55 protein-coding genes and 4 tRNA genes (2 of these 59 cut by a window edge) are annotated in these 56,923 nt (G+C 56.1%); 48 read left to right on the forward strand and 11 right to left on the reverse strand.

Going from position 1 to position 56,923, the window contains the following annotated elements:
* Together ACYVIA_RS13125 and ACYVIA_RS13130 are read right to left on the reverse strand one after the other, a co-directional pair.
* Positions 1-124, reverse strand: the 5' end (the start) of a protein-coding gene (locus ACYVIA_RS13125) for a VanZ family protein (protein WP_460841447.1). 341 nt of this gene lie to the left of the window's left edge; 124 of the gene's 465 nt are visible here — the first part of the coding sequence; the start codon lies at positions 122-124; the stop codon falls past the left edge of the window.
* An 80-nt stretch (positions 125-204) separates the two neighbouring features.
* Positions 205-1,566: an undecaprenyl-phosphate glucose phosphotransferase gene (locus ACYVIA_RS13130; protein ID WP_460841448.1), complete on the reverse strand. Its 1,362-nt coding sequence runs from the start codon at positions 1,564-1,566 to the stop codon at positions 205-207.
* Between the two features lie 483 nt (positions 1,567-2,049).
* On the opposite strand from ACYVIA_RS13130, the gene ACYVIA_RS13135 reads away from it, so the two are divergent.
* The 4 genes from ACYVIA_RS13135 (at position 2,050) to ACYVIA_RS13150 (ending at position 7,753) form a co-directional block, all read left to right on the forward strand.
* Positions 2,050-2,451, forward strand: a complete 402-nt coding sequence (locus ACYVIA_RS13135) for a group II truncated hemoglobin (RefSeq protein WP_460841450.1) — start codon at positions 2,050-2,052, stop codon at positions 2,449-2,451.
* Positions 2,452-2,529: 78 nt separating this feature from the next.
* Entirely contained in the window at positions 2,530-3,984 is a 1,455-nt protein-coding gene (locus tag ACYVIA_RS13140; RefSeq protein ID WP_460841451.1) for a DNA recombination protein RmuC, read from the forward strand.
* A gap of 343 nt (positions 3,985-4,327) precedes the next feature.
* Positions 4,328-5,641 carry a hemolysin family protein gene (locus tag ACYVIA_RS13145; RefSeq protein WP_460841453.1) on the forward strand — a complete coding sequence of 438 codons (1,314 nt, stop codon included), beginning with the start codon at positions 4,328-4,330 and terminating at the stop codon, positions 5,639-5,641.
* A 111-nt stretch (positions 5,642-5,752) separates the two neighbouring features.
* Positions 5,753-7,753, forward strand: coding sequence for an acyl CoA:acetate/3-ketoacid CoA transferase (locus ACYVIA_RS13150; RefSeq protein WP_460841454.1), 2,001 nt, complete (start codon positions 5,753-5,755; stop codon positions 7,751-7,753).
* 113 nt (positions 7,754-7,866) lie between these two features.
* Here ACYVIA_RS13150 and moaA read toward each other — a convergent pair whose 3' ends face one another.
* The 3 genes from moaA to ACYVIA_RS13165 all read right to left on the reverse strand — a co-directional run bounded on the left by moaA (position 7,867) and on the right by ACYVIA_RS13165 (position 13,913).
* Complete coding sequence (gene moaA / locus ACYVIA_RS13155) at positions 7,867-8,979, reverse strand: GTP 3',8-cyclase MoaA (protein ID WP_460841456.1); 1,113 nt, start codon at positions 8,977-8,979, stop codon at positions 7,867-7,869.
* A 51-nt stretch (positions 8,980-9,030) separates the two neighbouring features.
* Positions 9,031-10,371 carry a chromate efflux transporter gene (chrA, locus tag ACYVIA_RS13160; protein WP_460841458.1) on the reverse strand — a complete coding sequence of 447 codons (1,341 nt, stop codon included), beginning with the start codon at positions 10,369-10,371 and terminating at the stop codon, positions 9,031-9,033.
* Between the two features lie 512 nt (positions 10,372-10,883).
* Positions 10,884-13,913: an Rne/Rng family ribonuclease gene (locus ACYVIA_RS13165; RefSeq protein ID WP_460841460.1), complete on the reverse strand. Its 3,030-nt coding sequence runs from the start codon at positions 13,911-13,913 to the stop codon at positions 10,884-10,886.
* A 564-nt stretch (positions 13,914-14,477) separates the two neighbouring features.
* Here ACYVIA_RS13165 and rluC point away from each other — a divergent pair.
* The 4 genes from rluC to ACYVIA_RS13185 are packed head-to-tail and all read left to right on the forward strand — an operon-like array spanning position 14,478 to position 17,614.
* Entirely contained in the window at positions 14,478-15,503 is a 1,026-nt protein-coding gene (gene rluC, locus ACYVIA_RS13170) for a 23S rRNA pseudouridine(955/2504/2580) synthase RluC (RefSeq protein ID WP_460841461.1), read from the forward strand.
* Between the two features lie 34 nt (positions 15,504-15,537).
* Entirely contained in the window at positions 15,538-16,197 is a 660-nt protein-coding gene (locus ACYVIA_RS13175) for an HAD-IIIA family hydrolase (protein WP_460841463.1), read from the forward strand.
* Positions 16,190-16,576: a Rieske (2Fe-2S) protein gene (locus ACYVIA_RS13180; RefSeq protein ID WP_460841465.1), complete on the forward strand. Its 387-nt coding sequence runs from the start codon at positions 16,190-16,192 to the stop codon at positions 16,574-16,576. Before ACYVIA_RS13175 ends, ACYVIA_RS13180 begins: the two co-directional genes overlap by 8 nt.
* Before the next feature lie 36 nt (positions 16,577-16,612).
* Positions 16,613-17,614 carry a S49 family peptidase gene (locus tag ACYVIA_RS13185; protein ID WP_460841466.1) on the forward strand — a complete coding sequence of 334 codons (1,002 nt, stop codon included), beginning with the start codon at positions 16,613-16,615 and terminating at the stop codon, positions 17,612-17,614.
* A 304-nt stretch (positions 17,615-17,918) separates the two neighbouring features.
* Here ACYVIA_RS13185 and ACYVIA_RS13190 read toward each other — a convergent pair whose 3' ends face one another.
* Both ACYVIA_RS13190 and ACYVIA_RS13195 read right to left on the reverse strand, forming a co-directional pair.
* Complete coding sequence (locus ACYVIA_RS13190) at positions 17,919-18,686, reverse strand: SAM-dependent methyltransferase (protein ID WP_460841468.1); 768 nt, start codon at positions 18,684-18,686, stop codon at positions 17,919-17,921.
* 3 nt (positions 18,687-18,689) lie between these two features.
* On the reverse strand, positions 18,690-19,307 hold the full coding sequence (locus ACYVIA_RS13195; protein ID WP_460841470.1) for a Maf-like protein: 618 nt from the start codon (positions 19,305-19,307) through the stop codon (positions 18,690-18,692).
* A 106-nt stretch (positions 19,308-19,413) separates the two neighbouring features.
* Between ACYVIA_RS13195 and ACYVIA_RS13200 the strand changes: the two genes are divergently transcribed.
* From ACYVIA_RS13200 to lipA, 34 genes are all read left to right on the forward strand, one after another.
* On the forward strand, positions 19,414-19,911 hold the full coding sequence (locus ACYVIA_RS13200) for a YceD family protein (protein ID WP_460841471.1): 498 nt from the start codon (positions 19,414-19,416) through the stop codon (positions 19,909-19,911).
* Positions 19,912-20,001: 90 nt separating this feature from the next.
* Positions 20,002-20,184, forward strand: coding sequence for a 50S ribosomal protein L32 (gene rpmF, locus ACYVIA_RS13205; protein WP_089399413.1), 183 nt, complete (start codon positions 20,002-20,004; stop codon positions 20,182-20,184).
* A gap of 143 nt (positions 20,185-20,327) precedes the next feature.
* On the forward strand, positions 20,328-21,407 hold the full coding sequence (gene plsX, locus ACYVIA_RS13210) for a phosphate acyltransferase PlsX (protein ID WP_460841474.1): 1,080 nt from the start codon (positions 20,328-20,330) through the stop codon (positions 21,405-21,407).
* A gap of 8 nt (positions 21,408-21,415) precedes the next feature.
* Positions 21,416-22,402: a beta-ketoacyl-ACP synthase III gene (locus ACYVIA_RS13215; RefSeq protein WP_460841476.1), complete on the forward strand. Its 987-nt coding sequence runs from the start codon at positions 21,416-21,418 to the stop codon at positions 22,400-22,402.
* A 22-nt stretch (positions 22,403-22,424) separates the two neighbouring features.
* Positions 22,425-23,357 carry an ACP S-malonyltransferase gene (fabD, locus tag ACYVIA_RS13220; RefSeq protein WP_460841479.1) on the forward strand — a complete coding sequence of 311 codons (933 nt, stop codon included), beginning with the start codon at positions 22,425-22,427 and terminating at the stop codon, positions 23,355-23,357.
* A complete protein-coding gene (gene fabG / locus ACYVIA_RS13225; protein WP_460841480.1) occupies positions 23,354-24,100 on the forward strand; it encodes a 3-oxoacyl-ACP reductase FabG in 747 nt (248 codons plus the stop codon). The genes fabD and fabG overlap by 4 nt, the downstream gene beginning before the upstream one ends.
* 121 nt (positions 24,101-24,221) lie before the next feature.
* On the forward strand, positions 24,222-24,461 hold the full coding sequence (gene acpP, locus ACYVIA_RS13230) for an acyl carrier protein (protein WP_040041346.1): 240 nt from the start codon (positions 24,222-24,224) through the stop codon (positions 24,459-24,461).
* Between the two features lie 30 nt (positions 24,462-24,491).
* A complete protein-coding gene (gene fabF, locus ACYVIA_RS13235) occupies positions 24,492-25,739 on the forward strand; it encodes a beta-ketoacyl-ACP synthase II (RefSeq protein WP_460841482.1) in 1,248 nt (415 codons plus the stop codon).
* 51 nt (positions 25,740-25,790) lie between these two features.
* Positions 25,791-26,312: a protein YgfX gene (locus ACYVIA_RS13240; RefSeq protein ID WP_460841572.1), complete on the forward strand. Its 522-nt coding sequence runs from the start codon at positions 25,791-25,793 to the stop codon at positions 26,310-26,312.
* Positions 26,313-26,386: 74 nt separating this feature from the next.
* A complete protein-coding gene (rpoE, locus tag ACYVIA_RS13245) occupies positions 26,387-26,989 on the forward strand; it encodes an RNA polymerase sigma factor RpoE (protein WP_057293164.1) in 603 nt (200 codons plus the stop codon).
* A gap of 79 nt (positions 26,990-27,068) precedes the next feature.
* On the forward strand, positions 27,069-27,671 hold the full coding sequence (locus ACYVIA_RS13250; RefSeq protein WP_460841484.1) for a sigma-E factor negative regulatory protein: 603 nt from the start codon (positions 27,069-27,071) through the stop codon (positions 27,669-27,671).
* Between the two features lie 5 nt (positions 27,672-27,676).
* On the forward strand, positions 27,677-28,708 hold the full coding sequence (locus tag ACYVIA_RS13255) for a MucB/RseB C-terminal domain-containing protein (RefSeq protein ID WP_460841574.1): 1,032 nt from the start codon (positions 27,677-27,679) through the stop codon (positions 28,706-28,708).
* A gap of 18 nt (positions 28,709-28,726) precedes the next feature.
* Entirely contained in the window at positions 28,727-30,211 is a 1,485-nt protein-coding gene (locus ACYVIA_RS13260) for a DegQ family serine endoprotease (RefSeq protein WP_460841486.1), read from the forward strand.
* Positions 30,212-30,380: 169 nt separating this feature from the next.
* Positions 30,381-30,635: a glutaredoxin family protein gene (locus ACYVIA_RS13265; protein ID WP_460841488.1), complete on the forward strand. Its 255-nt coding sequence runs from the start codon at positions 30,381-30,383 to the stop codon at positions 30,633-30,635.
* A 164-nt stretch (positions 30,636-30,799) separates the two neighbouring features.
* Positions 30,800-32,593, forward strand: coding sequence for a translation elongation factor 4 (gene lepA / locus ACYVIA_RS13270; protein ID WP_460841489.1), 1,794 nt, complete (start codon positions 30,800-30,802; stop codon positions 32,591-32,593).
* Entirely contained in the window at positions 32,590-33,501 is a 912-nt protein-coding gene (gene lepB / locus ACYVIA_RS13275) for a signal peptidase I (protein ID WP_460841491.1), read from the forward strand. The genes lepA and lepB overlap by 4 nt, the downstream gene beginning before the upstream one ends.
* Before the next feature lie 24 nt (positions 33,502-33,525).
* The gene (locus tag ACYVIA_RS13280) at positions 33,526-33,915 is read left to right on the forward strand and encodes a DUF4845 domain-containing protein (protein ID WP_460841493.1); all 390 of its coding nucleotides are present in this window, start codon (positions 33,526-33,528) and stop codon (positions 33,913-33,915) included.
* A gap of 23 nt (positions 33,916-33,938) precedes the next feature.
* Complete coding sequence (gene rnc, locus ACYVIA_RS13285; RefSeq protein WP_460841576.1) at positions 33,939-34,910, forward strand: ribonuclease III; 972 nt, start codon at positions 33,939-33,941, stop codon at positions 34,908-34,910.
* An 11-nt stretch (positions 34,911-34,921) separates the two neighbouring features.
* The gene (gene era, locus ACYVIA_RS13290; protein WP_460841495.1) at positions 34,922-35,824 is read left to right on the forward strand and encodes a GTPase Era; all 903 of its coding nucleotides are present in this window, start codon (positions 34,922-34,924) and stop codon (positions 35,822-35,824) included.
* A 50-nt stretch (positions 35,825-35,874) separates the two neighbouring features.
* A complete protein-coding gene (gene recO / locus ACYVIA_RS13295) occupies positions 35,875-36,759 on the forward strand; it encodes a DNA repair protein RecO (protein WP_460841497.1) in 885 nt (294 codons plus the stop codon).
* A 14-nt stretch (positions 36,760-36,773) separates the two neighbouring features.
* Positions 36,774-37,541 (forward strand): pyridoxine 5'-phosphate synthase, encoded by a 768-nt coding sequence (gene pdxJ / locus ACYVIA_RS13300; RefSeq protein WP_460841498.1) that lies wholly within the window; start codon positions 36,774-36,776, stop codon positions 37,539-37,541.
* Positions 37,538-37,930, forward strand: coding sequence for a holo-ACP synthase (gene acpS / locus ACYVIA_RS13305; protein WP_460841578.1), 393 nt, complete (start codon positions 37,538-37,540; stop codon positions 37,928-37,930). The genes pdxJ and acpS overlap by 4 nt, the downstream gene beginning before the upstream one ends.
* A complete protein-coding gene (gene nagZ, locus ACYVIA_RS13310; RefSeq protein WP_460841499.1) occupies positions 37,927-38,985 on the forward strand; it encodes a beta-N-acetylhexosaminidase in 1,059 nt (352 codons plus the stop codon). The genes acpS and nagZ overlap by 4 nt, the downstream gene beginning before the upstream one ends.
* A 15-nt stretch (positions 38,986-39,000) precedes the next feature.
* Positions 39,001-40,857, forward strand: coding sequence for an excinuclease ABC subunit UvrC (gene uvrC / locus ACYVIA_RS13315; RefSeq protein ID WP_460841501.1), 1,857 nt, complete (start codon positions 39,001-39,003; stop codon positions 40,855-40,857).
* Positions 40,858-40,941: 84 nt separating this feature from the next.
* Positions 40,942-41,523, forward strand: a complete 582-nt coding sequence (pgsA, locus tag ACYVIA_RS13320) for a CDP-diacylglycerol--glycerol-3-phosphate 3-phosphatidyltransferase (RefSeq protein WP_460841503.1) — start codon at positions 40,942-40,944, stop codon at positions 41,521-41,523.
* 60 nt (positions 41,524-41,583) lie between these two features.
* Positions 41,584-41,659, forward strand: a tRNA-Gly gene (locus ACYVIA_RS13325).
* Between the two features lie 97 nt (positions 41,660-41,756).
* Positions 41,757-41,832 (forward strand) — tRNA-Gly (locus tag ACYVIA_RS13330).
* A 105-nt stretch (positions 41,833-41,937) separates the two neighbouring features.
* Positions 41,938-42,011 (forward strand) — tRNA-Cys (locus ACYVIA_RS13335).
* 61 nt (positions 42,012-42,072) lie between these two features.
* Positions 42,073-42,165, forward strand: a tRNA-Leu gene (locus ACYVIA_RS13340).
* A gap of 545 nt (positions 42,166-42,710) precedes the next feature.
* Positions 42,711-43,091 carry a glycine cleavage system protein GcvH gene (gene gcvH / locus ACYVIA_RS13345; protein WP_460841505.1) on the forward strand — a complete coding sequence of 127 codons (381 nt, stop codon included), beginning with the start codon at positions 42,711-42,713 and terminating at the stop codon, positions 43,089-43,091.
* A gap of 110 nt (positions 43,092-43,201) precedes the next feature.
* On the forward strand, positions 43,202-46,063 hold the full coding sequence (gcvP, locus tag ACYVIA_RS13350) for an aminomethyl-transferring glycine dehydrogenase (protein WP_460841507.1): 2,862 nt from the start codon (positions 43,202-43,204) through the stop codon (positions 46,061-46,063).
* Positions 46,064-46,154: 91 nt separating this feature from the next.
* Positions 46,155-47,534, forward strand: a complete 1,380-nt coding sequence (locus ACYVIA_RS13355; RefSeq protein WP_460841509.1) for an L-serine ammonia-lyase — start codon at positions 46,155-46,157, stop codon at positions 47,532-47,534.
* Between the two features lie 42 nt (positions 47,535-47,576).
* Positions 47,577-48,701 (forward strand): glycine cleavage system aminomethyltransferase GcvT, encoded by a 1,125-nt coding sequence (gene gcvT, locus ACYVIA_RS13360; RefSeq protein WP_460841511.1) that lies wholly within the window; start codon positions 47,577-47,579, stop codon positions 48,699-48,701.
* Positions 48,702-48,720: 19 nt separating this feature from the next.
* On the forward strand, positions 48,721-49,719 hold the full coding sequence (gene lipA / locus ACYVIA_RS13365; RefSeq protein ID WP_460841513.1) for a lipoyl synthase: 999 nt from the start codon (positions 48,721-48,723) through the stop codon (positions 49,717-49,719).
* A gap of 193 nt (positions 49,720-49,912) precedes the next feature.
* On the opposite strand, the gene ACYVIA_RS13370 is transcribed toward lipA, so the two are convergent.
* Positions 49,913-50,080, reverse strand: a complete 168-nt coding sequence (locus tag ACYVIA_RS13370) for a hypothetical protein (RefSeq protein ID WP_460841515.1) — start codon at positions 50,078-50,080, stop codon at positions 49,913-49,915.
* Between the two features lie 43 nt (positions 50,081-50,123).
* Here ACYVIA_RS13370 and ACYVIA_RS13375 point away from each other — a divergent pair, with 43 nt between their 5' ends.
* The 6 genes from ACYVIA_RS13375 (at position 50,124) to ACYVIA_RS13400 (ending at position 54,627) form a co-directional block, all read left to right on the forward strand.
* Positions 50,124-50,408, forward strand: coding sequence for a hypothetical protein (locus ACYVIA_RS13375; protein WP_460841517.1), 285 nt, complete (start codon positions 50,124-50,126; stop codon positions 50,406-50,408).
* A 286-nt stretch (positions 50,409-50,694) separates the two neighbouring features.
* Positions 50,695-51,114 (forward strand): DUF1178 family protein, encoded by a 420-nt coding sequence (locus ACYVIA_RS13380; RefSeq protein ID WP_460841519.1) that lies wholly within the window; start codon positions 50,695-50,697, stop codon positions 51,112-51,114.
* 198 nt (positions 51,115-51,312) lie between these two features.
* Entirely contained in the window at positions 51,313-52,509 is a 1,197-nt protein-coding gene (locus tag ACYVIA_RS13385; RefSeq protein ID WP_460841521.1) for an acyl-CoA dehydrogenase family protein, read from the forward strand.
* Positions 52,510-52,516: 7 nt separating this feature from the next.
* On the forward strand, positions 52,517-53,656 hold the full coding sequence (locus ACYVIA_RS13390; protein WP_460841523.1) for an acyl-CoA dehydrogenase family protein: 1,140 nt from the start codon (positions 52,517-52,519) through the stop codon (positions 53,654-53,656).
* 17 nt (positions 53,657-53,673) lie between these two features.
* The gene (locus ACYVIA_RS13395; RefSeq protein WP_460841524.1) at positions 53,674-54,132 is read left to right on the forward strand and encodes a MaoC family dehydratase; all 459 of its coding nucleotides are present in this window, start codon (positions 53,674-53,676) and stop codon (positions 54,130-54,132) included.
* Positions 54,133-54,171: 39 nt separating this feature from the next.
* Positions 54,172-54,627, forward strand: a complete 456-nt coding sequence (locus ACYVIA_RS13400; RefSeq protein ID WP_460841526.1) for a MaoC family dehydratase — start codon at positions 54,172-54,174, stop codon at positions 54,625-54,627.
* A 98-nt stretch (positions 54,628-54,725) separates the two neighbouring features.
* Here the strand turns inward: ACYVIA_RS13400 and ACYVIA_RS13405 are convergent, their stop codons facing one another.
* The 3 genes from ACYVIA_RS13405 to ACYVIA_RS13415 all read right to left on the reverse strand — a co-directional run.
* Entirely contained in the window at positions 54,726-55,418 is a 693-nt protein-coding gene (locus tag ACYVIA_RS13405; protein ID WP_460841528.1) for a glutathione binding-like protein, read from the reverse strand.
* 101 nt (positions 55,419-55,519) lie between these two features.
* Positions 55,520-56,578 (reverse strand): phosphotransferase, encoded by a 1,059-nt coding sequence (locus tag ACYVIA_RS13410; protein WP_460841529.1) that lies wholly within the window; start codon positions 56,576-56,578, stop codon positions 55,520-55,522.
* A gap of 116 nt (positions 56,579-56,694) precedes the next feature.
* Positions 56,695-56,923, reverse strand: the end of a protein-coding gene (locus ACYVIA_RS13415; protein WP_460841531.1) for a histidine phosphatase family protein. It continues 476 nt past the right edge of the window; the window shows 229 of its 705 coding nt (coding positions 477-705); its start codon lies off the right edge, out of view; it ends in the stop codon at positions 56,695-56,697.

Consider the following 56,923-nt stretch of genomic DNA (forward strand, 5'->3'; position numbering starts at 1 on the left):
CCTCTCCCGGCACGCTGCCGATAAGGATCATCAGCACATACAGGAGTATCGCCGCCATCAGGCAGCGCGCAGGCGTGACGACTGCGGTAACGCTTGTGTGAAGACGTGAAAACAGGAGATGCATGTCGGCTTTTGTTTTTTGTATCAGTTTGCAGGCGGCGCCATTTGATGCGATGTCACGGCTCCGCTCGGACGAGAGGCTGTTCAATACGCGTTCTTGCCCGTCCATCCCTTGAAAGCCGTCCACAGGATAATGCGGATATCCATCCACAGTGACCAGTTCTGGATGTAGTGCAGGTCAAACCGTACCCGCGCCGCCATCTTGTCCACGGTGTCGGTTTCGCCGCGATAGCCGTGGATTTGTGCCCAACCGGTAATGCCCGGCTTGACCCGGTGCCGCAGCATGTACATCTCGAGAAGGTCCTTGTACATCTCGTTGTGTTGCAGCGCATGCGGGCGCGGTCCTACCACGGACATGTCGCCAAACAGTACATTGATAAACTGCGGCAGTTCATCCAGGCTGGTCCGGCGCAGGAACCCCCCAATCGGTGTGATGCGCGGATCGTCCTTCGTCGCCTGCGTGACCTTGCCGTGTTCCTCGTGCACTTTCATCGTGCGGAACTTGTACACGTTGAATTTTTTTCCGTTCAGGCCAAGCCGAGGCTGCTTGAAAAACACCGGGCCGGGTGAGGTCGCCTTGATGCACATGGCGATCACGATGAACAGCGGAAGCAGTAACACCAATGCGACGATGGCGAATATCCGGTCGAAGATGTCCTTCGCGATACCGTTCAGGCCGCTGGAAATCGGCTGGTTCAGATCCACGATCGGAAAGCCGAGGAAATTCCCCATCTTGTTGCTCAGCATTTGCAAGCCGAGGATGTCCGGCACCCAGCGGATGTCCACGAAAGTGTTCCGCAAGATGTACTGCAACTGCTGCAGCATGGGGGACGCCATCAGTGGCAGGGTTACCCAGACTTCATGGATATGGCGCTCTACCACAAAGTCGTGGATCTCCTGCAGGGAATTGATGCGGACAATGGACGGATCGCTGATCTTCTCCATGTCCGCCGCGTCAGCATGGACGGCCTTCACGTCATAGCCCGTCCAGTCCTGCTGCAGTGCCCGGCGATGCATCTCCTGTCCGGTGCTGCCGTAGCCGACAATCACGACACGCTTGTTGTTGAGGCCTTTCATGCGCAAGTAATGCAGCACGAAAAACACGGCGCCCCGGTAGAGGACGAGGAAGGTTAATCCGCTCGCGAACCAGTAGAACATCCACAAGCGGGAAACGTTGCCGACATGATGGACCAGGAAGCTGAAGAACAGTCCGATCAGCAATACCAATCCCCAGGACGCGCCGAGGCGGAGAAACATGTCCGGCTTCGAGCGTCCTCGCCATGATCCGTACAACTCGAGTTGCGGAAACAGCAGGAAGGCAAGGGCGCTGCAAAAGTGCAGCAGCACCGTATGGATCGGTGAAGTTTCACTTAATGGAACATGAAAGTGAATCAGGGCCGCCAGGGTGCCGGCCGCTTCCAGGGCCAGCACGTCCATCAGGCGCATCGATAATTCCAACCGGGAAGAATTTGTGATTATTAAATCTCGCATGGGCGGTTCTAGCGTTAGCGGTTGCAACAATCTCAAACCAGAGACCGGTCACTGCGGTATGCTGAAACCTGCCGGTGCGGCAGTCGCTTCAGCGCGCACAATGCCGCAGCTCCATTGGCCGGTTTCACGGCTTGTTTGCCTTCACTGCAAAAGCCGAAGTGTTATTACCTTTAAGACAATGGTAATCACTAAAAACGGACAGAATTTGTTAAGTCGGTTTTGCTTGCGAAGCCTCAAATACCGGGTTGCTGGGACTCAAATTGACCGTTGTGAAGTATCAAAAGCCGATGCGCAGCGCCCAAAAATTTCCCGCTGGATGCTTCTCTGCAGAAAAGGAAGCCACCATTCCGGGTGTTCTGAAAATGCGCCGCGTGCTGATTTGATTAGCAACAGGCAACAAATTCCGCCGAGACATTCGATGCGCTATCATCTCCCCCTATGACTACCGAGGATACCCAGCAGAAGACTGCTTATGAATTGCTAGGCGGTGCCGAAAAACTGCGTGAACTGGTTGACCGCTTTTATGACCTGATGGAGCTGGAGCCGGAATTCGCCGGCATCCGTGCGATGCACCCGACCCCGATGGACAGCTCGCGCGACAAGCTTTTCTGGTTCTTGTCCGGCTGGATGGGCGGACCTGATTTGTATATCGAACGGCACGGCCATCCGCGCTTGCGTGCGCGTCACATGCCGTATGCGATTGCATCCGATGAGCGCGACCAGTGGCTGCGCTGCATGGCTTGGGCGATGCAGGAAGTCGGCCTGCCGGAATCGATGCAGGAGCGCCTGATGCAGGCCTTCTACCAGACCGCCGACTGGATGCGGAACAAGGCAGACTGAGTTTGCGCTGACACGGGCAATCACTTTCGAATCGAAGGATGCAAAGGAGATGCAGCCTAGCTCCCTGACAACTGCTCCATGAACCCAACCGACATCATTTTCCTGTTGCTCATCGCCGCCGTCCTGATCCTGCAGATCGTCCTCCTGTTACGTGCGCGGGGTACGGACAACGCGGGGCAACTGCTGCAACTCAAGGACGCACTGCAACAGCACCAGCAGCAAACGAGCGAACGCATCGAGCGCGAGTTGCGTCACCAGGTACAGGCCAGTGCGCAAAGCACCCGGCAGGAGCTGAGCGGCAGCCTCGCCCAGTTCCAGCAGACCCTCACCGCGCAACTGACGAGCGTGGCAACAATCCAGAACAACCAGATCGACACCTTCGCGCAACAGCTTGCCAAACTGAACGAGGCGAATGCGCAGCAGCTCGAATCCATGCGGCAAGCGATTACCTTGCAAGCCCGTGCAGGACGGGAAGAGCAGGCGGCCGCACTGAAGCGCTTCGGTGACACGTTGAACCAGTCACTCTCCACATTGACCGAATCCAATGCGCAACGCATGGCCGAGGTGCGCGCCACGCTGGAGGCAAAGATCAGCGATCTGCAGGCGGACAATGGCGCTCGCCTCGAGGAAATGCGCAAGACCGTCGATGAAAAACTGCATGCGACCCTCGAGCAGCGGCTCGGCGAGTCCTTCAAGCTGGTATCGGACCGGCTTGAAAAGGTGCACCAGGGTCTGGGCGAGATGCAGCAGCTCGCCATCGGCGTCGGCGACCTCAAGCGCGTGCTGACCAATGTGAAGACGCGCGGCACATGGGGCGAAGTGCAGCTCGAAATGCTGCTCGAACAGGTACTCACGCCGGACCAGTATGCGAAGAATGTCGAGACTGTGCCCGGCACCGGCGAACGCGTCGAGTTCGCCATCAAGCTTCCCGGACAGGATGATGGTGCCCGCCCGGTATGGATGCCGATCGATGCAAAGTTCCCGAAGGAACAGTACGAACGCTTGGTCGAAGCGGCCGAAGCTGCGGACGCGGACGGCGTCGCGCAGGCTGGGCGGGAGCTCGAACGCGCGGTGCGCGTGGAAGCGAAGTCGATCGCCGACAAGTACGTGTCGCCGCCGCTGACCACTGATTTTGCCATCATGTTCCTGCCGACCGAGGGCCTGTATGCCGAGGTGATGCGCCGTCCCGGCCTGGCGGATGAATTGCAGCGCGCCTGCCGCGTCAGCATTGCCGGGCCATCCACGCTGTCGGCCCTGCTCAACAGCCTGCAGATGGGTTTCCGTACATTGGCGCTGGAAAAGCGCTCGTCCGAGGTGTGGCAAGTGCTGGGTGCGGTGAAGACCGAGTTCGGCAAGTTCGGGGACGTGCTTGCGGCGACAAAGAGCACGCTGGAACGGGCAGCGAAGAATATCGAGCAGGCCGAGACCCGGACGCGCCAGATGAGCCGCAAGCTGAAATCGGTGGAAGCGCTGCCGTCGGAAGCAGCACAGCTTCTTCTCGGGCCCGACACTCACGACGCCAGTGACGACTAGGCCGTGTTTGACAAGCTACTGCACGGCCCGGATTGATGTCTGCGGTGCTCGGCGTACCAGTCGTGCGCGTGCGCTCCTCGACACCACTCCGAACCGCTCGCTACGCTTGTCAAACACAGCCTAGCCGGATGGACGCGAACCACGGTCGAACGCTTTTTATTCTCGATTTGCCAGGGGATGCCTATCCGGCCATATCCGACGCGCAGTAGTTTTTCAGTAGCCTGTTGCGGCGTTTTAGACGGAAATGCGCTGTATTTGTGATAAGTTCTCAGCATCGTCGCCGAACTTCTCCGGCGATGGCTCGCTGCTTGTTTTTCTCCCGGCGTCCGGCAGGACCTAAGCTATGGAAATTGCGATACTTTTTGGTTTGATCGTTCTCAACGGTGTGTTCGCCATGTCGGAAATTGCGCTCGTCACTGCGCGCAAGGCCCGCCTTCAGCGCCTGGCAGAGGAGGGCGATACCGCTGCCGGCGCGGCAATCCAGTTAGGCGATGACCCGAATCGCTTTCTTTCCACTGTACAGATCGGCATCACTTCCATCGGTATCCTCAACGGTATCGTCGGTGAAGCCACGCTGGCTTTTCCGTTCAGCGTGTGGCTGCAGCGCATGGGCGTCGATGCCGACTGGTCCGAATACCTTGCGACCGGCCTGGTCGTGGTCAGCATCACTTACTTCACGATCGTGCTTGGTGAACTTGTGCCCAAGCGCATCGGGCAGATCAGCCCGGAGCCGATCGCCCGCATCGTTGCGCGCCCGATGCTGTTGCTTGCTGCGTTGACCAAACCTTTTGTGCGCTTGTTGTCGGGCTCCACGCAAATCGTATTGCGCTCCTTTGGCGTGAAGGAACGCCTTGAGCCCAGCGTCACCCAGGAGGAGATCCACCTGATGCTGGCCGAAGGCTCAAGCGCGGGCGTGATTGAACAGCATGAGCACCAGATGGTACGCAACGTGTTCCGCCTCGACGACCGGCAGATCGCGTCGCTGATGGTGCCGCGTAGCGAGATTGTCTATTTCGATGTCAACGAACCGCTGGAAGAAAACCTCAAGCGCTTCGAGGAGAGCGAGCATTCCCGCTTCCCGGTGGTGCGCGGAGGCTGGGAGGAAGTGCTTGGCGTGGCCAATGCACGTCAGTGGCTCACGCAGACCTTGCGCGGTGAAAAGCCGAGCCTGACGGACAGCTTGCAGCCGGCAGTCTTCCTGCCCGAATCCCTGACCGGCATGGAGCTGCTGGAAAATTTCAAGAACTCCGGTGTCAAGCTCGCCTTTATCGTCGACGAGTACGGCGAGGTGCAGGGCATTGTCACCTTGCAGGACGTGATGGAAGCGATTACCGGCGAGTTCAAGACACATCGCGCCGAAGATGCGTGGGCAGTGCAGCGCGATGACGGTTCGTGGCTGCTGGACGGCCTGATTCCGGTGCCGGAACTGAAGGACCGCCTGAGCCTCAAGGGCGTGCCGGAAGAGGAACGCGGTCGCTACAACACGTTGAGCGGAATGATGATGCTGCTCATGGGTCGGCTGCCGCAAACGTCGGACAGTTGCGAATGGGAAGACTGGATCTTCGAGATTGTCGATCTGGACGGAAAGCGGATCGACAAGGTGCTGGCCACGCGCAAGTCGCCGGATACGGCCGAGAACAAGTCCGATCCGGGCTGACGCGGTTTGCATGTTCTCTGCGGAGGGGCACCCGGAATTGCCCTTTGAAGCTGTTCACGAAAAGACAGGCTGTCCGCGTCCAATGGACGTCATCATGTCAAGGAGGAGGTCATGGCTCATCGTCTTTCGGATCCCATGTCGGGCGGGTCCCGTCCTTCCAGCCGCAACAAGATCGTCACTGCTGCGGAAGCAGTCCGCCTGATTCATGATGGCGACACGATTGCGACCGGCGGCTTTGTCGGCATCGGCTTTGCAGAAAACATTGCCATCGCGTTGGAGAAACGCTTCCTGGAGAGCGAAGAAGAATTGCTCGGCAAGGGCACGCCGGGCAATCTCACACTCATCTATGCGGCCGGGCAGGGCGACGGCAAGGAGCGCGGCCTCAACCATCTCGGACATGAAGGCCTGATCAAGCGCGTCATCGGCGGCCATTGGGGCCTGGTGCCCAAGCTGCAGCAGCTGGCGATTGCCAACAAGATCGAAGCCTACAACCTGCCGCAAGGCGTCATCACCCACCTGTTCCGCGACATTGCGGCCGGCAAGCCCGGCGTGCTGACAACGGTCGGCCTCGGCACCTTCGTCGACCCGCGCCATGGAGGTGGAAAGATCAACGACTCCACCACCGAAGACCTGGTCGAACTAATGACGGTCGGCGGCAAGGAGTACCTGTTTTATAAGGCCGTCCCGATCAATGTCGGGATCATCCGCGGCACCACCGCCGACCCGGACGGCAACATCACGATGGAGAAAGAAGCGCTCACGCTGGAGGCGCTGGCAATTGCGATGGCGGCGCACAACTCCGGCGGCATCGTGATCGCCCAGGTCGAGCGCATCGCCGAAAGCGGCTCGCTGAATCCGCGACAGGTGAAGATCCCCGGCATCCTCGTCGATTGCGTGGTCGTTGCGGAAAAGAGCGAGTACCAGATGCAAACCTTCATCGAACCGTATAGCGCCGCGTTTGCCAGCGAAATGCGCGTGCCGCTGTCGTCCATCCAGCCGATGGAAATGAGCGAGCGCAAGATCATCGCACGTCGCGCGCTTCTGGAGATCAAGCCGAACAACGTCGTCAACCTCGGCATCGGCATGCCGGAAGGCGTAGCCAGCGTCGCGGCGGAGGAGAAGGTGCTCGACCTTGTCACGCTGACGACGGAGCCCGGCGTGATCGGGGGCATTCCTGCCGGCGGCCTGAATTTTGGTGCGGCGACCAATGCCGCTGCGATCATCGACCAGCCGTACCAGTTCGACTTTTACGATGGCGGCGGCCTCGACGTTGCTTTTCTGGGGCTTGCCCAGGCGGACCGGCACGGCAACCTCAATGTCAGCAAATTCGGTCCCCGCCTCGCAGGCGCCGGCGGGTTCATCAATATCAGCCAGAATGCGAAGAAGGTCGTGTTCGTCGGCACCTTCACTGCGGGCGGACTCGAAGTCGCCATCGCCAACGGACAGTTGCGCATCAAGCGCGAAGGTGCTGCGCCGAAGTTTGTCGACGCCGTCGAGCACAGGACGTTCAGCGGTGAATACGCCATGCAACGCGCGCAGACCGTGTTGTACATCACCGAGCGCTGCGTTTTCCGTCTGGTGCTGGAAGGGCTGGAGGTGATCGAGATCGCACCCGGCATTGACCTTGAGCGCGATGTGCTGGCGCAGATGCGCTTCCGGCCGTTGGTCAGTCCTAACCTCAAGATCATGGACGCGCGCATATTCCAACGCACGCCAATGGGGCTGCGCAATGACATCCTGTATTTGCCGCTGGAGCAGCGCCTCGCATACGACGGCAAGCGCAATGTCTTCTTCGTGAATTTCGAAGGCTTTGAAGTGCGGAACGTCGCCGATATCGAAGCCATCCGCGACCACGTCGAAAGGCTGCTGAAACCGCTCGACAAGAAGGTGCCTGCGGTTGTGAATTACGATAATTTTTCGATCGCGCCGGAATTGCTCGATGGGTATGTCGACATGGTGCATGACCTTGCCGAACGCTACTACTGCCGTGTCACCCGCTATACGAGCAGTGCGTTCATGCGCAGTTACTTCGGCACGGCATTCCAGCGGCACCATACCGAACCGTCGCTGTACGCAAGCCGCGAGGAAGCGTTTTCGCATCTCAGCGACTGAGCTGATTTTCGGGGGGGAGTATCAGGTTCGCGTGCTTGCCATGGCTAAGGCAAACGCCGATCGGAGTAGGCCGGTTACGCTGAATATACGGAGCAGAGGGCGCGATCGCGCTCTCATCCTCCGATGTAGGACATCTCCACCTTGCGCGCCGACTGTGTGGAACCGGGCGTGTTCGCTGTACGCAATTCCGAATACCGGTCGGTGCGGGCGCGCCACAAGTGCGCGACAACGGTCGAGATTTCTTCATCGCTGCGCCCGCTGCGCAGCAGCGCGCGCAGGTCATGGCCGTCGGACGCAAACAGGCAGGTGTACAGTTTCCCTTCGGTCGACAACCGCGCGCGCGTGCATTCGCTGCAGAAGGCACGCGTGACGCTCGATATCACGCCGATTTCTCCACTGCCGTCTGCATAGCGCCAACGCTCGGCCGTTTCGCCGGTATAGTTTGGCTCGATCTCCTGCAGGGGCATCTCGGCGCTGATCCTGCGCACGACTTCGGCAGACGGGATCACTTCATCCATTTTCCAGCCGTTGCTGGCGCCTACGTCCATGTATTCGATAAAGCGCAGGATGAACGGCGTGCCTTTGAAGTGCCGCGCCATCGGTACGATTTCCTGGTCGTTCATGCCGCCCTTGACCACCATGTTGATCTTGATCGGTCCGAGTCCCACCTTGTGTGCAGCCTCGATGCCCCGCAAAACATCGGCGACGGGAAAATCCACGTCGTTCATGCGCCGGAATGTGGCGTCGTCCAGGGAGTCGAGGGAGACAGTCACTCGTTGCAGGCCCGCATCTTTCAAGGCCTGCGCTTTCCTTGCGAGGAGCGATGCATTCGTCGTCAGGGTCAGGTCGAGATAATGACCCTCCGGCGTCTTCAAGTCGCTCAGCATCGAAATCAGGTTTTCGATGTTCTTGCGCAGCAGCGGTTCGCCGCCGGTCAGGCGCAGTTTGCGCACGCCATGTGCGACGAAGATCTTTGCAATTCGCGTGATCTCCTCAAACGACAGCAAGGCGGAGTGCGGCAGGAAAGGATGGTCCTTGTCGAAGACCTCCTTGGGCATGCAATAGACACAGCGGAAATTGCAGCGATCCGTCACCGAGATGCGCAAATCCTGCAGCGAGCGGGCGAGGGCATCCGCCAGCAAACCGGTCGGTGCTTCCAGCACGTCAGGAGCCGGCAGGGAAGAACGGGTGCGATGGTCGGTGATAGGGATAAATCGATCGGACATGCGGGAAGCGAAACAGCAGTCTGTGGAACAGCAGAAAAAACGGCGGACTGGCTAACGCACATACGATACCACGAGCCCGGCAAGCGCACAGGCGCCGATCAGCTTGATTGTATTGGCCTGATACCGCAACAGTGCCACGCTTGCGGCCGCAGCGATAACTATGGCAATCCAATCCCATTGCAAGAAGGGCCTTGCAAGAAGGAATACATGTTCCGCAAAAAACACTGCGAGACTGACAATGACGCCGACCACCGCCGCAGAGATGGCCGTCAGTGGTGCGGTGAGGCGAATGTTGTCGCGCGTGGATTCGACCAAAGGGCCGCCCACGAGAATGAAGAGAAAAGACGGCAGGAACGTAAAGAAGGTGGCAACGGCAGCACCGGCGATGCCGGACATCAATAATGCCTCCGCGCCGAACACCTCCTTGGTCCAGCCTCCGATGAAGCCGACGAACGCAACAATCATGATCAGCGGCCCCGGCGTGGTCTCGCCAAGCGCCAGGCCGTCAATCATCTGTGCCGGTGTCGCCCAGTGGTAGGTTTCTACGGCACCTTGATAAACATAAGGCAGAACGGCATACGCTCCGCCAAAAGTCATCAGCGCAGCCTTCGTAAAGAATACGCTCATGTGCGCTAGCGGATCGGACAGGCCGAAGCGTGCTGCAATCGCTGCCCAGGCAGCAAGGCCGAGACCAACACCGAAAGCACTGGATATGACCAGCCGGCGCCAGGAAAAGCGTGCATGGTGAGGTGTGGGCGTTTCATCATCGATCAGGGCAGGGCTGCGGGAATTATCCTGCCGTAATGCGGGACCGCTACCGAGCCTGAATTTGTCCGGCACCCATCTGCCGCCAATGAAACCGATTACCGCGGCTCCCGCCACGATCATCGGGAATGGCACGTTGCTGATAATCGCCACAAAGGAGGCAATTGCAATCGCCGCCAGCCATCGGTTTTTCAGCGTGCGATTGCCGATGCGCCACGCTGCAGCGAGCACGATTGCAACGACGGCGGGTTTGATTCCATACAACACTCCGTTGATGACCGGTGCATCGCCGAACGAAACGTACATCCAGGACAAGACGCAGAGGATTAACAGGGACGGCAAAATGAAGAGCGTTCCGGCAATAATGCCGCCCCATGTGCGGTGCATCAGCCAGCCGATATAGACGGCGAGCTGGGTCGCCTCCGGGCCGGGCAGCAGCATGCAATAGTTAAGCGCGTGCAGGAACCGTTGCTCGGAGATCCAGCGGCGCTTTTCCACCAGGTCAGCATGCATGATGGCGATTTGCCCGGCTGGGCCGCCGAAACTGATGAAGCCGAGTTTCAGCCAATACCAGAATGCCTCCCGGAGGCCTACCGGGCTGAAGTGGCGTTCCAAGGTCTTATCCATGTGTGTTCGGTTTTTCGGTAGCAGGAAGAAAAAAGGGAGCAAATGCTCAAGCCCCTCGCTTAACCTGTTGAAGGTTTTGGGATAGCCAAAGGCTGATTGAAGGGCCGCATTCGCAAGGATGCGGCCTTTTTTCATTGGTCGGGGTCGCCAAGGTGCTGCGGCGAATGCAGGGGTATAAGCGAACTGCAGGAACCTTCCGACCGGCCAAAACGATAATCTGTGCCTTGGAAATCAGCGGGGCTCGCTGAACTTTATCCGCAACAGACGCCGTGCGCCTGCTGTGAGTTCAGCGTCGACCCTTTTGAGCACCATTGGAGCCGGGCTAGGTTCAGCATCCTCTGGCGTGATTGAGTTCGACAAACAGAAAGCCCCGTAAGTCGTTGAACTTACGGGGCTATTTGCCCGGTCAATCAACCGCTTTCAACAGGTTAAGCGAGAGGCTTGGCAAATGCTCCCTTTTTCATTTTCCGCATTGTCCCATGGCTGACAAGGGACACTGGAGTGATCCGCCTTTAGCGTCGGGTCTCGACCTGAATCAGCGGCTCATTCGAGACCGGCGGCAAGGGCTTGCGTTCACGCGGAACGCGCGGCGGCTGCACAAGCTTTGAAGCGGCTTCCTGGGCTGCACGCAGCTTTTCTGGATCGGTCACTGCAAGAGTCAGCCCGGCCGCGGCCAGCATCTCACGCAGATTGTCGGTCGGCATCGGTGCCGGGGCAACTGGGGGCAACGCAGTTTCGACGGCCGCAGGTGCGGCAGGAACTGCCTCCGCCGGAACCGGTGTCGTCGACGCAGGCAGGACTTCTTCTGCCTGCGCTACTGCCGTCGGTTGCGCTGCAACTTCCATGACTTCAGCAGCTTCCTGAGCAGGCGCAGGAGCTTCCGCATTCGCTTCTGCTTCGACTTCGACCGCCGGCGATTCCATGGCCGCTACCGCGCTGGTCGCTTGGGCAGGTTCGCTGGTTTCGCTGGGAGCAGGAGTGGTTGCCATCTCCGGTTGTGGTGTTGCCTGCGCAGTAACCGGGGCAGGAGCAGCCGCCTGGACCTGGACAGAGGCTGGTACCACTTCCTCCGCAGGTGCCGGTTCTTCCGCAGAGACTGCAACTTCAGCAAGTGCCGGCTCCTGGGCGGGAACTGCCACCGTTGCAGGAACTGCTGCTTCTGTCGGTTCTGTGGCTTCGGCGACTTCCGGCAGCACTGCCTGTTGTTCAGTCGCGTCTTCTGCAGAGGTTTCAAGCTCGCTGCCGGCGATCAGTTCGCCTGTCTCGCGGTCACGGCGATTGCGATTGCGACCGCCGCGACGACGGCGACGGCGACGCTCCTCACCTTGCTCTGCGGTACCTTCTTCCAGCGCAGGTGCGCCTGCCTCCAGCTCAGCTTCAGCACCCGGTACGGCTGCCGACGCGCTTGCCGGTACCCCCGGTGCCGGCGAAATAGCAATCGGGACAACCTGAGCAGCATTCAACAGCTCTTCAGTCGGTGCTTCCTTGCGCTCTTCACGCTGACGTTGCTGGCGCTCGCCACGTTCACGGCGAGTCTCCTGGCCTTCGCGCTGCTCGCGAGCTTCGCGTGGCTCACGCGGTTCACGTGGTTCGCGAGGCTGGCGTGGGGGACGCGGAGTCTGCTGGGTTTCTGCTGCCGGGGCGGCTTGCTTGGCCGTTTCAGCGCGGCCTTCCGTGCGGCCGGTTTCTCGTTCCTCGCCACGCTCGCGTCCGCCGCGGCCACGGCCACGGTTGCGATTGCGGCCGTTGCGGTCGCCACGCTCACGGGTTTGCTGCGGCTTTTCTTCAACAACTGGTGCGGGAGCAACGACAGGTGCCACTTGCTTCTTGCGGAAGAAGCCGAAGACACGGCTGAAGAAGCCTTCTTCGGCAGGTGCAGCGACCGGTGCCGGCGCGGGCGCCGGTTCGACCGGCTTGCGCTCGACGACAGGTGCCGGTTGTTCCGGGGTAATGCCTTTGACCACAGCTTCCTGTCGCGGACGTACCTCTTCCTTTTGACGCTTGCCGTAGGCAATGTCGGTATCCGCTTGCTCTGCCATGTCATAGCTGGCTTGCGGCTCTTCCAGGCGCGGATCATCATGCTTGATGCGCTCAAGCTTGTAATGCGGCGTTTCCAGATGCTTGTTTGGGATCATGATGACCGTCACGCGATGGCGCGTTTCGATCTTCAGGATTTCGCCTCGCTTCTCGTTCAGCAGGAACGCGGCAACATCGACCGGCGCCTGCACATGGATCGCGGCGGAATTTTCCTTCATTGCCTCTTCCTGAATGATACGCAGGACTTGCAATGCAGAGGATTCGGTATCACGGATATGTCCCGTGCCATTGCAGCGCGGACAGGTCACATGGCTGCCTTCGGACAGGGATGGGCGCAGGCGCTGGCGCGAGAGTTCCATCAGGCCGAAGCGGGAGATCTTGCCCATCTGGACACGGGCGCGGTCATAGCGCAGCGCATCCTTCAGGCGGGTTTCGACTTCACGCTGGTTCTTCGCATTCTCCATGTCGATGAAGTCGATCACGATCAGGCCGCCAAGGTCGCGCAGGCGCAACTGGCGCGCGACTTCGTCGGCGGCTTCGAGATTGGTATGGAGTGCGGTGGTTTCGATGTCGCTGCCGCGTGTAGCGCGGGCGGAGTTGACGTCGATGGAAACGAGTGCTTCAGTATGGTCGATGACGATGGCGCCACCGGAGGGCAGGGGGACGGTGCGGGAGTAGGCGGTTTCGATCTGGTGTTCGATCTGGAAGCGCGAGAACAGCGGCACATCGTCACGATAACGCTTGACCCGATGCACCATGTCCGGCATGACGTGGCTCATGAACTGCTGAGCCTGTTCGTAAATTTCGTCGGTGTCGATCAGGATCTCGCCGATATCCGGCTGGAAGTAGTCACGGATCGCACGAATCACCAGCGACGACTCCTGATAAATCAGGAAAGCGCCGGGTGATGACTGGCCGGCGCCTTCAATCGCGCGCCAGAGCTGCATAAGGTAATTCAAATCCCATTGCAGCTCTTCAACGCTACGACCGATACCTGCAGTACGCGCAATCACCGACATGCCGGACGGCAGATCGAGCTTGTCCATCGTCTCGCGCAATTCCTGGCGGTCTTCTCCCTCGACACGGCGCGAGACGCCACCACCACGCGGATTATTCGGCATCAGTACCAGATAGCGACCAGCCAGGGAGATGAAGGACGTCAGGGCTGCGCCCTTGTTGCCGCGCTCCTCCTTCTCGACCTGAACCATGATTTCCTGGCCTTCGCGCAAAGCATCCTTGATGGATGCGTTACGAACATCGACGCCTTCCTTGAAGTAGCTTCGCGCCACTTCCTTGAACGGGAGGAATCCATGACGCTCTTCGCCGTAGTTGACGAAACAGGCTTCGAGCGAGGGTTCAATGCGGGTGATGACCCCCTTGTAGATATTCGACTTGCGCTGCTCTCGCCCGGTCGTCTCGATATCGATGTCGATGAGTTTTTGTCCATCGACAATGGCCACGCGCAGTTCTTCCTGCTGCGTGGCGTTGAACAACATTCGTTTCATTTTTGTGCTCCGTGACTCTGAGGTCATTTTTTATGCAGCAATAGCGAAGTTCGCCGGTGCTGCCAGGTACAGGGATGTACGCGAGAACGGAGTGCTTGAGGAGGGAATTGCCTTAGTGTGCGGGTGCGCGATACGAGAGCGCTTGGGCCGCAACGGGGCGCAAATGGGGTTGATACAGATGCCGGGTGCACACTTCGTCCGCGCTGCGCCAATCGGATGGATCGGGCGCAGCCTCGCGGGGCGTGCAGCTTGAATGGGCCAAATAAAACATGGGGTCCAGCAGAGTCGGCAAACAGAGGTCAACCACATCAACCAGCAAGCATTCGCAAACGAAGTGCTTGCCGGACTTATCCTTGAATTTCAAACAATCTCGTCCAACATCATTGTGCGCAATCCGATCGCAACAGCGGTGCAACCCTGATTCGCGCAAGATGGTGCATACACATCTTTTCCATCGAATTTGCAATTCGGCGAGGCCGGTGGAGACGCCCCTGTGTAGAATGTGCTTTTTATTCTTACACGCGCACCGGACTTGTAACCGGGGCGAAACAATTATATATACAAATGAAGGACTTAGCGAGATTTTCTGGGGAGCGGGCGGATTCGGCTTCATTTAACCAGTCCGCACACGCCCCGGCGCAAGTCCGTCTCGTCACCATTTCTGAAGAAGAGGCAGACCAGCGGATCGATAATTTTTTGATTCGGATCTGCAAGGGTGTGCCCAAGAGCCACATTTATCGCGTTTTGCGTTCTGGCGAAGTTCGCGTAAACAAGGGGCGCATTGACCAGACCTACCGCCTCAGGGAAGGTGATGTCGTTCGCGTGCCGCCCATCAGGGTTGCGGAAAAGGCGGCACAATCGGTTCCTGGGGCAGAATTCGCCATCCTGTTCGAGGATGCGCATTTGCTTGTCATTGACAAGCCGGCCGGCGTGGCGGTGCACGGCGGCTCTGGTGTCAGTTATGGCGTCATCGAGCAGTTAAGGGCTGCGCGGCCACAGGCGAAGTTTCTGGAACTGGTGCATCGCCTGGATCGGGAGACGTCCGGCATCCTGTTGTTGGCAAAGAAGCGCTCCGCATTGACGAGCCTGCATGAGCAAATCCGTGAAGGTCTGCTGGATAAGCGCTATCTCACACTGATTCATGGTGCTTGGCAGAATAATCGACAGCACGTCAAGCTGCCGTTGTTTAAATATACGACCGCTGATGGCGAGCGTCGTGTCCGGGTGCAGTCGGATGGTGCGCCATCGCATACCATTTTCAACCTGGTGAAGCGTTTTGGTGACTTCGCGCTGCTCGAGGCAGAATTGAAAACCGGCCGTACGCACCAGATCCGTGTCCACTTGGCGTCATCGGGCTTTCCGATTGTCGGGGATGACAAATATGGCGATTTCGCCTTGAACAAAGTTCTGCAAAAAGCCGACGGGGATCGCGTAGCGCTCAAGCGCATGTTTTTGCACGCGCACCAGATCACTTTCCGCCATCCAGAGACCGGTGAGCAAGTCACGCTCAAGGCGCAGCTCCCTCCCGAGTGCCAGCGCTTTTTGAAGACCTTGGAGCAGGGAAGCGGGCAAGAAGAATCAAATTATTAATCAGGGATTGGCGCTATCTGTGGCGCCGAAAGACATGGCAAGAAGACAATTCGATTTAATTGTATTTGATTGGGACGGTACGTTGATGGACAGTACCGCGACTATCGTTACCTGTATTCAGGCAGCCGCCAAAGACCTCGGTTTGCCGGTACCGGACAAGAAGCAGGCGTCCTATGTGATAGGACTTGGCCTCCAGGATGCAATGCAAGCGGTTCTTCCCGGATTGGAGCCCAAGTATTATCCGCACATGGTCGAGCGATACCGTTATCACTACCTGACAAAGGACAAGGGGCTGGCTCTGTTTGATGGAGTAAGGGAAATGCTTGCGGATCTATCTCAACAGGGCTACTTCCTTGCTGTCGCGACCGGCAAGAGCCGGGTCGGACTCAATCGCGCCCTGGACGCGGCAAACCTGTTGTCGGTATTCGACGCAACCCGCTGCGCAGACGAAACCTTCTCTAAGCCGCATCCCGCCATGCTGCAGGAACTGACGCGCGAACTTGGGCAAGACATGCAACGGACGGTGATGATCGGCGATACCACCCACGATATGCAAATGGCAACCAATGCAGGTGCGGCAGGCATTGCGGTTCATTACGGGGCACATTCGAGCAGCGAGCTTGAAGCGCTGAATCCGGTGTTTTCAGCGAACTCAGTGTTTGAATTGCATCAGTGGCTACAGGAAAATGCATAGTTCCCATTTGGATGGCGAAGCGATTCCCATTTGTGCATCGGATGCTGTTGTTGAGGGCGGGAAAGGCGTGCGCTTTCCGGTAACAGCCGGCGGTGAGGATAGAACCGGTTTCGTAATTCGTTATGGCAATGTTGTCTACGCATACCTGAATCGCTGTGCGCACGTGCCCATTGAACTCGACTGGAATGAAGGAGATTTCTTCGAGTCCAGCGGACTGTATCTGATGTGTTCTACGCATGGTGCTATCTATACGCCTGAGAACGGCCGGTGTGCCGGCGGACCATGCAAGGGAGGGCGTTTGCAACCCATCACGGTGTTCGAGCAGGATAACTGGATTTATTGGCGGCCTGATGAATACATCAGGCCGATGCGGGCATAATCGCCGGCTCTATCGGAACAAAAGCAGGAAGAAGAGATGACTGACAATAACTACGACCAGATGAGTTCAAGCAATCCGACGCCGCCGCAACCTCGCGCCACTGGGTCTTGGGAGCGAGAGCTCTTGGAAAAGCTGGCTTTTTCGGCGCTCAAGGAGCAGCGGGCGCGGCGTCGTTGGAATATTTTCTTTCGATTTGTCACTCTTGCTTTTATCGGTTTTGGTCTGTGGATCGCATCCGGATTGGGCGATCAGGAAGCCGAAGTGGTCGGGACACATACCGCATTGATCGAAATCGATGGAACCATTGAAACTGGTACGGCCGGTGCCGCCGACGCGGTTATTCCGGCGCTCAATCGCGCTTTCGCCGACGAGAATTCCGTCGGTATCATCCTTCGCATCAATAGCCCGGGTGGCAGCCCGGTGCAGGCGGGAATGATCAATGATGAAATCGTCCGTTTGCGGAAAGAATATCCGCGCAAGCCGCTCTATGTTGTGGTTGACGAAATTTGCGCATCAGGCGGCTACTATATTGCTGCTGCTGCAGACAAAATTTTCGTCAACAAGGCCAGCATTGTCGGCTCCATCGGCGTCCTGATGGAGGGCTTCGGGTTTACCGGCCTGATGGAAAAACTCGGTGTTGAGCGTCGGTTGATGACCGCAGGTGAAAACAAAGGATTCATGGATCCCTTCAGTCCGCAAAGCCAGCAGCACAAGAGCTATGCCCAGGAAATGCTGAATGAGATTCATCAGCAATTTATCGATGTTGTGCGGCAGGGGCGCGGTGACCGCCTAAAGGAAACGCCGGAAACCTTTTCCGGACTGTTCTGGAGTGGTAGCAAGGCGGTCGAAATCGGTCTTGCCGACGGTTTCGGTACCGTGGATACCGTGGCGCGCGACGAATTGAAAGCAACGGATATTGTTGACTACACGCAACATGAGGCGCTGTCTGAGCGACTCTTGAAGAAGTTCGGCGGTGCCGTGGGTGAAGGGGCCGCAACCTCGGTTTGGGGCGGTACACTGAAGGCCGGAATTAAATAGCACCTGGCTCACTGTGGGCGCTATGGGCGCACTGTTTGTATCTGACACGAGGGCTTTTGTGTATCAGTCTCGATGGATTTCCTTGAAAGTTTCGAGCGACGATTTATATTGAAAGTGTTCGGTTCAGTTTCGATCCTTGTACGGCATAACAAGCATGTGATAGGAAAAACTCGTGAACCGGGCGCTTATTGCCGCGTCTCGGACGCGGTTATGAGAAGCTTCGGTCTTCTCGAAGACTGCCCGATGGGCATGCAAAACGGCGGCGCAATACCGCCGTTTTGCGCATTGATGGATCCGTTGTTCTTCAGCTTGCGAGCATCAGGAACACCGTAGGCTTTTTCTGGATTGCCGGAAGCTTTCCCGCTCTGATCTCGGCAAGCCATCTGCTGGCAGGTTGCGTCAGGATCGATTCGGTTTTCAGACTCAAATCAGTCGCAATGCAAATCAACGTACTGGGATTGCAGGTCGCGGACAAGGTCTCCAGCATCGCCGCATTCCTGTAGGGCGTCTCAATGAACAGTTGTGTCTGCTTTTCTGTCCGTGATCGATCTTCAAGCAACTTAATTCGCTTGGCACGTTGCCCCGCGTCGGTGGGCAGATAACCGTTAAATGCAAAACTCTGTCCATTAAGTCCACTTGCCATTACTGCCAGCAACAGCGAGCAGGGACCAACCAGTGGCTTGACTTGGATTCCTTGTTGGTGCGCGAGGCGTACGAGGTTCGCCCCCGGGTCAGCCACTGCAGGGACACCTGCCTCGGAGATCAATCCAGCATCCCGCCCGGCTTTTACGGGGATAAGCAGGTCGGGAAGGGTGTTGATGTCCGTTTTTACATTTAATTCGTTGATCTGGATTTCTTGTATCGGTTTCGCAAGCGGATGTGCCGCGGAAATCTTTTTTAGATAGGCGCGCGTACTCTTTGCATTTTCTGCAATGAAGTAATCGAGTCGCGCGGTAACTGCCTGCACTGCTTCCGGAATGATGTAAGCCAAGTCGTTCGCCGCGGCTGAATCCAGTCCGCCAGTGCCCGGTGTTTCAAGAGTGCAGGGAATGAGATAGAGGGTTCCAGTCATGTTCTAGGCCCTGAAGAAAGAAACGCCAGCGCGTCGAAGCATGGTTGTCAGTGCAATGAGCGGCAGTCCTGTCAATGCAGTCGGATCGGTGCTTTCAATTCTTTCAATGATCGCAATTCCCAAGCCTTCATTCTTCGCGCTTCCGGCGCAGTCATAGGGCTGTTCTATGCGTAAATACGCGTCCAGTTCGGCTTCGGGCAGGTCTCGGAATGTGACGAAGGTCTGGATATTCTCGACTTGGGCAGCCTGATTGGAGTTTTTAGTGCGCCCGTCCCAGACGCAAAGCGCGGTATGGAAAACTACTTCGCGTCCACGCATCTCCATAAGTTGACTCAACGCGTTTTCATGCGAGCCCGGTTTTCCGATTTGCTTCCCATTGAGGGTCGCCACCTGATCGGAGCCAATTACCAAGGCCGGGCCAGCCTTTGCTGCAACAGCGCGTGACTTTTCTCTAGCAAGGCGAATCGCAGTTTCTTCTGGCCCTTCGCCAGGAAGCGGCGTTTCATCAATATTTGGTACAAGAATTTCGAAGGGCAAGTGTAGTCGGGACAGTAGTTCCTTTCGGTATTTCGAGCTCGATGCCAGGATGAGTCGTGGAAAAAGAGTGGTCGGTGCAGTCATTTGCGCCTTGTTCTTCAGTGGTTGCAGCTCAAAAGTGATCTAACACTTTGACGAATAAGGGAAAAGCCTGTTATTATCGCAGGTTTTCCGGGCTCGGCTTCGTTGTATGAATCCTTTTGTGATCGACGCGTTTGAATTCTGTCGGCTCAAAGAGCGCCGAGAGGGTGAGGTCGCGGTTGCCAATTTGCCGCGGCTGGCGGCGGAGTCGGTTGATAGTTTCGGCACGGTGCGCTGGTCTCTTCAAGGCGGCAGTGACAAACAGGGGTATCCACAGTTGGTGTTGTCAATAACCGGCTCTGTGCGCCTGATGTGTCAACGATGTTTGGCGCCGTTTGTGTTCGATGTGGCGTCAGAGTCGGTGCTGATTCTTGCTCCGGACGAAAGTGGTGCGGATGAGGTTGACGCATTGCTTGGAGATGAATCGGTGGAGGTCATAGTGGGCAGTCGCACCTTTGACGTCGGGCAGCTCATCGAGGACGAGGCGTTGCTGGCAATTCCTCTTTCGCCCAAACACGAGACTTGCCCGGATCAGCTGATGGTGGATGCTGGAAAGGATGCAGAGAAAGTTTCGCCGTTTGCCGTATTGAAGAATTTAAAGCAATAAATTTTCGGGTTGCAGCAGGAGTTCCCGGTATGCAAGAAGTTGGCAGGCCGGATATGTTAAAATTTCAGATCTTAAGGTTTAGGAGTCATCATGGCCGTTCAACAGAACAAAAAATCCCCCTCCAAGCGTGGTATGCACCGTGCACACGATTTTCTGGTTGCTCCCCCGCTGGCAGTAGAGCCGACTACTGGCGAAACTCATCTGCGTCACCACATCAGCCCGAACGGCTATTATCGTGGTCGCAAGGTCCTCAAGACCAAGAACGACGAGTAATTTCGCACATTGTTCAAAGCTAAAAGCGGCGCAGGTTTGACTTGGCGCCGTTTTTTCATATGCTGAAAAAGCGCATTGCGTCATTTTGAATCACGCCTGATCTCGCCCGCAAGGCGGTTAGAGTGAGGTACTGAGTCAAAACAATGACAATCAAAATTTCCATAGACTGCATGGGTGGCGACCACGGCCCGTCAGTCACGATTCCCGCCGCTGTCTCCTTCGCTAATCACGAACCTGACGCCGAGTTGATTTTGGTCGGTCAACAGGAAGCCATTCACGCGGAGCTGAAAAAGCTCAATGCAGAAGGACATCCGCGCCTTTCAGTGATCCACGCTACAGAGGTTGTCACCATGGACGACCCAGTGGAAGTCGCGCTGAGACGAAAAAAGGACTCCTCGATGCGCGTGGCTATCACTCTGGTAAAGGATGGGCGCGCGCAGGCATGCGTATCAGCGGGTAATACAGGTGCGCTGATGGCGGTGTCGCGTTACGTCCTGAAGACCATCCCTGGAGTGGATCGCCCGGCTATTTGCACACTTATCCCGAATCAGAAGAATGCCGCAACCTACATGTTGGACCTCGGTGCCAACGTGGATTGTGAACCACAGCATCTGCATCAGTTTGCCCTGATGGCCTCGGCTTTGGTATCCGCTCTCGAAGAGAAGCCGTCGCCGACGGTTGGCCTGCTCAACATCGGCGAGGAAGACATCAAGGGTAACGAGGTCGTGAAGCAGACCGCGCTGCTGCTGCGCGCAGACCATCAAAAGGGAATGCTGAACTTCTACGGGAACGTCGAGGGTAATGACATATTCGAGGGTACGACCGATATCGTTGTCTGCGACGGTTTTGTCGGAAACGTAGTCCTGAAGGCATCGGAAGGGCTGGGGCGCTTCGTGAAAAGTGCGTTGACAGCCGAGTTCAAGAGTAATCCTGTGAATATGCTCGGGGCGCTGATAGCGGGAGGGGCAATCAGGTCCTTCTCCCGCCGCATGAACCCGTCGCGCTACAACGGCGCGAGCCTTCTGGGCTTGCGTGGACTTGTTTTCAAGAGTCACGGTGGAGAGGACGCATATGGCTACGAATGGGCAATCAAGCGCGCATTTGAAGCTGCGAAGCATGATCTTCTTTCTCATATTTCGCACACCATCGCAGAATTGATGCCTCAGCCAGCTTCTCCTTCGGCGCCGGCACCTGCAAGTCCGGTTACGGTACTCACTCAATAGAAATCGGAATGGCTCTCTATAGCAAAATCATCGGTACGGGAAGTTTTCTTCCGGCACGGCGTGTCACCAATCACGAGCTTGCCGCTCAGTTGGCGGAGAAAGGTATCGAGACTTCAGATGAATGGATCGTGTCGCGTAGCGGTATTTCGGCTCGCCATTATGCGGATCCAGGTGTCCAGTCTAGCGATTTGGCGGTTGAGGCAGCTAAGCGAGCGCTAGAGATGGCTCGCCTTGGTCCGAATGATATTGACTTGATCATCGTGGCAACCTCCACCCCGGATCACTTTGGTGGTTTCCCAAGCACCGCATGCGTCGTACAACGCAAGCTGGGAATCAGAAACGAGTGCGCGGCATTTGATGTGCAGGCTGTCTGCAGTGGATTCGTATATGCGGTTTCTATTGCCGATAGCTTTATTAAAGCCGGTGTCCACAGAAACGTAATGATCATCGGTGCCGAGGTGTTCTCGCGCATTCTGAACTTCGAAGATCGTACGACATGTGTGCTCTTTGGAGATGGTGCCGGTGCCGTAGTGTTGACCACATCTGATGAGCCAGGGGTCCTGGCCACAAAGCTGCATGCGGATGGGAGTCATGGTCACATTCTCTGTATCCCGGGAAGTGTCAGTGGTGGGGCAGTGGAAGGTAGTGCCTTCCTTTACATGGATGGGCAGGCAGTTTTCAGGCTTGCAGTGTCGGTGCTCGACAAGGTGGCCAACGAGGCGCTTAAAGCCGCGGACATGAGCTCCTCGCAGATTGACTGGCTCATTCCACATCAGGCCAATATCCGCATCATGCAGGGAACGGCAAAGAAGCTTGGTCTGCCGATAGAGAAGATGGTGGTGACTGTCGACCAGCATGGGAACACATCGGCAGCGTCAATTCCGCTGGCACTCGATGCTGCCGTGCGTGATGGGCGTGTCAAGGCAGGGCAAAACGTAATGATGGAAGGTGTTGGCGGTGGGTTCACTTGGGGTGCGATCCTCGCTCGCATGTAATTAATTTTCAACATAACGAAGAATGACAAAATTTGCATTTGTATTTCCAGGTCAGGGATCGCAAGCCATCGGTATGCTGAATGGCTTTTCCGATGATCCGGTGGTCCGCCAAACCGTAGAAGAAGCATCGGACGCTCTTGGTGTCGATCTTGGCAAGTTGATTGCGGAAGGTCCCAAGGAAGAACTCGATCTGACTACCAATACTCAGCCGGTAATGCTGACTGCTGCAGTTGCGTATTATCGAGCGTGGATTGCCGCTGGTGGTCCAGTTCCCGCAATTGTTGCTGGACATAGTCTGGGTGAGTATTCGGCTTTGGTTGCGGCCGGAGCACTTGCATTCAAGGATGCTGTTCCTCTTGTGCGGTTTCGCGCAAGGGCGATGCAGGAAGCGGTTCCGGTTGGGCAGGGTGGTATGGCGGCCATCCTTGGTCTGTCGGATGAAGATGTCCGGGTCGCATGTGCGGAAGCAGCGCAAGGCGAGGTGGTCGAGGCCGTCAACTTCAACGCTCCTGCCCAGGTAGTTATTGCGGGCCATAAGGGGGCTGTCGAACGCGCCTGTGAAGCTGCAAAAGCCAAGGGGGCAAAACGCGCGCTGCCACTGCCTGTATCTGCTCCGTTCCATTCCTCGTTGCTGAGGCCGGCATCGGATCGTCTGCGTAACTACATGGAAAAACTGCCGTTCGCAGTTCCGCAAATTCCGCTCATTAATAACGTCGATGTCGCGATCGTGCAAGACGTTTCGGCCATAAAGGATGCTCTCGTTCGCCAGGCGGCAAGCCCGGTGCGATGGGTCGAGACCATCCAGAAAATGGCGGTCGACGGCGTGACGCATGTCGTGGAGTGCGGGCCCGGTAAGGTGCTTGCTGGCTTGACCAAACGTATCAACAGTGACTTGATTGGCGAGTCCATCGTTGATCAGGCGTCTTTGAATAAAGTGATGGAGTTAGTGAAGTGAATCTGAATAACCAAATTGCGCTGGTTACGGGTGCAACTCGCGGCATTGGGCGAGCGATTGCTCAGGAAATGGCGCGGCAAGGTGCGAAGGTGGTAGGCACGGCAACTTCGGAGTCTGGAGCTGCAGCGATCACCGATTACCTTGCGGCCATCGGTCCGGATTGTGGCAAGGGCGTTGTCCTCAATGTGACCGATGCCGAGCGATGCATTGCGGTCGTCGAGCAAGTGCAAAAGGAATTCGGCGGTCTGGCGATCCTGGTCAATAACGCAGGTATTACGCAAGATCAGCTTGCAATGCGAATGAAGGATGAGGAATGGGATGCCGTCATTTCGACTAACCTTACTGCCGTCGCACGCCTTTCTCGTGCAGTCTTGCGCGGCATGATGAAGGCCAAGCATGGACGCATCATCAATATAACCTCCGTAGTTGGTTCTGCAGGAAACCCGGGGCAAATGAACTATGCAGCTGCCAAGGCCGGCGTCGCCGGTATGAGCCGCGCGCTTGCTCGCGAAATCGGAAGCCGTAACATTACTGTGAATTGTGTAGCGCCGGGCTTTATTGACACCGATATGACAAGGGAGTTGGGTGACCAGCAGGCATCAGCATTGATGCAGCAGATTCCTCTTGGGCGTTTTGGGCAACCGGAGGATATCGCCGCCGCAGTAGCGTTCCTTGCTTCGCCACAAGCCTCTTACATTACCGGCACGACACTGCACGTGAACGGTGGCATGTTCATGAATTAAGTAATATTCGCTACTTTTGGCTGAAGTTTAGGTGCCGTTGAAAACAGAAGCCAAAAGTGAATTTTCGTTGCGCAAACCTGATAAAATGCGCGCACTTTCTGTAACCCACTGGAGGGATAATATGTCCGATATCGAACAACGCGTTAAGAAGATCGTCGCTGAACAACTGGGCGTCGCTGAAGCAGACATCAAGAATGAATCGTCGTTCGTTGATGACCTCGGTGCCGACTCTCTTGACACCGTTGAACTCGTGATGGCTCTTGAAGACGAGTTTGAAATGGAAATTCCGGACGAACAGGCGGAGAAGATCACTACGGTGCAACAGGCGATCGACTACGCCAAGGCACACGTCAAGGCTTAATATTGTTTTTGATCGATTCAGGAGAACCGCTTGAGCCGCTCACGTGAACGTCGCGTCGTAGTGACTGGCCTCGGTTGCGTTTCCCCCGTTGGTAATTCTATTGCCGACACTTGGGCAGCGCTACTCGAAGGCAAATCGGGCATTGCGACCATCACAAAATTTGACGCCACGCCTTTCTCCACGCGTTTTGCGGGTGAAGTAAAGGGCTTCAATATCGAGGACTACATTCCTGGTAAGGAAGCGCGCCACATGGACGCCTTTATTCATTACGGCATGGCCGCAGGAATTCAGGCGATTCAGGATAGCGGCCTAACGGTGACCGACGAGAATGCTGATCGAATTGGCGTCATCGTCGGCTCCGGTATCGGTGGTCTTCCAATGATTGAGGAGACACATGCCGAGTACGTGAATCGCGGGCCGCGTCGTATCAGCCCATTCTTTGTGCCGGCATCGATCATCAACATGATCTCCGGCCATCTTTCGATCAAGTACGGTTTCAAGGGGCCAAACCTCGCCATTGTGACGGCATGCACGACCGGCCTGCACTGCATCGGTGCGGCAGCGCGCATGATTGAATATGGTGATGCAGATGTCATGGTTGCTGGGGGCGCTGAATCAACGGTGTCGCCGTTGGGCGTCGGCGGATTTGCTGCTGCACGCGCGCTATCCTCACGCAACGACGACCCGGCTACCGCCTCCCGACCCTGGGATAAGGATCGCGATGGTTTTGTGCTCGGCGAAGGTGCTGGTGTCATGGTGCTGGAAGAATACGAGCACGCAAAAGCGCGCGGTGCCAAGATTTATGCAGAAGTCCTCGGCTTTGGCATGAGTGCGGACGCGCATCACATGACGGCCCCACTTGACGATGGAGACGGTGCGCGTCGCTGCATGATTGCTGCACTGAACAATGCACAGGTCAATCCTGATCAGGTTGATTACGTCAATGCGCATGGCACTTCAACTCCATTGGGTGACGTTGCCGAGACGATTGCAATCAAACGTGCACTCGGTGATCATGCCAAGAAGGTCGTCGTAAACTCGACAAAATCCATGACTGGCCACCTGCTGGGCGGTGCTGGTGGATTGGAGTCAGTAGTCACCGTGCTTGCGGTGCATCAGCAGGTGTCCCCGCCAACAATCAATATCTTCAACCAGGATCCCGCCTGCGATCTCGACTATTGTGCAAACACTGCACGTAATATGCCTATCAAAGTCGCAGTGAAGAACTCGTTCGGTTTTGGTGGCACGAACGGCACCCTCATCTTCGGCAAAGTCTGATTAGATGCGTCCCTCTCTAAACAGAGAGGGGCGTTGCTGAGCTTTCCCATCATGTCTATCGCGGTCTCCGCCATAGTTCAACCCTCACGCGCTTTGTTCGTGATGGTGACTGCTATGTCGGGTATCGTCGCATCAGTTGCTCTAACGGTTGCTCTCGGACTCGTCGGAGAGTTGTCCGTCCTGATACGATCCGGCCTTACAGGCCTATTGCTTATCCTCGCAGTTTTTGGGTTTTATCATGGCACCAGCCATCGAAAAACCATACATATTGATATCTCAGGAGCAGGGCAGATCCGCTTGACTAAAATGAACGAAAGCGGGTCTTGTGCAAACGCGAACTGGCCGCATGTAGAAGACTCTGCGGAAGTGGTTCAAATTTCAAGGGATTCCACGATATGGCCGCATCTGCTGCTTTTGCGCTTGCAGTCAGACAGTGGAATCGTGAGCACGTTGCCGATTTTGCCCGATAGCGTTTCGCGGGACAGCTTTCGGTCACTCTCGGTTGCGTGCCGTTGGATTGCTGCGCGCAATAATCCTCCTTCAGTCGAGGATGGCCAGAATTTTTCGAAGTAAATTGAACTTCTTGCATTTCCTACAGTCAACAGCTTTAGCCGCGTATATGTTGCAACGAAACAAGGGAACGGGGATTGACGACAGAACGCGACATTGACCAACTGCTTGTCGAGCGTGTCCAGCGCGGCGATAAAAAAGCGTTCGAGTTGCTAGTATCCAAATATCAAAGGAAACTTATGCGGCTCGTATCGCGGCTTGTTCGCGACCAGGCAGAAGCCGAGGACGTTGTGCAGGAGGCCTTTATCAAGGCTTACCGCGCCTTACCCCAGTTCAGGGGTGATTCGGCGTTTTATACATGGCTATACAGGATCGGCATCAATACAGCGAAGAACTACTTGGTTACACAAGGTAGGCGCGCGCCGACTTCCACTGAAGCCGATGCTGAAGAGGCAGAAACTTTTGATGACGGTGAGCACCTAAGAGACATTAATACGCCTGAATCCATGCTCGCCACGAAGCAGATCGCCGAGACGGTAAATGTGGCGATGGACGCACTTCCAGATGAGCTAAGAATCGCAATTACATTGCGTGAGATCGAAGGGTTGAGCTACGATGAAATCGCGGAAGCAATGGGATGCCCTATAGGAACCGTTCGCAGTCGCATATTCCGGGCTCGAGAAGCGATCGCGGAAAAGTTAAGGCCGTTGCTGGGCACCGCGATTGACAAACGCTGGTGACCGCAGGTGCAGGCAAGACAAAATTTGTATGGTTGTGTAGTGGTTTAATAGGGATTGGCGCAGCCAGAACGAGGTAGGTATGAAAACGAGAGAAATGGCCCGGGAAGAAATTTCCGCACTTATGGATGGGGAATTAGCTGGTCACCAAGTTGATGTGACCTTGGCTGCGTTGCGTCAAAAGGAGGGGCGCGCCGATTGGAATGTGTATCACCAAATCGGCGATTTGTTGCGCTCAGACGACATGGCGGCTCCCCTGAGCCCGGGATTTGCAGAGCGTATGGCGGCACGTCTCAACGCTGAACCTGCGATCGTTGCGCCGATCACGATGCCAGTCTTGGAAGAGGCTTCAGAAAAAGCATCCCAGCCGTACCGAGTAAAACGTTGGGCCATGCCTGGGATGGTGGCCGCTGCTGCAATGGCGGCTGTGGCGTTTGTCGCCACCCCTCAGTTGATGGTCGCAACGGAGGAAGGCAATACTGACGCATCATCTTTGGTTGTGTCCGCGAAACGAGTGGATTCCGAACCATCTCCGGTCGTGGCAGGCAAAATCCCGGAAGGTGTCGTATTGCGAGATCCTCGTATTGACGAATACCTCTTGGCGCACCAGCGTTTTTCTCCTTCTTTGTATAGCTCAGCACAATATGCGCGATCCGCGGCCTTTGCTGCAGAGACTGGTAAATGATTCATATGCGGCAAACACTCGTTTTACTTAAGTTTGTCGTTGCACTGTCGATCCTTCTCACACTTTCCGCGAAAGCGGAGATCCCCGAGCCACCCGGCGACAGTAGGCAGGCTCACAATTGGCTGAGGAAGATCCAGTCCGCCGCGCAAAGGCTGAATTATTCTGGTACGTTCGTCTATCAACAGGCGAATCAAATGCGTACCTCGCGGATTACGCATCTCAAGGATGGCAAAAACGAGATCGAGAAGCTCGAGATTCTTGATGGTAAGCCGCGTGAATATATTCGTAATAATGAGGAGGTGATTTGCTACGTCCCCGAGACTAAAACCTTACTGGTCGAAAAGCGCATAACGCACGATGTGTTTCCATCCATTCTTGCGGCGAATCCATCGGACTTGACCGAGTTTTATAACGTTCGGCAGGGAGAAGTCGGGCGTGTAGCCGGATACGACTGCCAGGCGATCATTCTTGAGCCGAAAGACGGACTTCGCTATGGGTATAAGCTCTGGGCAGAAAAAGCGACAGGTCTTTTGTTGCGTGCACAAACGCTGAATGAAAAGCGAGAGGTAGTGGAGCAGATTTCGTTCACGCAGGTAACCATCGGCAATATTGACCCGAGCCGAGCGAAGCCGACTTTTTCGAATACTAGAGATTGGCACGTCGAAAATGCAGTAATGAGCCAAGTGGATTTGTCTGGTTGGAGCGTTAAGTCTCTTCCACCGGGATTTAAGAAGATTCGAGAGGTGAAGCGAATGGTGACCGATGCATCTGCATCGGGAAGTGCTTCCTCATCAGTTCAAGCCGGGAGAGTGCAAAATCAACGCGAGGTTTCGCAAATGGTTTTCTCAGACGGGCTTGCAGCGATTTCGGTCTTCATTGAACCGGGTTCCCAGAGTCGCACTGAGGGCTCGTTGCAGCAGGGGGCGCTAAATATCATTGGTAAGCGGCAGGGCGACTTTTGGCTTACCATTGTGGGCGAGGTACCGCCGGCGGCGATCAAACAAGTCGCCAATTCGATTGAATTCAAATCTAAATAGCTAAAAAAATAGGATTTTATGAAAACAATCTCTTCCGCTCGAAAAGCTTTGTGGTCGCTTCTGCTCGGTGCGGCCTATCTTCTCGCCGCACTACCTTTAGCCGGGGGTACGTCTTCTGTCCATGCAGCGACAATAGCAGGACTGCCCGATTTCGCAGACTTGGCCGAAAAGGCAGGGCCGGCAGTCGTTAATATCCGCACCACCGAACGAGTGAAGCCGGGGCAAGGAGGTGGTGTGCCGGGTAGTGAAGATGAGGAAATGCAGGAGTTTTTCCGTAGATTTTTCGGCATTCCTGTCCCGCCTCGGCAACCGGAGCGCGCACCGCGCAATCGTAGGCAGGCGCCGCAAGAGGAGGAGGTGCCGCGTGGCGTTGGTTCCGGTTTCATCATATCTGCGGATGGATTTGTCTTAACCAATGCGCACGTGGTTGAGGGCGCAGATGATGTTTATGTGACGCTTACCGACAAGCGCGAGTACAAAGCAAAAATTATCGGTGTCGATAAGCGAACCGATGTGGCTGTCGTCAAAATTGATGGGAATAATTTACCTCGGCTCACAATCGGAGATCCGAACAAGCTAAGGGTTGGCGAGTGGGTTATCGCGATTGGCTCTCCCTTCGGTCTTGATAATACAGTGACTGCCGGTATCATCTCAGCGAAGGCGCGCGATACCGGGGACTACCTGCCATTGATTCAGACCGATGTGGCGGTCAATCCGGGAAATTCCGGTGGCCCGCTAATCAATATGCGTGGCGAGGTAGTCGGTATCAATTCACAGATTTATAGTCGATCGGGTGGCTATATGGGAATTTCGTTTGCCGTTCCTATCGACGAGGTGATGCGAGTAGCAGAGCAACTTCGTACGTCCGGCCGTGTTACGCGCGGTCGTATTGGTGTACAGATAGGTGAAGTTACCAAGGATGTCGCTGAATCGCTTGGTTTGGCACGCGCTCAGGGCGCCCTCATTCAGCGCGTCGAACCAGGTGGCCCAGCAGAAAAAGGCGGCCTCGAAGCCGGAGATATCATTATCAAGTTCAATGGCACATCGATTGAGAAATCAACTGATCTTCCGCGTCTGGTCGGGGCAACAAAGCCGGGCACACGTGCGACTCTCACGGTCTGGCGTAAAGGGGCAAGCAAGGAAATCACCTTGATGGTTGCGGAGCTGGAGCCCGAAAAAGCCGCAAAGAAGGATGAGCGGAAGCCCAAGCCCGAGCAACCTGCGAACGCGCTCGGATTGGTCGTAAGCGACCTCTCCGATGCGCAAAAGAAAGAACTCAAGATCGAAGGCGGCGTGATTGTCGACGCTGCTGAAGGTTCTGCTGCACGCGCGGGACTTCGTGCCGGCGATATCATACTTCAGCTCAATAACAATGATGTGCGAGATGCAAAGCAATTCAACTCTCTGGTTGCCAAGCTGGAACCTAGGCGAATGGCTGTAGTTCTGGTGCGACGAGGGGACGCGTCGCAGTTCGTTCCAATTCGGCCGAACGGGCCACAGTAAAAGCGTTTTAACGCATGATCGGAGCTGCAGCCGCTGGCGGTCTGCAGCTCTTTTCTTTTCAAGGTGTGAAGAGGCTGGACAACATCGCGCCAGTGATATTGTGATGGAGCGCTATACTTCAATTGTTATCATCGTTTTTTGATTTGTACGTGCATTATTAAATTCTGCCGTGATTCATTTCGCCCTTTATTCCCGCTCTTATTGTCATTTATGCGACGACATGCTGGAGGCACTTCAAGCTCTGAGCAGCGAATATCCCTTTACGATCGAGTTGGTTGATGTCGATGCTGATGAAACCCTCGTGGCGCAATTTGATGAACTCGTGCCGGTGTTGTTCGGATGCAGAAATGGCGGAGAGTCAGTGCAGTTGTGCCATTATTTTCTGGATGAGGCAAAGGTCCGGGCTTTCCTCGCGGCGCCGTGAATCCGGCGGCATACCGCGCAGTGCGCACCATCAGAGCGGATATATACGGTTTTCCCCTCTGAAATCCGGTAAAATGCCGGCTATCTAAAACCCTTCTGTCATAAGGCGCTCGCTTGGGGGCTCCCCCTGCTCAGAGCGCCTTTTTTGCAATTGCATCTTAGTTAATGAATAACATTCGCAATTTCTCCATCATCGCCCATATCGACCATGGGAAGTCGACTCTTGCGGATCGCATCATTCAGCTCTGCGGTGGGTTGTCCGACCGCGAAATGGAAGCGCAGGTTCTGGACTCAATGGATCTGGAGCGCGAGCGGGGGATCACCATCAAGGCGCAAACAGCAGCGCTTACCTACACGTCGCGTGACGGCAAGGTGTACAACCTCAATCTCATCGATACGCCCGGGCATGTCGATTTCAGCTACGAGGTGAGCCGCTCCTTATCTGCATGCGAAGGAGCATTGCTTGTCGTCGATGCATCCCAAGGCGTAGAGGCGCAGACAGTCGCAAATTGCTATACGGCGCTCGACTTGGACGTAGAAGTCATTCCGGTATTGAACAAGATTGACTTGCCATCAGCGGACCCAGACCGTGCGATAGCGGAGATTGAAGATGTCATCGGCATCGACGCAACGGACGCGGTGCGCTGCTCCGCCAAGACAGGCGAGGGCGTTCAAGACGTGCTTGAAGCCCTGATTGCGAAAGTTCCACCGCCGAAAGGTGATCCAACAGCGCCGTTGCAGGCGTTGATTATCGATTCATGGTTCGATAACTATGTTGGCGTTGTCATGCTCGTTCGGATTGTGAACGGGACGCTACGACCGAAGGACAAGATCTCGCTGATGGCGACTGGTGCGCAGTATCTAACGGAAAGCGTTGGCGTGTTTACGCCCAAATCGCAATCAAGGGAAGCGCTGTCTGCTGGACAGGTCGGTTTCGTCATCGCAGGCATCAAGGAACTCAAGTCGGCACGTGTCGGCGACACGATTACGCTTGCAGCAAAACCTGCAGCAGAGCCGCTGCCTGGCTTTAAGGAAGTGCAGCCACAAGTGTTTGCCGGTCTGTTCCCCGTGGAGGCGAATCAGTACGATGCGCTGCGCGACTCGCTTGAGAAGCTCAAGCTTAATGACGCTGCGCTGCAGTACGAACCGGAAGTGTCGCAAGCACTTGGCTTTGGCTTCCGTTGCGGTTTCCTCGGTCTGCTGCACATGGAGATCGTGCAGGAGCGCCTCGAGCGCGAGTTCGACATGGACTTGATCACCACTGCACCGACTGTCGTCTACGAGGTGGTAAATCGTGATGGTACGGTCATTATGGTCGACAACCCATCCAAGATGCCCGAGCCGTCGAAAATTGAGGAAATCCGCGAGCCGATCGTCACAGTCAATCTCTACATGCCCCAAGAGTATGTCGGCTCAGTCATTACGCTTTGCACGCAAAAGCGTGGTGTTCAGATCAATATGAGCTATCACGGTAAGCAAGTGATGCTGACTTACGAGATGCCGATGGCGGAAATTGTGCTCGATTTCTTCGACAAGCTTAAATCGACTTCGCGTGGCTATGCATCGATGGACTACGAGTTCAAGGAGTATCGCGCAGCAGATGTCGTCAAAGTTGACATGCTGATCAATAGTGAGAAGGTGGACGCGCTCGCGATCATCGTGCACCGCTCCAGCAGCCAGTATCGGGGACGTGCTGTAGCCGCAAAGATGCGCGAACTGATTCCTCGGCAGATGTTTGACGTCGCGATCCAGGCTGCGATTGGTTCCAATATCATCGCGCGCGAGAACGTCAAAGCGATGCGTAAGAACGTCCTCGCGAAGTGCTATGGTGGTGATATCACACGGAAGCGGAAGCTCCTCGAGAAGCAGAAGGCGGGCAAGAAGCGGATGAAACAGGTCGGTTCAGTAGAAGTGCCCCAAGAGGCATTCTTGGCGATCTTGCAAGTGGAGGATAAATGAGTTTGCAGGCAATTCTTGGCAATTTTGCATTAATCCTATTTATCCTCACCATTTCAACCGGCATTATCTGGTTTTTGGATGTTTTTTATTTTGGCAAGCAACGTAGGGTGAGGGCAGATGCTGCGTTGGCGGAGTTCGATTCCCGTCAAGCGCGATTAAGGTCCGAAGGTATCAAGACCGACGAAAGCGGCCGTGCCAAGCTGGAAGCTGAGTTGCTGAAGCAGCCAACCTGGATTGAGTACTCTGGTAGCTTTTTCCCCGTTATTGCGCTTGTATTCTTTTTGCGCTCATTTCTGTACGAACCGTTCAAGATTCCATCGAGCTCGATGGTACCGACGCTGGTAATCGGCGATCTGATCCTGGTGAACAAATTCACCTATGGCATCCGCCTGCCGATCGTCAACAAGAAAATCATAGACATAAACGATCCGCAGCGCGGTGACGTAATGGTTTTCAAATATCCGAAGGATCCGTCGCTTGACTATATCAAGCGCGTAATTGGAGTCCCGGGCGACAAGATCGTTTACAAGAACAAGCGCCTCACCATCAATGGAACCGCAGCAGTTTATGAGCCTTTGCCGGATTACCTTGATGAAGAACATCTGACCTATTCTAAACAATATAGGGAGAATGTCGGAGATGTTTCCTACAAGATATTGAATGATGATCGCGCTCCGTCTTATATACAGAATCCTGATCCTTTTCCGAAACACGAGTTTTGTAGTTACAACGCAGAAGGTTTTAGTTGCACGGTCCCCTCTGGACATTACTTTATGATGGGGGATAATCGGGACAACAGTCTCGACAGTCGATATTGGGGATTTGTACCGGACGAAAATATTGTCGGAAAGGCATTTTTTGTCTGGATGAATCTTGGAGATCTCAAGCGTATCGGCAGTTTTCAATAATTAGATTTACCGCGGGAGGCGAGCATGAATTTTTTATCAAATAAACACTTTCGACAGCATGGGCTGTCATTAGTCGGTTTCATGTTCGTCATAGTTATTGTGGCACTCCTAGCTGTATTGGGTATGAAGGTTGTTCCCTCCATAGTTGAATATACGGCGATCAAGAAGGCGATCGTCAAGGCCAAGGAGGCTGGGACAACCCCGGCAGAAATCAAGGCTTCCTTTGATAAGCAGGCATCTGCTGGCTATATTGAGTCGGTATCCGGGAGGGATCTGGAATTTTCAAGCAGCGGAAGCGGCACAGAAGTCAGCATCGCTTATCAGAAAAAAATTCCACTTGTTGGGCCGGCAAGCTTGGTCATTGATTACGCGGCAACAACGGAGAGCAACAGGCCCGCACGAAAGATTGATTGAACGCGCTGATACGACGATTCTCGATGGATTTCAAGTTACTGCAAGATCGGCTGGGCCATACCTTCAAGGACGCTGCACTGTTACAGCAAGCCTTGACTCATCGCAGCCATAGCGGCGTCCATAATGAGCGCTTGGAATTCCTGGGTGACTCCGTCCTGAACTGTGTCGTCGCATCGTTGCTGTTTGAACGCTACAGCAAGATCGACGAGGGTGATCTTTCTCGCCTTCGAGCCAATCTCGTCAAGCAGCAGTCCCTCTATGAAATTGCCCAGCGACTTGAGCTCTCCCAATTCCTTCGTCTCGGTGAAGGGGAGCTGAAATCTGGTGGTTTTCGTCGTCCGTCAATTCTTGCGGACACATTGGAGGCACTCTTCGGCGCCATTTTCCTGGATGCGGGTTTTGATGCGGCGCGTGACGCGATCAGGGCGCTTTACATCCCCATCCTTGACACCGTAGATCCTAGAACACTCGGCAAGGATGCCAAGACATTGTTGCAAGAGTTTTTGCAAGGTAAAAAGCTCGCACTTCCACAGTACAACGTTGTGGCAACCCATGGCGCCGCGCATAATCAGGAATTCGAGATTGAATGCCTGGTGCCCAAATTAGACATCCAGGTGTTCGGGACTGGCGGAAGCCGGCGTGCTGGCGAGCAGGCGGCTGCAAAACTGGCGTTAGAGGCAGTTCAGAATGCGCTCGTGAAGACCGCAGCATCGGGTCGTAAGACCAAGCCACGTGCATCTCAATTGAAGCTTGCTGGTATCGCAACGATACAACCGGATGCTCCGGTAGAGGATGCATCGGCAAAGAAAGGGGCAAAGGCGGCTAAAGGTGAAAAATCTGAAGCCAAGCACGATGCCAAGCAAAGCAAGCTGGACCTGAAAGCCGAGGCGAAGGCAAGCGAAAAAACACTTTCCCCGCAGAGCCCGGATTCATCTTCCTCATCGCCGAGTAATGGGAGCGTGACTGAGCCAGCTTCTTTCCCCTCGGCTACCTAATTCAACATAGCATGACGCTTCCTGAAGCACTTTCTGATTTTCGATGTGGTTACATCGCGATCGTCGGACGCCCCAATGTCGGCAAGTCGACATTGATGAATGCCTTGATTGGTGCCAAAGTCAGCATTACGTCTCGTAAGGCTCAGACAACACGCCATCGAATTACGGGCATACAAACGACGGCAAACACGCAATTCATTTATGTCGATACGCCAGGTTTTCAGACGCGGCACTCGAACGCCCTGAACCGGACACTTAATCGTACGGTAACCAATACGCTGACGGCGGCAGATGTAATTCTTTTTATTGTCGAAGCGGGAAGCTTCGGCGAGGCCGATCGGCAGGTGGTAGCGTTGTTGCCGGAGAATGTGCCGTGCATCCTTGTGATCAACAAGGCGGATCGCGTGAAGGACAAAGCCCTTCTGATGCCTTTTGCTCAGCAGGTAAGCGTTGCAGGCAACTTCGCTGCAGTAGTGCCTGTGTCTGCAAAGCAGCGTTTCCAGCTTGATGCCCTCGAGGATGAGATTCGTAAATACCTTCCCAAGAACCCGCCGGTATTTGCTGAAGACGACATCACTGATCGTAGTGAAAAATTCCTTGCCGCAGAGATTGTCCGGGAAAAGGTTTTTCGCTTTGTCGGTGATGAACTTCCATACACGAGTACGGTGGTAATCGAGAAGTTTGAGGAAGAGGGAAGTCTACGCCGTATTTTTGCCGCGATTCTGGTCGAACGTGACAGCCATAAGGCTATGGTTATTGGCCAAAAAGGATCGAGGCTGAAGGAAATCTCGACGCAGGCTCGCCTCGACATGGAAAAGTTGTTTGGCGGTCCCGTTTATCTGGAGATCTGGGTGAAGGTCAAATCCGGCTGGGCGGATAACGAGGCGGGATTGCGGGCCTACGGTTACGAATAAATCTCTCTTTCATGGTTTCGGGAAAAGCAGAAGAAAATCCCCGGTCAGTCATGCGTTTGACAAGCGGCGATGAGAAGAGTCCGTCACATCCGTCGCGGTGTGCCGAAGCGACTGAGACGGCGAAGGATTCTTCTTTCGCTGCCGACGATGAGTCCTCGCAACCCGGCAAGACGAAGGTGCGCGCCGGAGCCCAAGTGTCGACTCGTCCCAAACTTCCTGAAAAGGAACACCGGGTTGTTGGCCAGCCCGGTTTTGTTTTGCACAGTTACCCTTACAAGGAAACCAGCCTCATCGTTGATGTCTTTACTCGAGACTTCGGACGTATCGCATTGATTGCAAAAGGGGCAAAGCGACCGCACTCCAAGCTTCGAGGTGTACTTCAGACCTTCCAGCCTCTTTCCGTCGGATGGAGCGGGAAAGCTGAAGTGCGGACCTTGACCACCGCGGAATGGATAGGCGGGCTATTACCGCTGGAAAAATCTGCGCTTCTGTGCGGCTTCTATCTCAACGAGCTTTTGGTAAAGCTGCTCGCACGGGACGATCCACATCCGGCGCTTTTTGATCATTACATCGCGACTATCAACCAGCTTGGGCATAATGAGCCTGCCCCAATCGTATTGCGAAAGTTCGAGCGGGCCCTGTTGAAGGAAACGGGCGTTGGCGGCAACTTTACGGTTTGTTCCGATACGGGAAAACGGATCGATCCGGAAGGAATTTATGTGGTCGACCCCGAGCGCGGGCCGCGAACTCCTCATCCGGCGGACACTGCGCCTCGTGTATCGGGCAAGACGCTGCTCGATATGGAACAGGAGGACTATAGCGATGGAACCACCCAGATGCAGAGCAAATTCCTGATGCGTTCCTTGCTTGCACACCATTTGGGCGGGACGCCGCTCAATACGCGACAGATTCTGATAGATTTGATGCAGTTATAACCCAAAACCAAGCCATGAGCCTCTTACATCCGACCACACCAGTCATTGATCTGGGCGTCAATATCGATCATGTTGCGACGCTTCGTAACGCACGTGGGACCGTGTACCCGGATCCCGTAGAGGCCGCATTGCTTGCCGAGGAGGCGGGTGCGGATTGCATCACATTGCATCTGCGGGAAGACCGCCGGCATATCAAGGATGCGGACGTGGAGGCGATTCGGCCACAACTCCGTACCCGGATGAATCTCGAGTCGGCGGTAACGCGGGAAATGCTGGATTTTGCATGCCGCGTCAAGCCACAGGATGTGTGTCTCGTACCGGAGCGGCGTAATGAGGTCACAACGGAAGGCGGCCTGGATGTCGTCAAGCACTTCGCCGATGTGCAGGCGGCGGTGAGGCAGTTGCAGGCGTACGGGATTCGGGTGAGCCTGTTTATCGATGCGGACAGTGAACAGATCCGAGCAGCGTCCGAAACAGGAGCTCCTGTCATCGAGATCCACACCGGGCGTTATGCAGAAGCGCAATCTGAAAGCGAAGTGCAGCAAGAACTGGAGCGCGTGCAGGCAGGGGTGCTGGAGGGGGTCAAGCATGGCTTGAAGGTCAATGCCGGGCACGGCCTGCATTACACGAACGTCCAGGCGATCGCCGCAATTCCGGAAATCGCCGAGCTGAACATTGGCCACGCCATTGTCGCCCAAGCCGTGTTTGATGGTTGGAAGAACGCCATCAAGGAGATGAAGGCGATCATGATTGCGGCCCGCCTGGGTGTGCACAAGAAATGATTTACGGGATTGGCACCGACATTATCCAGATGTCGCGCATTGAGGCGGCACTTGCGCGCCACGGTGAACGTTTCGCCGAAAAGGTGCTCGGGCCTGATGAGCTGGAAAAGTATCGGCGCCGCAAAGCCAAGGTCGCTGTGCGAGGCTTGCGCTTTCTCGCCACGCGCTTTGCCGCAAAAGAAGCATTTTCAAAAGCGATCGGCTTGGGCATGCACATGCCGATGACATGGCGTTCCATGCAAACGCTGAATGCCCCGAGCGGAAAGCCTGTCGCGGTAACGAGCGGGGCGCTCAAAGACTTTATGGAGCAGAACGGGCTGACTGCCCAAGTGACGATTACTGACGAGGCCGATTACGCTGTTGCCTTTGTCATTGTGGAGAAAAAATGAATGCATTAGCCGCAAACGCTGCGCCGCAACTTGGTCCTGTGATGCTTGATGTCGTGGGCACGACGCTTAGCGACGACGATATCCGCCGTATCAAGCACCCGCTGACCGGAGGGGTCATCCTCTTTGCGCGCAACTTTGAAAGCCGGAGGCAGTTGACCGCATTGACGGAGGCAATCCACGCTGTTCGACCCGGCGTGCTGATCGCTGTTGACCACGAGGGTGGCCGTGTCCAGCGTTTCAAGACGGATGGCTTTACCAAGCTGCCTGCAATGCGAAAGCTAGGTGAGCTGTGGGACAAGAACGTTCTCGAATCAATCAAGGCCGCAACCGACGTCGGCTTTGTTCTTGCAGCAGAATTGCGCGCTTGCGGCGTCGACCTGTCCTTCACACCGGTGCTTGACCTTGATTACGGCGAGTCCAGTGTGATCGGGGATCGTGCATTTCATCGTGACCCACGTGTGGTCAGTGTATTGGCGAAGAGCCTGAACCACGGACTGGCGCTGGCAGGCATGGCGAATTGTGGTAAGCACTTCCCGGGACATGGTTTTGTGAAGGCTGACTCTCATGTTGAGATTCCGGTTGATGATCGGGGGCTGAAGGAGATACTGTCGGAAGATGCGGCGCCTTACGACTGGCTGGGGCTTGGGCTCGCCGCCGTCATGCCGGCGCACGTGATTTACCCCAAGGTCGACAAGAATCCCGCGGGCTTCTCGAAAAAATGGCTGTCGATCCTCCGACGCGACATGGGATTCCAAGGTGTTATTTTCAGTGATGACCTGAGCATGGAGGGCGCAAGCGTCGCGGGCAGCGTGGTCGACGGAGCGCATGCTGCACTTGGTGCCGGATGCGACATGGTGTTGATCTGCAATTCACCGAACAAGGCTGATGAGCTGCTGGCTGGATTGAATTTCAAGGCCAATGCAGCAACAAGAGAATCTGCTGCACGCCTCGTCGGTATGCTTCCGCAGTCCCCGGCCATGCAGTGGGAGGAATTGCAGATGGATGCACGCTATCGTGCTGCAAGGCAAACGGCCCGGTCCTTGGTTGAGGCTTAACCGGTTTTCTGCTCAATGTCCGAAAACGTAGCACCTGACCCGCGCGCAGCCGTCCTGGAGACGGTTGCGAAGTTGCCCCATCTGCCTGGCGTATATCGCTACTTCGACGCGGACAACAATATCTTGTATGTCGGCAAGGCGCGCGATTTGAAAAAACGCGTCTCGAGCTACTTTCAGAAGACCCTGAGCAGTCCACGCACTGCAATGATGGTGGAGCGCATCGTTCGGCTGGAAACCACGGTGACGCGCAGTGAAGCTGAAGCACTCCTGCTTGAGAACAACCTCATCAAGACACTGCAGCCCCGATTCAACATCCTGTTTCGGGACGATAAATCGTATCCCTACCTGAAGATCTCCGCCCAGGAAGTGCCTCGTATGGCTTATTACCGTGGTGCGGTCGACAAGAAAAATCAGTACTTTGGCCCATTCCCGAGCGCATGGGCAGTCAAGGAGTCGATGCAGATCCTGCAGAAGGTCTTCCAGCTGCGTACCTGTGAAGATACGGTGTTTGCAAACCGGACCCGTCCATGTCTGCTCCACCAGATCCAGCGTTGTAGTGCGCCTTGCGTGAATGCGATCAGCAAAGAGGAGTATGCGCTTGATGTGGAGAACGCTGCCAAATTCCTGCGCGGGCGGCAGAACGAAGTGCTCGATGCACTGGAAAAGAAGATGCATGCGTTCGCTGCGGAGCTGAAGTTCGAACAGGCTGCAGCTGTCCGTAATCAAATTTCGGCACTCTCGCGCGTGCTGCACCAGCAGAGCATGGAAACGGTTGGCGACGCGGACATCGACATCATTGCTGTAGTTGTGCAGGGAGGTCGTGCCTGCGTCAATCTCGCCATGGTCAGAGGTGGCCGGCATCTCGGTGATCGAGCATACTTTCCGACGCATGTCGACGATGCATTGGTGACGGCCGAGGGATCAGTCGATGTCGAGGTATTGAAGGCGTTCCTTGCGCAGCACTACATTGATAAGTTCATCCCGGGAACACTCATCCTTGGTGTCGAGATTGACGAGCCGGAATTGATGATGGCATTAATGGAGCAATGCGGCCATCGCATCACTCTCGTATTCCAGCCGCAAGGGCAGAGGCGACAATGGCTTGAAATGGCGCAGAAGGGCGCAGAAATTGCCCTTGCTCGACTCCTGTCGGAGCAGGGCTCCCAGCAAGCGCGAACACGCGCCCTGATCGATGTGCTTGGTCTGGACATCGACGATGTCGATTTGCTTCGCGTCGAGTGCTTTGATATCAGCCATACGCAAGGCGAAGCGACCCAAGCTTCTTGCGTTGTCTTCCACCACCACATGATGCAGAACGGCGAATACCGCCGCTTTAATATCAACGATATTGCACCCGGCGACGACTATGCGGCCATGCGGCAGGTTCTGACGCGGCGCTATGAGAAAGTGGCCAACGGTGACGGGATCATGCCGGACATCGTTCTGGTGGATGGCGGCAAGGGACAAGTGGAGATGGCGCGTCAGGTGTTCAGCGAACTTGGTCTGGATATCGGAGTGATTGTCGGGGTGGCGAAAGGGGAGGGGCGCAAGGTCGGTTTGGAAACGCTCGTCTTTGCTGATGGCCGCACACCACAAGAGTTGGGCAAGGAGTCGGCCGCTCTCATGCTGATTGCCCAGATTCGCGATGAGGCGCATCGCTTTGCAATAACAGGCATGCGTGCGAAGAGGGCCAAAGCACGCCAGACGTCTCGCCTTGAGGAGATCGAGGGAATTGGCGCCAAGCGCCGTCAGAAATTGCTTGCCCGCTTCGGTGGCTTGCGCGGCGTGGCTGATGCAAGCGTCGAGGAGCTGGCATCTGTCGAAGGAATCTCACGGCAGCTGGCAGAAGAAATTTACAAGCAGCTTCACTAGTGTCATGGACCTGTTGGGCGCGACGGCGATTGCAGGGAATGTGATTTCCACGCGATAATTCGCGAAATTCACGGGCGCTCACTTATGCCACTTAATATTCCGATCCTGCTTACATGGCTGCGCGTAGCGCTGATACCGCTGGTTGTGGGTGTCTTCTATCTGCCCGACGACTGGTTGTCTCCGTCTGCAAAGAATCTCGCATCCACGCTCATATTCATCGTCGCTGCAATCACGGACTGGTTCGACGGATTCCTGGCACGGCGCTGGAATGAGACCTCGGCATTCGGAGCATTCCTTGATCCCGTGGCGGACAAGCTGATGGTTGCGGGCGCGCTCTTGGTGCTCGTGGAGTTCGATCGCGTCAATGCCGTTATCGCATTCATCATCATCGGGCGCGAAATCACGATTTCGGCTCTACGAGAGTGGATGGCGCAAATCGGGGCGTCAAAGTCCGTCGCGGTGAGTTCAATCGGGAAGATCAAGACTGCTGCCCAGATGGTGGCGATCCCTATGCTCTTGTATAGCGATACCATCTTCGGCATCGATTCGCGTCTTTGGGGCGCATGGCTGCTTGTGATTGCTGCGGCACTCACTGTATGGTCGATGATGTATTACTTGCGCAAAGCGTGGCCGCTCATTAAAGAGAAGGCCGGCCGCACCGTTTGAATGGTTGTACTGCGCTTGACAAAAAACAGCAGGGCTCTATAATGTGCGTCTGTTGTGAACGCGGGAATAGCTCAGTTGGTAGAGCGCAACCTTGCCAAGGTTGAGGTCGAGGGTTCGAGACCCTTTTCCCGCTCCAGGTTCTCAAAGGAAGCTTCCGCAAGCTTCCTTTTTTATTTCGCCTGATGTGCGGACGGCTCTTGATTGAGTGTCGCGATATCAGCATGAAGAATTACGCGGGAATAGCTCAGTTGGTAGAGCGCAACCTTGCCAAGGTTGAGGTCGAGGGTTCGAGACCCTTTTCCCGCTCCAGATTTTCAGGATAGCCTTCAAGGCTCTCCAGTAGTGAGCGATGCGATGTTGATGGTTGAGCATCGCGCCACACTCTCGGTTTTGTGGTTACAATACGTTTCCCATGGCGGGGTAGCAAAGTGGTTATGCAGCGGCCTGCAAAGCCGTCTACGCCGGTTCAATTCCGACCCCCGCCTCCAGTTTTCTAAAAAAGCGCCGTGTGCGCTTTTTTTACTTGTGCGATGCGTAGCTCCCGCACAGGCCCGAGTGGTGAAATTGGTAGACACAGCGGACTTAAAATCCGCCGCTTACCCGAGAGGGGGCGTACCGGTTCGATTCCGGTCTCGGGCACCAAGACCTCGTTTCATTCCGTCTCATGATCATCTCAAGACCCGCATGGTTTCTGGCTATGCGGGTTTTTTGTTGTCTCATTACTTCAGGCGTATTCACCGGATACAGCCATGATGTCGGTATCTCCGTCGGTACTTCTTGATTGCACGGCCCGATGCGACGGAAGGGGAGAAGTCAAAATTTGACTTGCCGCACGCTTCTCGCAGGATGCAGATGTGAACACATCGGGCGGTATTCTTTTCATTTGCTCATCAGTTCAAGTCGCTTTCCTTCATTTCCTCTTTGGCGATTGCCCCTTAAGCCAGTTGGTAATTGCATGCTTGCCAAGTGAATTGCAATTTTGTTTTTTAAAAATTTACGCAGCGGAGAGTTTTAAGAATAAACGAAGAAATAAATTCATTTTTGATTATTAAATGTTGTCGTCTCTGGTTTGAATACAATAAAAGCACGGAACCCACTAAAATTTCGCAGCATGATTGCCGGCTTATTTTCCTTTCAAATGGAGCGGTAAATGCCGGTGCAACTTTCAACTTTTCAGGAGATGGGGAATGAGCAAGACCGTGTACACACAGGAACATGAATGGCTGCGCATTGAGGCTGACGGCCTCGTCACGGTCGGTATCACTGACTACGCCCAGGACCATCTCGGCGACCTCGTGTATGTCCAGTTGCCTGACGCGGACAAGGAGTTCAGCAAGGGTGAAGAAGCTGCCGTGATCGAGTCGGTAAAGACCGCCGGCGAGATCCTGATGCCGGCCGGTGGTGTTGTGACCGAGGTCAATTCAACGCTGGCCGATGAGCCGGGCAAGGTCAATGAAGACCCCATGGGCGCAGGCTGGTTCTTCAAGTTCAAGCCGAATCAGGCGGATGAACTGAACGGTTTCATGGATGAAACGGGCTACAAGGCATATATTGCTTCGCTCGGCTAAGTCACATCGATTGATCATCCATCCGGCGACTGCGGTTCAGCATTCGCCCTTACGCAATTTGCTCGTGTGCCGGTCGCATGCGAGACATCATTCCAGTTTGAGAGGTAACCATGGTTCAGAAGCGGGCTACGTTTGCGGAATTGCAGCAACGTACGGATTTCATTGACAGGCATATCGGTCCGGGCGAAGGCGATCGGAAAGCAATGCTTGCGGAGCTTGGCTTCGAGTCCATGGATGCATTTATCAAAAAAGTGGTTCCAAGTGCCATTCTGTCGCACGAGCCGCTGAAGCTTGGCGAATCCCGGAGCGAGCCGGAAGTACTGGAAGAGTTGCACAAGATTGCATCAAAGAACCAGTTGTTCAAGTCGTACATTGGCATGGGCTATTACAACTGCCACACGCCGAATGTCATCCTGCGCAATCTGCTTGAGAATCCTGCCTGGTACACCGCGTACACGCCATACCAGCCCGAGATTTCTCAGGGACGCCTGGAAGCTTTACTGAACTTCCAGACCATGATTTGCGACCTTACCGGCATGGAGATTGCCAATGCCTCCCTGTTGGACGAGGCGACTGCGGCCGCGGAGGCAATGACCTTCTGCCAGCGTGTTTCGAAGAGCAAGAGCAAGACCTTCTTCGTTTCAAAGGAATGCTTTCCGCAAACTATCGACGTAGTGCGTACCCGTGCCGAGCCGATCGGCATTGAAGTCGTGGTAGGGGATCATCGCACCGATCTCGATCAACTGGACTGCTTTGGCGTATTGCTGCAGTATCCGACGCTGGATGGCGAGATCCACGACTACAAGGATACGGTTGCCAAAGCACACGCGAAAAATGCACTGGTCGTGGTAGCAGCCGATCTGCTGGCGCTAACCTTGGTGACGCCACCGGGTGAATTCGGTGCCGATGTGGCGATCGGTTCGGCGCAGCGTTTTGGTGTGCCGCTCGGATATGGCGGCCCGCATGCGGCGTACCTCGCTACGCGCGATGCCAACAAGCGCCTGATGCCCGGCCGTATTGTGGGTGTGTCAATCGATAGCCATGGCGACAAGGCCTATCGACTCGCAATGCAGACGCGCGAGCAACATATTCGCCGCGAGAAGGCGACCAGCAACGTCTGCACGGCGCAGGTGCTCCTCGCGAACATGGCGAGCATGTATGCCGTCTACCATGGCCCGAAGGGTCTCAAGACGATCGCTCAGCGCGTACATCGCCTGGCTGCGACGCTTGCTGACGGACTGCGCAAGCTCGACCTCGACGTTCGCACGGCGGGTTTCTTCGACACGATCACTGTCCACACCGGCGCCCAGACGCTGGAGATTCATGCGCAAGCGCGCAAGCAGTCGATGAACCTGCGTGAAGTCGACGATGCAACAGTCGGCATTTCGCTCGACGAGACAACCACGCGCGAGGATGTCGAGGCGCTCTGGGCCATTTTTGCCGGCAACAAGACTGTGCCATCGTTCACTGCCTGCGAAGAGGGTACTGCCGACCGGATCCCGGCAGCGCTTGTGCGTACCAGCGAGTATCTGACTCATCCGGTATTCAACAGCCATCATTCCGAAACCCAGATGCTGCGCTATCTGCGCGCGCTGGCAGACAAGGACCTGGCGCTTGACCGCACGATGATTCCGCTGGGTTCGTGCACGATGAAGCTGAACGCGACGGCCGAGATGATTCCTGTGACATGGAAGGAGTTCGGGAATATCCATCCGTTTGCGCCGTTGGAGCAGGCACAAGGCTACCAGCAGTTGACCTCGGAGCTTGAGCAGATGCTGGTGGCGTGCACTGGTTACGATGCCGTATCGCTGCAGCCGAATGCCGGCTCGCAGGGTGAATACGCCGGCCTGCTTGCGATCCGCGCTTACCACCAGAGCCGCGGTGAAGGGCGTCGCAATGTCTGCCTGATTCCAAGCTCGGCACATGGCACCAATCCTGCAACTGCACAGATGGTCGGCATGCAGGTGGTTGTCGTACAGTGCGACGAGCGCGGTAATGTCGACGTTGCCGATCTGAAGGCCAAGGCTGAGAAGCATGCGTCCGACCTTGCGGCGATCATGATTACCTATCCTTCGACACACGGCGTGTTCGAGGAAGCCGTCACCGAAATCTGCGACATCGTGCATGCGCACGGCGGCCAGGTGTATATCGACGGCGCAAACATGAACGCGATGGTTGGGCTTTGCCAGCCGGGCAAGTTCGGTGGCGACGTATCCCATCTGAACCTGCACAAGACATTCTGCATTCCCCACGGCGGTGGCGGGCCCGGCGTTGGCCCGATCGGCGTGAAATCGCATCTCGCGCCGTTCCTCCCTGGGCATCGCGTGCTGGAGAACAAGTCGGCACCGGTTTGTGCTGCTCCCTGGGGCAGCGCGAGCATCCTGCCGATCAGCTGGACCTACATCAAGATGATGGGGCGACAAGGGCTGAAGGAGGCGAGCCAGGTCGCAATCCTGAATGCCAACTACATTGCAAAGCGCCTCGCACCGCATTATCCGATCCTGTACGCAGGCGAGAACGGAATCGTCGCCCATGAGTGCATCGTGGACTTGCGTCCGCTGAAGGACACCGGCGTTACTGTGGATGATGTCGCGAAGCGCCTGATGGACTTCGGCTTCCATGCACCGACGATGTCGTTCCCGGTGCCGGGCACGCTAATGATCGAGCCGACCGAGAGTGAATCGAAGGACGAGCTGGACCGATTCTGTGAAGCGATGATCACCATTCGCGAGGAGATCCGTGCCATCGAAAACGGAAGCGTGACGGCCGAGGACAGCGCATTGCGCCACGCGCCGCATACGGCAATGGATATTGCCGGCGAATGGAACCGGGCCTACTCGCGTGAGCAGGCGGTGTTCCCGGTCAGCTCACTGCGCGGCAACAAGTACTGGCCGCCGGTCGGCCGGGTGGACAACGTGTACGGCGACCGCAATCTTGTCTGCTCCTGCCCCCCGATGTCGGACTACGAATAAAGCAGGGCGGTAGCCAGAAGGGCGGTGAACGCCTGGTCGTATTCCGGCGTCCAAGCTGTATTGCATCTTCGTTGGAACAGGGCGGAATATCATGGCCATCAGCGTTTTCGAGTTGTTCAAGATCGGCATCGGACCGTCGAGTTCTCACACGGTAGGTCCGATGCGTGCCGCACTCTTGTTCGTGACAGGGCTGCAGGATTCCGGCTTGCTTGCGCGTACAGAATCAGTCAAGGCGGAGCTGTACGGCTCGCTTGGCGCCACCGGAAAGGGGCATGGCAGCGACAAGGCGGTGCTCCTCGGTCTGCTTGGAGCGGCGCCCGACACCGTCGATGTCGATGCCGTGCCAGCCAGGATTGAGCAGGTCAGAAGTTCCGGGCGCATCAGGCTGCGTGGCGAGAAAGAGATCAGATTTGCCGAGAGCGAGCATCTCCTGTTCTACAAGCGGCACTCCTTGCCATACCACCCCAATGGCATGCGCCTGACGGCATATGACGCTGCCGGCACTGATGTGTCGAGCAAAGTCTATTACTCCGTGGGTGGTGGCTTTGTCGTGAACGAGGAAGCGGCGGGGAGCGATCGCATCGTGCCGGATACGACGGTCCTCCGCCATCCGTTTACGACCGCGTCGCAGATGCTTGCGCTATGTAAGCAGAATAACGCGGCGATCAGCAGCTTGATGCTGCAAAACGAAACGGCCTGGCGCCCCGAGGCGGACACGCGTGCCGGGCTGTTAAGAATTTGGCAGGTGATGCAGGAGTGCGTCCGACGGGGATGCGAGAAGGAAGGAACGCTGCCGGGTGGATTGCAGGTGCAACGACGCGCAGCTGAACTTTATCGCAAGCTGTCGAGCCAGCCGGAAGCGAATTTGCGCGATCCGCTGACGACGCTGGACTGGGTCAACCTGTATGCATTGGCGGTCAACGAAGAGAATGCCGCCGGCGGACGCGTGGTCACTGCGCCGACAAATGGTGCGGCGGGCATCGTGCCGGCCGTCCTGCACTACTACCACCGTTTCATTCCCGGCGCGAACGAAGAGGGCGTCATCCGTTTCCTTCTGACGGCAGCAGCGATCGGCATCCTGTACAAGGAGAATGCATCGATTTCCGGTGCAGAGGTCGGCTGCCAGGGCGAGGTTGGCGTCGCATGCTCGATGGCGGCGGGTGCGCTGGCCGAAGTAATGGGCGGAACGCCGGAGCAGGTCGAGAATGCCGCGGAAATCGGCATGGAGCACAATCTCGGGCTTACATGCGACCCGATCGGCGGGCTGGTGCAGGTGCCGTGCATCGAGCGCAATGCGATGGGATCGATCAAGGCAATCAACGCCGCACGAATGGCGTTGTGCGGTAACGGACACCATTTCGTTTCTCTCGATAAAGTCATCAAGACCATGAGGGAGACGGGCGCCGATATGAAGGTTAAATACAAGGAGACTGCGCGCGGAGGGCTCGCGGTCAATGTGATCGAGTGCTGAGCTCGGTTGTTTTTTGCATTCAATAACAAGGAACGGATTTCTATGGATACCAACACCCAGGCTCTCGCCCGCACGCCGCTGTACAACCTCCATGTTGAGCTCGGCGCCAAGATGGTCCCATTTGCAGGCTATGAGATGCCGGTGCAGTATCCAAGCGGCGTACTGAAGGAGCACAACCATACGCGTACTCAAGCAGGGTTGTTTGACGTATCCCATATGGGCCAGGTCCGGCTGTCGGGCGAGGGTGCCGCAGCAGCGCTTGAGTCTTTGGTGCCAGTCGATATTGTCGACCTGCCGCGCAATCTCCAGCGCTACGCGGTCTTCACGAATGAGCAGGGCGGAATCCTCGATGACCTGATGGTCTCGAATGGTGGCGACCATCTGTTCCTCGTGGTGAATGCAGCTTGTAAACAGCAGGATGTCGCACACCTGAGAAAGCATCTTGCCGGGCGCTGCACGGTCGAGGAACTTGCGGATCGTGCGCTGCTTGCGTTGCAGGGACCGGCCGCTGGCGCCGTCATGGCTCGTCTCGCACCGGACACTGCGAAGATGGTCTTCATGAATACCGCCAAAGTCACGCTCGTCGGCGCTGAGTGCTTTATCAGCCGCTCGGGTTACACAGGGGAAGACGGCTTCGAGATCTCTGTTCCGGCTGAGAAGGCTGAAGAGCTGGCCCGTCTGCTGCTGGCACAGCCTGAGGTCGCTCCGATCGGTCTTGGTGCACGCGATTCGCTGCGTCTCGAAGCGGGATTATGTCTCTACGGGCATGACATGGACACCCAGACGACGCCGGTCGAGGCGAGCCTCGCATGGGCATTGTCCAAGGTCCGTCGTGCTGATGGTGCCCGCGTTGGTGGGTACGCGGGTGCGGAAATCATCATGCGTCAGCTGGCAGAAGGCGTCGCCCGCAAGCGTGTCGGCCTGCTGGTGAAAGATCGGATGCCGGTACGCGAAGGCGCAGAGTTGGTCGATGCAGCCGGGCGAGTTATTGGCAAGGTCACCAGTGGCGGCTTCGGCCCGACACTTGGCGGTCCGGTTGCAATGGGCTATGTCGAGACACCACATGCAGCAATCGGTACAGCATTAAATGCGATTGTCCGCGGCAAACCGGTTCCGGTCGAAGTGGCGAAGACTCCGTTTGTGCCGCAGCGCTACTATCGCGGCTAACGGCCGGTAAAGGACAGCAATGAGCGAATCGAATTCCCCTGTCAGCAAGAATCCTGCGCCAAGTCCTGTCAAGGCAGGAGAGAAGCTGCGCGGCGCAGAGAAAATGGCGCGTATTCCGATCAAGATCGTGCCGACCGAGCCATCCCAGTATCTGCGCAAGCCGAAGTGGATCCGAGCCGAATTCACGGGTACGAAGGAGGTGCAGCGGCTGAAGGCAGTGCTGCGCGAGAACCACTTGCATACCGTATGCGAGGAGGCGAATTGCCCGAATCTCGGCGAGTGCTTCAAGAGCGGCACGGCAACGTTCATGATCATGGGCGATATCTGTACCCGCCGCTGCCCATTCTGCGATGTCGGCCACGGGCGTCCGAATCCGCTCGATCCCAACGAGCCGAAGAACATGGCGAGCACGATACAGGCGATGGGCTTGAACTATGTGGTGATCACTTCGGTTGATCGCGATGATTTGCGGGATGGCGGGGCGGGCCATTTTGTAGCCTGTATCGAAGAAACGCGCCGACTGAGCCCCGACATTCGAATTGAAATCCTGACGCCTGACTTCCGGGGACGGATGGATGTCGCGCTGGAGTTGCTCGGCCAAGCCCCGCCAGACGTATTCAATCACAATCTCGAGACGGTGCCGCGCCTGTACCGCATGGCGCGCCCCGGCGCCGACTATGAGCACTCACTGGACTTGCTGCATCGATTTAAACAGCGCCATCCACAGGTTCCGACCAAGTCCGGACTGATGTTGGGCTTGGGCGAAACGTTGGAAGAGGTCGAAGCGGTGATGCGCGATATGCGGGAGCACAACATTGAGATGTTGACTCTTGGGCAATATTTACAGCCGAGCGCACATCATCTTCCTGTCCAGCGTTATGTGACGCCGGAGGAGTTCAACGCACTTAGGGTAACAGGGGAAAAGATGGGCTTCACGCATGTCGCATCCGGACCAATGGTGCGGTCTTCCTATCATGCGGATATGCAGGCAAAGCAGGCGCTGGCATCGCAAGCCTAAATTGGCACTTCCACCGCTGCTCGAAAAGTGTCCGTCTAAGTGCGTATGGGAGAGAACGTTTGAAAATCAATGTCTTACGGAGTTCACAACACGGTTGCCCACAAGCTTGGTAACACTTTCTGTTGAAAATTCTCAAACTGTTGAGACATCCCAAACGGAGTAACGGGTTTGTTTTCGCTCAAATTGCCGCTCTCTAACCTCCTTTACGATAAGCACTGCTTTGAACCTCCCAAGAAGTATTCGCCCGCATCGCATTGCCTGCGGGCTTTTTTATTTCCATTTGTAACTTATGTTGCATTTTCTCATTCAATCCGTTGGCCAATTGAGATTTCTCAAGCGTATTAACGGTAAATTTTGCCATACTTGCTCCCGAGAAAATTCTTTCCCTCAACGAGGTTAAGGCCATGCGAAACTGCCCCACCAGCACCGACGTCGTTATCGAAAACTTGATCACTGCAACCTTCGGAGAAGAACCCAGTGCCCGCGAAAAACATGTTTATCGCGAAGCTCTGCGCGGCTTGGTTCGCCTCGCCAAATCGGAACAAGTTGTGGAAATAAAATCCAGTGTGAAAAAACTTACCGGAGCGATGGAGGTGACTTCCGCGCGTCGGCGGGCAAAGGCGGTGCTGTTGGCACAACGCTTGCCGGGCCTCTTGGATCAAGCCCAGCAACAATTTGAATTCAAGTAAGCAAGCAAGAGTGGCGGCGCTATATTCGCGCCGCTTCGTTGCTCCCCGTATCTCGCCGAGTCGCCTGACCGGCGTTTTTACAAGGAATGTCAAGGCAAACGTTGTCGTAGGCCTGTGCCTTGTGAGCATTTCCGAGCGGATAAATGTAGAATGCGCTGCGCGCTGACACTGTTGCGCATTGCTGAGCGCGGTGTCCTTCACATTCATTACTTTTTCGCTTCGTTCTGGCTAGTAACCCATTTTGCCCGGATTCGCGAAAGTCCCATTAGGCTTGGCATCCCGCTTCATGAAAGTCTATAACCTCTGCTGCGAAAACGATCATCGCTTCGAAGGATGGTTCTCGTCCGAAGAAGATTTCAAGGTGCAGTCGGACGCAAGGGGAATCGAATGCCCGGTCTGCGGAAACCATGTCGTCAAGCGGTTGCCTGCTGCGCCGCGCTTGAATCTTTCCGGCGCACCGGCACCGCAAAGCGATGCCGTGGCCGAAGTTCAGGCGCAGGTTCTCGGCATGATTCGCCAGATCGCCGCCAATAGCGAAGATGTGGGCGATCGTTTTGCGGAGGAAGCAAGGCGGATTCATTACAGTGAAGCACCGGAGCGAGCGATCCGCGGTGTGGCGACATCAACTGAGTGCGAGGCACTGATCGAAGAGGGGATCGATGTCCTGCCTCTGCCCGCATCCATCCTGAAGCAAACTCTTCAATAGATCGGGTACCGGCGGAGCCCGGCAAGCTCTCTGCCTGATTCGCTCCTTTTCTTGTTACTTGTGTATCCACAATGCCTTTAGTTTCCTAAAAGGCAATATGGAATTGCGCACCATTTTTTTGTCACACGGCGAAATAATCCGCCTGTATAATCATTTTAGAACGGTCGTGCTTTTTAACCGGGACAACAAGGAGACAGCATGGATTTGAATTACACGGCGGAAGACCTCGCCTTCCGCGATTCCGTTCGCGCCTTCCTCGACGCGAACCTTCCGAAAGACCTGCAGCACAAAGTCCTCAATCACAAGCGCCTTTCCAAAGAAGACTATGTTCGTTGGCACAAGATCGTTGCCAAGCAGGGCTGGGTCGGTACCGGTTGGCCGAAAGAATACGGTGGCACGGGGTGGAGCCCGGTCCAGCGCCATATCTGGGAGGAGGAGTGCGCTGCTGCGGGTACACCGCCGATCATGCCGTTCGGTGTCGCAATGGTTGCCCCGGTCATCATGGCATTCGGAAATGAAGCGCAAAAGCGGCATTACCTGCCGCGCATCCTCAACTGCGACGACTGGTGGTGCCAAGGTTATTCCGAGCCTGGCTCAGGCTCCGACCTGGCTTCACTCAAAACCCGTGCGGAGCGCCAGGGTGACTTTTATATCGTCAATGGGCAAAAGACATGGACGACGCTGGCGCAGCATGCCGACATGATTTTCTGTCTTGTGCGCACCGATCCGAATGCACGCAAACAGGAAGGCATTTCCTTCCTCCTGATTGACATGAAGACCCCGGGCATCACGGTGCGGCCGATCATCATGCTCGATGAAGAACACGAAGTGAACGAAGTGTTCTTTGACAATGTGAAAGTGCCGGTCCAGAACCTGATCGGCGAGGAAAACAAGGGCTGGACGTACGCGAAGTACTTGCTGGGTCATGAACGTACCAACATTGCTGCGGTTGGCCGTGCAAAGCGCGAGCTCCAGTTCCTCAAGCGAGTTGCGAACAGTCACTCGAAGAACGGCAAGCCGCTGCTGGATGATCCTGTGTATGCGGCCAAAATCGCCAGCCTCGAGATCGAGATCATGGCGCTTGAAATGACAGTGCTGCGCGTGCTGTCGCAGGAAAGCAGCAAGCGCGGGCCGGGGCCGGAAGCATCGATGCTGAAGGTCAAAGGCACGGAAGTCCAGCAAATGCTCACCGAGTTGATGGTCGAAGCCGTCGGCCCGTACGCGATGCCGTTCGACCCGGCCTACCTGGAAGGTGAGCATGAGCACAGTCTTGCCGGGGATGATGATGCGGCCCCGCTTGCGCCGTACTACTTCAACTACCGCAAGACTTCGATCTACGGTGGTTCGAACGAAATTCAGAAAAACATCATCACCCAGATGATTCTGGGCCTGTGAGGAGACCATGGACTTCAACTACACACCCGAGCAGCAACAATTCAAGGATGCGCTGCGCCGTTTCATCGACAAGGACTACACCTTCGAGCATCGCAACAAGATCGTCCATTCCGAGCAAGGCGTGTCCGATACGGCATGGGCGACCCTCGTTGAACTGGGAATGACTGCACTGCCGGTGCCGGAAGAGCAGGGTGGTTTCAACGGCTCGGCGGTCGACATGATGGTCGTGATGCAGGAGCTCGGCCGCGGACTTGTCGTGGAGCCTTACTTTGCAACCGTATTGGGCGCGCAGTTCTTGAAGCTTGCCGGCGGCCGCGAAGCAATGTTGGAGAAGGTCGCCACAGGCGAGCTGAAACTGGCATGCGCGCTTGGCGAGAAGCAGGCACGTCACGAGTTGTTCAACATCATGACCAGCGCCAAGGCAGACGGCGAGGACTTTGTCCTCAATGGCACAAAGACGGTAGTGATTCACGGTGCTCAGGCCGATCAGCTCATCATTTCTGCGCGTACGGCCGGTGGCCAGTCCGACACGGATGGCATTTCTTTGTTCCTGATCCCCGCCGATACTGCCGGGGTAACGCGCCGTGAGTACCGCACGATCGACTGCCAGCGCGCTGCCGACATCGTCTTCTCCAATGTGCGCGTGCCTGCGTCGGCCTTGCTCGGCAAGGCGGGAAGCGGCTGGGACATCCTGGATGCGGCGGCCGACTATGGCGCGACGCTGCTGTGTGCCGAGGCGGTCGGCGCAATGGATGCGTTGAATGCCGCAACGTTGGAATATCTGAAGACACGCCAACAGTTCGGTGTGCCGATCGGAAAATTCCAGGCTTTGCAGCATCGGATGGCTGAAATGTTCATGCAGGCGGAGCAGGCGCGTTCGATGGCGACTCTCGCGGCAGTGAAGGTGGATTCGCCGGAAGCTGGTGAACGGCGCCGCACGGTTTCCGCTGCCAAGGCGCGCGTCGGACAAGCACTGAAGTATGTGGGGCAACAGGCGATCCAGCTGCACGGCGGCATGGGGGTCACGAACGAGCTCCCGGCTGCACATCACTTCAAGCGCTTGACCATGATCGAGTTGACGCTCGGTGATACAGACCATCATCTGGCGCGTTTTGCAGCACAGCCGGACTTCAAGAAGGTCGCTTAATACCATAGGGGGAGAACATGTCGCAATTGCACTGGTATTTCGAGGACTTTGAAGTTGGCAAAACGATCGAAGTCGGATCAAGAACAGTTACCGAAGAAGAGATCATCGATTTTGCGAAACAGTTCGACCCCCAGCCCTTTCATGTCGACAAGGCGGCAGCGGGACAATCGATGTATGGCGGGATCATTGCCAGCGGTTGGCATACCTGCGGCCTCATCATGCGACTGATGGTTGACGGCTTCCTGAATGGTGCCGCCAGTCTCGGTTCGCCTGGCGTGGACGAAATCCGCTGGATCAAGCCGGTGCGTGGCGGTGATACGCTGAACGTCACGACAACTGCGCTGGAAATGCGGCCATCCGCGAGCAAGCCGGACCGTGGCGTCGTGGTGACGTTATGGGAGGCAAAGAACCAGCACGGTGAACTGGTCGCGACCATTAAAGGCATGGGGATGTTCCAGCGGCGTCCTGGCGCCTGATTCTTCCCTGCGCTGTGTTACACAAATAACGGAGACAACATGCGCGTCATTGCATCTGAAGAAGAACTGAAGGGGCTGGTCGGGCAGGAAGTGGCGGTAACAGACTGGTTCCCGGTCACGCAGGAACGCGTCAATCTTTTTGCCGACGCCACCGGTGACCACCAGTGGATTCACCTTGATGTCGAGCGTAGTCGCAAGGAGTCACCCTACGGCGGGACGATTGCGCACGGCTTCCTGACATTGTCATTGCTGCCGATGATGATGCAGAGCGCAGTGTCGCTGCCGCCCTCAAAGATGGGGGTGAACTACGGACTGAACAAGGTCCGATTTCCGGCGCCCGTACCCGTCGGAAGCCGTTTACGCGGCCGCATGACCCTGCTGGAGGTGGAAGACATCGACGGCGGCGTGCAGATCGTGTGGAAGGTGACAATGGAGGTAGAGGGCGGGGACAAGCCAGCATGCGTCGCCGAGTCGATCGTCAGGCGATATCTGTAGCGTGCCTGTAAGGATGTGATGGGCTCCAATATGGAGCCCATCGTTCAGCGCCCATCGTTCACTGCAACGTTTCGCGCTTTTTTCTATTCTGCGGCGGTTTACCGCTTCTGGTACTGCGCGTTGCCAAACAACATTTCTTTTGACTTCTCATCGAGTAGCGGCTTACGTTCTTTGGCGAGGACTTCAACGCCACGCTGAACCGCCGGGCGTTCGCTGATTTCGTCGAACCAGCGTTTCGCGTGCGGATAGTCTTCCCATTCGATGCCCTGGTTCTTCCAGGAGCGCAGCCATGGGAAGGTCGCGATATCGGCGATCGTGTACTCCTCACCGGCCAGATATGCGTGCTTTTCCAGCTGCTTGTCGATCACGCTATATAGGCGCTTGGCCTCATTCGTATAGCGATTGACCGCATACTCGATCTTTTCTGGTGCATAAATGCGGAAGTGGTGGGCTTGGCCGAGCATGGGGCCGACGCCGCCCATCTGGAACATCAGCCACTGCAGCGTCGTGAATTTTTCACGATCGGTACTACCAAGGAATTTGCCGACCTTGCTTGCCAGGTAAACGAGAATGGCGCCGGACTCGAAGAGCGAAATCGGCTTGCCGTCCGGTCCTTCTGCGTCGACGATGGCGGGAATCTTGTTGTTGGGGGAAATGGCGAGGAAGTCGGGCTTGAACTGGTCGCCCTCACCAATGTTGATGTGGTGTACCCGGTAGGGGAGACCACACTCTTCCAGCATGATGTGGACCTTGTGGCCGTTCGGCGTTGCTGCGGAATAGACGTCAATCATTGTTGTTCTCCTGACGGTGGAAGTTCAAACGCTGCATGGATTATGCAGAAGTTTGCACTTCCCCGCAGGAGAAAGGTGCTGCGCGGCCGTGCTTGCCGAGGTTATTGGCCGCTTGCGTAACGCCAGCCCATTTCCGCCATCGGGCGCGCCGCCTTGCCATTCTTTAGTGCCTGCTCGCTGGAGGCGGTGCCGTCGACATAACGCTTCATGATGCCCTGCAGGATGCCGGCGAGGCGGAACATGTTGTACGCGATGTAGAAGCTCCAGTCTTCCTTGCGGATCGTTTTGCCAGTGCGCTCGCAGTATTTCGCGATGTATGCCTCCTCGCTCGGGATGCCGAGCGCCTTGAGATCGAGGCCGCCAATGCCGCGGAACTGGCCTTGCGGGATGTGCCAGCTCATGCAGTGGTAGGAGAAGTCGGCCAGCGGATGGCCCAAGGTCGAGAGTTCCCAGTCGAGCACCGCCAGGACGCGCGGTTCGGTCGGATGGAAGATCATGTTATCGATTCGGAAGTCGCCATGGACGATGCTGGTTTCATCGCCTTCGGGAATATTCTTGGGCAGCCACTCGATCAGGTTGTCCATGGCCTCGATCTTCTCGGTCTCGGACGCCCGGTACTGCTTGGTCCAGCGATCGATCTGGCGCGCGAAGTAGTTGCCCGGCTTGCCGTAATCCGCCAGTCCAATGGCTGCGTAGTCAACCGTATGCAGCCGCGAGATGACGCGGTTCATTTCGTCGTAAATAGCACCGCGTTCTTCCTGCGTCATGCCGGGCAGCGATTGATCCCACAGCACGCGGCCGTCGACGAAGTCCATGATGTAGAACGCCCGTCCTATGACGGATTCATCCAGACACAGGGTGTACTGACGTGCGGCAGGGAAGCCGGCTTTGTGCAAGGCATCCATCACACGGAATTCACGGTCGATGGCATGGGCGGATGCCAGCAGCTTCGCGGCGGGGCCCGGCTTGGTACGCAGTACATAGCGCTGGTCGCCAGCGGTGAGTTTGAAGGTCGGATTGGATTGACCGCCCTTGAACTGTTCCACTGTCAGTTCGCCGGAAAAGCCGTCGATATGCTGGCGCATGTATTCCTGCAAGGCGGCGACGTCGAACTTCGCCCGCTCCGAAACGGGCCGCGTACCCATGAATTCTTCGTACATCTTGTCTCCTTAAATGAAGGGCGGATCACTATCGCCAAATTCTACAACATAAAATCGCACGACCGTACTATTCCGGGGAGCGTGATCGGTGAAATCGATGTAGGCCGACCCGAAACTTACAAGCCGCGCGACTTTTTGTACTGTTCCAGCAGCACCTCCATCGTCGTGTGGCGGGCATTACCCTGTAGTTCGGAGATGGGGGAGTAGTTCACGATGCGGACTACCCAGTCGGCATGAGCTTCACCAACATCGATCGCATTGATGCAGCCCGCCGTCTGCGCGAGGTTGCCGAGAAACAGGCGCTGGTTCGTCAGTGCGTACGACAGAATGGCGCGATTGACGCCG

Source organism: Noviherbaspirillum agri (assembly GCF_054780595.1).

What these genes read in the sequence shown, in the direction of transcription:
- ACYVIA_RS13130 (WP_460841448.1), bottom strand. Translation starts at nt 1,566, where the DNA reads ATGCGCCTGATGGACGTGCTGGCCCTGGAAGCGGCCGGCACCCTGGCG.
- ACYVIA_RS13135 (WP_460841450.1), top strand. Translation starts at nt 2,050, where the DNA reads ATGACTACCGAGGATACCCAGCAGAAGACTGCTTATGAATTGCTAGGC.
- ACYVIA_RS13140 (WP_460841451.1), top strand. Translation starts at nt 2,530, where the DNA reads ATGAACCCAACCGACATCATTTTCCTGTTGCTCATCGCCGCCGTCCTG.
- ACYVIA_RS13145 (WP_460841453.1), top strand. Translation starts at nt 4,328, where the DNA reads ATGGAAATTGCGATACTTTTTGGTTTGATCGTTCTCAACGGTGTGTTC.
- ACYVIA_RS13150 (WP_460841454.1), top strand. Translation starts at nt 5,753, where the DNA reads ATGGCTCATCGTCTTTCGGATCCCATGTCGGGCGGGTCCCGTCCTTCC.
- moaA (WP_460841456.1), bottom strand. Translation starts at nt 8,979, where the DNA reads ATGTCCGATCGATTTATCCCTATCACCGACCATCGCACCCGTTCTTCC.
- chrA (WP_460841458.1), bottom strand. Translation starts at nt 10,371, where the DNA reads ATGGATAAGACCTTGGAACGCCACTTCAGCCCGGTAGGCCTCCGGGAG.
- ACYVIA_RS13165 (WP_460841460.1), bottom strand. Translation starts at nt 13,913, where the DNA reads ATGAAACGAATGTTGTTCAACGCCACGCAGCAGGAAGAACTGCGCGTG.
- rluC (WP_460841461.1), top strand. Translation starts at nt 14,478, where the DNA reads ATGAAGGACTTAGCGAGATTTTCTGGGGAGCGGGCGGATTCGGCTTCA.
- ACYVIA_RS13175 (WP_460841463.1), top strand. Translation starts at nt 15,538, where the DNA reads ATGGCAAGAAGACAATTCGATTTAATTGTATTTGATTGGGACGGTACG.
- ACYVIA_RS13180 (WP_460841465.1), top strand. Translation starts at nt 16,190, where the DNA reads ATGCATAGTTCCCATTTGGATGGCGAAGCGATTCCCATTTGTGCATCG.
- ACYVIA_RS13185 (WP_460841466.1), top strand. Translation starts at nt 16,613, where the DNA reads ATGACTGACAATAACTACGACCAGATGAGTTCAAGCAATCCGACGCCG.
- ACYVIA_RS13190 (WP_460841468.1), bottom strand. Translation starts at nt 18,686, where the DNA reads ATGACTGGAACCCTCTATCTCATTCCCTGCACTCTTGAAACACCGGGC.
- ACYVIA_RS13195 (WP_460841470.1), bottom strand. Translation starts at nt 19,307, where the DNA reads ATGACTGCACCGACCACTCTTTTTCCACGACTCATCCTGGCATCGAGC.
- ACYVIA_RS13200 (WP_460841471.1), top strand. Translation starts at nt 19,414, where the DNA reads ATGAATCCTTTTGTGATCGACGCGTTTGAATTCTGTCGGCTCAAAGAG.
- rpmF (WP_089399413.1), top strand. Translation starts at nt 20,002, where the DNA reads ATGGCCGTTCAACAGAACAAAAAATCCCCCTCCAAGCGTGGTATGCAC.
- plsX (WP_460841474.1), top strand. Translation starts at nt 20,328, where the DNA reads ATGACAATCAAAATTTCCATAGACTGCATGGGTGGCGACCACGGCCCG.
- ACYVIA_RS13215 (WP_460841476.1), top strand. Translation starts at nt 21,416, where the DNA reads ATGGCTCTCTATAGCAAAATCATCGGTACGGGAAGTTTTCTTCCGGCA.
- fabD (WP_460841479.1), top strand. Translation starts at nt 22,425, where the DNA reads ATGACAAAATTTGCATTTGTATTTCCAGGTCAGGGATCGCAAGCCATC.
- acpP (WP_040041346.1), top strand. Translation starts at nt 24,222, where the DNA reads ATGTCCGATATCGAACAACGCGTTAAGAAGATCGTCGCTGAACAACTG.
- ACYVIA_RS13240 (WP_460841572.1), top strand. Translation starts at nt 25,791, where the DNA reads ATGTCTATCGCGGTCTCCGCCATAGTTCAACCCTCACGCGCTTTGTTC.
- ACYVIA_RS13250 (WP_460841484.1), top strand. Translation starts at nt 27,069, where the DNA reads ATGAAAACGAGAGAAATGGCCCGGGAAGAAATTTCCGCACTTATGGAT.
- ACYVIA_RS13255 (WP_460841574.1), top strand. Translation starts at nt 27,677, where the DNA reads ATGCGGCAAACACTCGTTTTACTTAAGTTTGTCGTTGCACTGTCGATC.
- ACYVIA_RS13260 (WP_460841486.1), top strand. Translation starts at nt 28,727, where the DNA reads ATGAAAACAATCTCTTCCGCTCGAAAAGCTTTGTGGTCGCTTCTGCTC.
- lepA (WP_460841489.1), top strand. Translation starts at nt 30,800, where the DNA reads ATGAATAACATTCGCAATTTCTCCATCATCGCCCATATCGACCATGGG.
- lepB (WP_460841491.1), top strand. Translation starts at nt 32,590, where the DNA reads ATGAGTTTGCAGGCAATTCTTGGCAATTTTGCATTAATCCTATTTATC.
- ACYVIA_RS13280 (WP_460841493.1), top strand. Translation starts at nt 33,526, where the DNA reads ATGAATTTTTTATCAAATAAACACTTTCGACAGCATGGGCTGTCATTA.
- rnc (WP_460841576.1), top strand. Translation starts at nt 33,939, where the DNA reads ATGGATTTCAAGTTACTGCAAGATCGGCTGGGCCATACCTTCAAGGAC.
- era (WP_460841495.1), top strand. Translation starts at nt 34,922, where the DNA reads ATGACGCTTCCTGAAGCACTTTCTGATTTTCGATGTGGTTACATCGCG.
- recO (WP_460841497.1), top strand. Translation starts at nt 35,875, where the DNA reads ATGCGTTTGACAAGCGGCGATGAGAAGAGTCCGTCACATCCGTCGCGG.
- pdxJ (WP_460841498.1), top strand. Translation starts at nt 36,774, where the DNA reads ATGAGCCTCTTACATCCGACCACACCAGTCATTGATCTGGGCGTCAAT.
- acpS (WP_460841578.1), top strand. Translation starts at nt 37,538, where the DNA reads ATGATTTACGGGATTGGCACCGACATTATCCAGATGTCGCGCATTGAG.
- nagZ (WP_460841499.1), top strand. Translation starts at nt 37,927, where the DNA reads ATGAATGCATTAGCCGCAAACGCTGCGCCGCAACTTGGTCCTGTGATG.
- uvrC (WP_460841501.1), top strand. Translation starts at nt 39,001, where the DNA reads ATGTCCGAAAACGTAGCACCTGACCCGCGCGCAGCCGTCCTGGAGACG.
- pgsA (WP_460841503.1), top strand. Translation starts at nt 40,942, where the DNA reads ATGCCACTTAATATTCCGATCCTGCTTACATGGCTGCGCGTAGCGCTG.
- gcvH (WP_460841505.1), top strand. Translation starts at nt 42,711, where the DNA reads ATGAGCAAGACCGTGTACACACAGGAACATGAATGGCTGCGCATTGAG.
- gcvP (WP_460841507.1), top strand. Translation starts at nt 43,202, where the DNA reads ATGGTTCAGAAGCGGGCTACGTTTGCGGAATTGCAGCAACGTACGGAT.
- ACYVIA_RS13355 (WP_460841509.1), top strand. Translation starts at nt 46,155, where the DNA reads ATGGCCATCAGCGTTTTCGAGTTGTTCAAGATCGGCATCGGACCGTCG.
- gcvT (WP_460841511.1), top strand. Translation starts at nt 47,577, where the DNA reads ATGGATACCAACACCCAGGCTCTCGCCCGCACGCCGCTGTACAACCTC.
- lipA (WP_460841513.1), top strand. Translation starts at nt 48,721, where the DNA reads ATGAGCGAATCGAATTCCCCTGTCAGCAAGAATCCTGCGCCAAGTCCT.
- ACYVIA_RS13370 (WP_460841515.1), bottom strand. Translation starts at nt 50,080, where the DNA reads ATGGCAAAATTTACCGTTAATACGCTTGAGAAATCTCAATTGGCCAAC.
- ACYVIA_RS13375 (WP_460841517.1), top strand. Translation starts at nt 50,124, where the DNA reads ATGCGAAACTGCCCCACCAGCACCGACGTCGTTATCGAAAACTTGATC.
- ACYVIA_RS13380 (WP_460841519.1), top strand. Translation starts at nt 50,695, where the DNA reads ATGAAAGTCTATAACCTCTGCTGCGAAAACGATCATCGCTTCGAAGGA.
- ACYVIA_RS13385 (WP_460841521.1), top strand. Translation starts at nt 51,313, where the DNA reads ATGGATTTGAATTACACGGCGGAAGACCTCGCCTTCCGCGATTCCGTT.
- ACYVIA_RS13390 (WP_460841523.1), top strand. Translation starts at nt 52,517, where the DNA reads ATGGACTTCAACTACACACCCGAGCAGCAACAATTCAAGGATGCGCTG.
- ACYVIA_RS13395 (WP_460841524.1), top strand. Translation starts at nt 53,674, where the DNA reads ATGTCGCAATTGCACTGGTATTTCGAGGACTTTGAAGTTGGCAAAACG.
- ACYVIA_RS13400 (WP_460841526.1), top strand. Translation starts at nt 54,172, where the DNA reads ATGCGCGTCATTGCATCTGAAGAAGAACTGAAGGGGCTGGTCGGGCAG.
- ACYVIA_RS13405 (WP_460841528.1), bottom strand. Translation starts at nt 55,418, where the DNA reads ATGATTGACGTCTATTCCGCAGCAACGCCGAACGGCCACAAGGTCCAC.
- ACYVIA_RS13410 (WP_460841529.1), bottom strand. Translation starts at nt 56,578, where the DNA reads ATGTACGAAGAATTCATGGGTACGCGGCCCGTTTCGGAGCGGGCGAAG.